53 protein-coding genes and 1 tRNA gene (1 of these 54 running past the window's edge) are annotated in these 56,137 nt (G+C 68.2%); 28 read left to right on the top strand and 26 right to left on the bottom strand.

The genetic code is table 11. The annotated features are described in order from the left end of the window. Positions 1-22: 22 nt before the first annotated feature. Complete coding sequence (locus tag D9V32_RS10615; protein WP_121648874.1) at positions 23-331, bottom strand: rhodanese-like domain-containing protein; 309 nt, start codon at positions 329-331, stop codon at positions 23-25. 120 nt (positions 332-451) lie between these two features. Beyond that, complete coding sequence (locus D9V32_RS10610) at positions 452-2,596, bottom strand: ATP-dependent Clp protease ATP-binding subunit (protein WP_121648873.1); 2,145 nt, start codon at positions 2,594-2,596, stop codon at positions 452-454. Positions 2,597-2,904: 308 nt separating this feature from the next. Here D9V32_RS10610 and D9V32_RS10605 point away from each other — a divergent pair, with 308 nt between their 5' ends. Continuing rightward, the gene (locus D9V32_RS10605; RefSeq protein ID WP_147440445.1) at positions 2,905-4,242 is read left to right on the top strand and encodes a M23 family metallopeptidase; all 1,338 of its coding nucleotides are present in this window, start codon (positions 2,905-2,907) and stop codon (positions 4,240-4,242) included. Between the two features lie 66 nt (positions 4,243-4,308). Here D9V32_RS10605 and D9V32_RS10600 read toward each other — a convergent pair whose 3' ends face one another. Next, complete coding sequence (locus tag D9V32_RS10600; RefSeq protein ID WP_121648871.1) at positions 4,309-5,262, bottom strand: alpha/beta fold hydrolase; 954 nt, start codon at positions 5,260-5,262, stop codon at positions 4,309-4,311. A gap of 171 nt (positions 5,263-5,433) precedes the next feature. Between D9V32_RS10600 and D9V32_RS10595 the strand changes: the two genes are divergently transcribed. Together D9V32_RS10595 and D9V32_RS10590 are read left to right on the top strand one after the other, a co-directional pair. Beyond that, the gene (locus D9V32_RS10595; protein ID WP_121648870.1) at positions 5,434-6,693 is read left to right on the top strand and encodes a sensor histidine kinase; all 1,260 of its coding nucleotides are present in this window, start codon (positions 5,434-5,436) and stop codon (positions 6,691-6,693) included. Then, positions 6,686-7,315, top strand: coding sequence for a response regulator transcription factor (locus D9V32_RS10590; protein WP_121648869.1), 630 nt, complete (start codon positions 6,686-6,688; stop codon positions 7,313-7,315). Before D9V32_RS10595 ends, D9V32_RS10590 begins: the two co-directional genes overlap by 8 nt. On the opposite strand, the gene D9V32_RS10585 is transcribed toward D9V32_RS10590, so the two are convergent. The 5 genes from D9V32_RS10585 to dnaK form a co-directional block, all read right to left on the bottom strand. Next, positions 7,312-8,508 (bottom strand): class I SAM-dependent methyltransferase, encoded by a 1,197-nt coding sequence (locus D9V32_RS10585; protein WP_245982256.1) that lies wholly within the window; start codon positions 8,506-8,508, stop codon positions 7,312-7,314. The genes D9V32_RS10590 and D9V32_RS10585 overlap by 4 nt on opposite strands. An 83-nt stretch (positions 8,509-8,591) precedes the next feature. Beyond that, the gene (locus tag D9V32_RS10580; RefSeq protein ID WP_121648868.1) at positions 8,592-9,074 is read right to left on the bottom strand and encodes a heat shock protein transcriptional repressor HspR; all 483 of its coding nucleotides are present in this window, start codon (positions 9,072-9,074) and stop codon (positions 8,592-8,594) included. 90 nt (positions 9,075-9,164) lie between these two features. Next, a complete protein-coding gene (locus tag D9V32_RS10575; RefSeq protein WP_121648867.1) occupies positions 9,165-10,124 on the bottom strand; it encodes a DnaJ C-terminal domain-containing protein in 960 nt (319 codons plus the stop codon). A gap of 3 nt (positions 10,125-10,127) precedes the next feature. Continuing rightward, complete coding sequence (locus D9V32_RS10570) at positions 10,128-10,754, bottom strand: nucleotide exchange factor GrpE (protein WP_121648866.1); 627 nt, start codon at positions 10,752-10,754, stop codon at positions 10,128-10,130. A gap of 4 nt (positions 10,755-10,758) precedes the next feature. Beyond that, positions 10,759-12,609, bottom strand: a complete 1,851-nt coding sequence (gene dnaK, locus D9V32_RS10565; protein ID WP_121648865.1) for a molecular chaperone DnaK — start codon at positions 12,607-12,609, stop codon at positions 10,759-10,761. 244 nt (positions 12,610-12,853) lie between these two features. On the opposite strand from dnaK, the gene D9V32_RS10560 reads away from it, so the two are divergent. The 3 genes from D9V32_RS10560 to idi all read left to right on the top strand — a co-directional run bounded on the left by D9V32_RS10560 (position 12,854) and on the right by idi (position 15,387). Continuing rightward, a complete protein-coding gene (locus D9V32_RS10560) occupies positions 12,854-13,387 on the top strand; it encodes a TM2 domain-containing protein (RefSeq protein WP_220700691.1) in 534 nt (177 codons plus the stop codon). Between the two features lie 111 nt (positions 13,388-13,498). After that, positions 13,499-14,809 (top strand): MFS transporter, encoded by a 1,311-nt coding sequence (locus D9V32_RS10555; protein WP_121648864.1) that lies wholly within the window; start codon positions 13,499-13,501, stop codon positions 14,807-14,809. Between the two features lie 59 nt (positions 14,810-14,868). Next, on the top strand, positions 14,869-15,387 hold the full coding sequence (gene idi / locus D9V32_RS10550) for an isopentenyl-diphosphate Delta-isomerase (protein WP_245982255.1): 519 nt from the start codon (positions 14,869-14,871) through the stop codon (positions 15,385-15,387). A gap of 74 nt (positions 15,388-15,461) precedes the next feature. Here idi and dcd read toward each other — a convergent pair whose 3' ends face one another. Continuing rightward, on the bottom strand, positions 15,462-16,067 hold the full coding sequence (gene dcd, locus D9V32_RS10545) for a dCTP deaminase (protein WP_121648923.1): 606 nt from the start codon (positions 16,065-16,067) through the stop codon (positions 15,462-15,464). Positions 16,068-16,259: 192 nt separating this feature from the next. After that, positions 16,260-17,726: an outer membrane protein assembly factor BamB family protein gene (locus tag D9V32_RS10540; protein WP_183086271.1), complete on the bottom strand. Its 1,467-nt coding sequence runs from the start codon at positions 17,724-17,726 to the stop codon at positions 16,260-16,262. 194 nt (positions 17,727-17,920) lie between these two features. On the opposite strand from D9V32_RS10540, the gene D9V32_RS10535 reads away from it, so the two are divergent. Continuing rightward, positions 17,921-17,994: transfer RNA gene (locus tag D9V32_RS10535), tRNA-Gly, on the top strand. 28 nt (positions 17,995-18,022) lie between these two features. On the opposite strand, the gene D9V32_RS10530 is transcribed toward D9V32_RS10535, so the two are convergent. Then, entirely contained in the window at positions 18,023-19,000 is a 978-nt protein-coding gene (locus D9V32_RS10530; RefSeq protein WP_121648861.1) for a LacI family DNA-binding transcriptional regulator, read from the bottom strand. A gap of 87 nt (positions 19,001-19,087) precedes the next feature. Between D9V32_RS10530 and D9V32_RS10525 the strand changes: the two genes are divergently transcribed. The 10 genes from D9V32_RS10525 to D9V32_RS10480 all read left to right on the top strand — a co-directional run bounded on the left by D9V32_RS10525 (position 19,088) and on the right by D9V32_RS10480 (position 32,790). Beyond that, complete coding sequence (locus tag D9V32_RS10525) at positions 19,088-19,984, top strand: PfkB family carbohydrate kinase (protein WP_121648860.1); 897 nt, start codon at positions 19,088-19,090, stop codon at positions 19,982-19,984. Positions 19,985-20,021: 37 nt separating this feature from the next. Then, positions 20,022-21,530: a purine-cytosine permease family protein gene (locus tag D9V32_RS10520; RefSeq protein ID WP_121648859.1), complete on the top strand. Its 1,509-nt coding sequence runs from the start codon at positions 20,022-20,024 to the stop codon at positions 21,528-21,530. Positions 21,531-21,587: 57 nt separating this feature from the next. Further along, on the top strand, positions 21,588-23,189 hold the full coding sequence (locus tag D9V32_RS10515) for a purine-cytosine permease family protein (protein WP_121648858.1): 1,602 nt from the start codon (positions 21,588-21,590) through the stop codon (positions 23,187-23,189). Continuing rightward, entirely contained in the window at positions 23,186-25,903 is a 2,718-nt protein-coding gene (locus D9V32_RS10510; protein ID WP_121648857.1) for a hypothetical protein, read from the top strand. Before D9V32_RS10515 ends, D9V32_RS10510 begins: the two co-directional genes overlap by 4 nt. Before the next feature lie 4 nt (positions 25,904-25,907). Then, a complete protein-coding gene (locus D9V32_RS10505) occupies positions 25,908-26,333 on the top strand; it encodes an RbsD/FucU family protein (protein ID WP_121648856.1) in 426 nt (141 codons plus the stop codon). An 83-nt stretch (positions 26,334-26,416) separates the two neighbouring features. Then, the gene (locus D9V32_RS10500) at positions 26,417-27,277 is read left to right on the top strand and encodes a DUF1684 domain-containing protein (protein WP_121648855.1); all 861 of its coding nucleotides are present in this window, start codon (positions 26,417-26,419) and stop codon (positions 27,275-27,277) included. Between the two features lie 143 nt (positions 27,278-27,420). Beyond that, positions 27,421-28,743 carry a purine-cytosine permease family protein gene (locus D9V32_RS10495; RefSeq protein WP_121648854.1) on the top strand — a complete coding sequence of 441 codons (1,323 nt, stop codon included), beginning with the start codon at positions 27,421-27,423 and terminating at the stop codon, positions 28,741-28,743. Between the two features lie 47 nt (positions 28,744-28,790). Then, positions 28,791-30,341: a hydantoinase/oxoprolinase N-terminal domain-containing protein gene (locus D9V32_RS10490; protein ID WP_121648922.1), complete on the top strand. Its 1,551-nt coding sequence runs from the start codon at positions 28,791-28,793 to the stop codon at positions 30,339-30,341. Then, entirely contained in the window at positions 30,338-31,438 is a 1,101-nt protein-coding gene (locus D9V32_RS10485) for an S-methyl thiohydantoin desulfurase family protein (protein WP_121648853.1), read from the top strand. The genes D9V32_RS10490 and D9V32_RS10485 overlap by 4 nt, the downstream gene beginning before the upstream one ends. Before the next feature lie 116 nt (positions 31,439-31,554). Then, positions 31,555-32,790: a ThiF family adenylyltransferase gene (locus D9V32_RS10480; RefSeq protein ID WP_121648852.1), complete on the top strand. Its 1,236-nt coding sequence runs from the start codon at positions 31,555-31,557 to the stop codon at positions 32,788-32,790. Here the strand turns inward: D9V32_RS10480 and D9V32_RS10475 are convergent. Continuing rightward, entirely contained in the window at positions 32,787-33,332 is a 546-nt protein-coding gene (locus D9V32_RS10475; RefSeq protein ID WP_121648851.1) for a hypothetical protein, read from the bottom strand. The genes D9V32_RS10480 and D9V32_RS10475 overlap by 4 nt on opposite strands. On the opposite strand from D9V32_RS10475, the gene D9V32_RS16045 reads away from it, so the two are divergent. Both D9V32_RS16045 and narI read left to right on the top strand, forming a co-directional pair. Next, positions 33,282-33,548 carry a hypothetical protein gene (locus tag D9V32_RS16045; protein ID WP_147440444.1) on the top strand — a complete coding sequence of 89 codons (267 nt, stop codon included), beginning with the start codon at positions 33,282-33,284 and terminating at the stop codon, positions 33,546-33,548. The two genes, D9V32_RS10475 and D9V32_RS16045, sit on opposite strands and share 51 nt — an antisense overlap. Further along, the gene (gene narI, locus D9V32_RS10470) at positions 33,545-34,291 is read left to right on the top strand and encodes a respiratory nitrate reductase subunit gamma (protein WP_121648850.1); all 747 of its coding nucleotides are present in this window, start codon (positions 33,545-33,547) and stop codon (positions 34,289-34,291) included. The genes D9V32_RS16045 and narI overlap by 4 nt, the downstream gene beginning before the upstream one ends. A gap of 79 nt (positions 34,292-34,370) precedes the next feature. Here the strand turns inward: narI and D9V32_RS10465 are convergent, their stop codons facing one another. The 4 genes from D9V32_RS10465 to D9V32_RS10450 are packed head-to-tail and all read right to left on the bottom strand — an operon-like array spanning position 34,371 to position 38,336. Then, positions 34,371-35,384: a sugar phosphate isomerase/epimerase family protein gene (locus D9V32_RS10465; RefSeq protein ID WP_121648849.1), complete on the bottom strand. Its 1,014-nt coding sequence runs from the start codon at positions 35,382-35,384 to the stop codon at positions 34,371-34,373. A gap of 11 nt (positions 35,385-35,395) precedes the next feature. Further along, complete coding sequence (locus D9V32_RS10460; RefSeq protein ID WP_121648848.1) at positions 35,396-36,493, bottom strand: Gfo/Idh/MocA family protein; 1,098 nt, start codon at positions 36,491-36,493, stop codon at positions 35,396-35,398. Continuing rightward, positions 36,490-37,587 (bottom strand): Gfo/Idh/MocA family protein, encoded by a 1,098-nt coding sequence (locus D9V32_RS10455; RefSeq protein ID WP_121648847.1) that lies wholly within the window; start codon positions 37,585-37,587, stop codon positions 36,490-36,492. The genes D9V32_RS10460 and D9V32_RS10455 overlap by 4 nt, the downstream gene beginning before the upstream one ends. Further along, positions 37,584-38,336, bottom strand: a complete 753-nt coding sequence (locus D9V32_RS10450) for a sugar phosphate isomerase/epimerase family protein (RefSeq protein WP_121648846.1) — start codon at positions 38,334-38,336, stop codon at positions 37,584-37,586. The genes D9V32_RS10455 and D9V32_RS10450 overlap by 4 nt, the downstream gene beginning before the upstream one ends. 145 nt (positions 38,337-38,481) lie before the next feature. Between D9V32_RS10450 and D9V32_RS10445 the strand changes: the two genes are divergently transcribed. Beyond that, entirely contained in the window at positions 38,482-39,783 is a 1,302-nt protein-coding gene (locus D9V32_RS10445) for an ROK family transcriptional regulator (RefSeq protein ID WP_121648845.1), read from the top strand. Beyond that, entirely contained in the window at positions 39,780-40,163 is a 384-nt protein-coding gene (locus tag D9V32_RS10440; RefSeq protein WP_121648844.1) for an MmcQ/YjbR family DNA-binding protein, read from the top strand. The genes D9V32_RS10445 and D9V32_RS10440 overlap by 4 nt, the downstream gene beginning before the upstream one ends. Before the next feature lie 9 nt (positions 40,164-40,172). On the opposite strand, the gene D9V32_RS10435 is transcribed toward D9V32_RS10440, so the two are convergent. The 3 genes from D9V32_RS10435 to D9V32_RS10425 are packed head-to-tail and all read right to left on the bottom strand — an operon-like array spanning position 40,173 to position 42,770. After that, on the bottom strand, positions 40,173-41,087 hold the full coding sequence (locus D9V32_RS10435; RefSeq protein WP_121648843.1) for a polysaccharide deacetylase family protein: 915 nt from the start codon (positions 41,085-41,087) through the stop codon (positions 40,173-40,175). Next, a complete protein-coding gene (locus tag D9V32_RS10430; RefSeq protein ID WP_183086270.1) occupies positions 41,069-41,992 on the bottom strand; it encodes an N-acetylglucosamine kinase in 924 nt (307 codons plus the stop codon). Before D9V32_RS10430 ends, D9V32_RS10435 begins: the two co-directional genes overlap by 19 nt. After that, complete coding sequence (locus D9V32_RS10425) at positions 41,982-42,770, bottom strand: GntR family transcriptional regulator (protein WP_121648841.1); 789 nt, start codon at positions 42,768-42,770, stop codon at positions 41,982-41,984. Before D9V32_RS10425 ends, D9V32_RS10430 begins: the two co-directional genes overlap by 11 nt. Positions 42,771-42,820: 50 nt before the next feature. Between D9V32_RS10425 and D9V32_RS10420 the strand changes: the two genes are divergently transcribed. After that, on the top strand, positions 42,821-44,290 hold the full coding sequence (locus tag D9V32_RS10420; protein ID WP_342772577.1) for an MFS transporter: 1,470 nt from the start codon (positions 42,821-42,823) through the stop codon (positions 44,288-44,290). A gap of 43 nt (positions 44,291-44,333) precedes the next feature. Here D9V32_RS10420 and D9V32_RS10415 read toward each other — a convergent pair whose 3' ends face one another. Continuing rightward, positions 44,334-44,984 (bottom strand): YigZ family protein, encoded by a 651-nt coding sequence (locus tag D9V32_RS10415; RefSeq protein ID WP_121648839.1) that lies wholly within the window; start codon positions 44,982-44,984, stop codon positions 44,334-44,336. A gap of 53 nt (positions 44,985-45,037) precedes the next feature. On the opposite strand from D9V32_RS10415, the gene D9V32_RS10410 reads away from it, so the two are divergent. The 3 genes from D9V32_RS10410 to D9V32_RS10400 all read left to right on the top strand — a co-directional run bounded on the left by D9V32_RS10410 (position 45,038) and on the right by D9V32_RS10400 (position 49,541). Then, positions 45,038-48,355 (top strand): hypothetical protein, encoded by a 3,318-nt coding sequence (locus D9V32_RS10410; protein ID WP_121648838.1) that lies wholly within the window; start codon positions 45,038-45,040, stop codon positions 48,353-48,355. A gap of 92 nt (positions 48,356-48,447) precedes the next feature. Then, positions 48,448-48,753, top strand: a complete 306-nt coding sequence (locus tag D9V32_RS10405) for a DUF2470 domain-containing protein (protein WP_121648837.1) — start codon at positions 48,448-48,450, stop codon at positions 48,751-48,753. 134 nt (positions 48,754-48,887) lie between these two features. Then, positions 48,888-49,541: a biliverdin-producing heme oxygenase gene (locus D9V32_RS10400; RefSeq protein WP_121648836.1), complete on the top strand. Its 654-nt coding sequence runs from the start codon at positions 48,888-48,890 to the stop codon at positions 49,539-49,541. A gap of 87 nt (positions 49,542-49,628) precedes the next feature. Here the strand turns inward: D9V32_RS10400 and D9V32_RS10395 are convergent, their stop codons facing one another. Beyond that, positions 49,629-50,954 carry an ATP-dependent DNA helicase gene (locus tag D9V32_RS10395; RefSeq protein WP_121648835.1) on the bottom strand — a complete coding sequence of 442 codons (1,326 nt, stop codon included), beginning with the start codon at positions 50,952-50,954 and terminating at the stop codon, positions 49,629-49,631. Positions 50,955-51,076: 122 nt separating this feature from the next. On the opposite strand from D9V32_RS10395, the gene D9V32_RS10390 reads away from it, so the two are divergent. Genes D9V32_RS10390 through D9V32_RS16240 form a run of 3 tightly spaced genes read left to right on the top strand, consistent with a single transcriptional unit; the run spans position 51,077 to position 52,768 of the window. Beyond that, positions 51,077-51,430: a PadR family transcriptional regulator gene (locus tag D9V32_RS10390; protein ID WP_121648834.1), complete on the top strand. Its 354-nt coding sequence runs from the start codon at positions 51,077-51,079 to the stop codon at positions 51,428-51,430. Then, positions 51,427-52,569, top strand: coding sequence for a hypothetical protein (locus D9V32_RS10385; RefSeq protein ID WP_121648833.1), 1,143 nt, complete (start codon positions 51,427-51,429; stop codon positions 52,567-52,569). The genes D9V32_RS10390 and D9V32_RS10385 overlap by 4 nt, the downstream gene beginning before the upstream one ends. Before the next feature lie 43 nt (positions 52,570-52,612). Then, the gene (locus tag D9V32_RS16240; protein WP_183086269.1) at positions 52,613-52,768 is read left to right on the top strand and encodes a hypothetical protein; all 156 of its coding nucleotides are present in this window, start codon (positions 52,613-52,615) and stop codon (positions 52,766-52,768) included. 45 nt (positions 52,769-52,813) lie between these two features. Here D9V32_RS16240 and D9V32_RS10380 read toward each other — a convergent pair whose 3' ends face one another. From D9V32_RS10380 to rpmB, 5 genes are all read right to left on the bottom strand, one after another. Further along, positions 52,814-54,784, bottom strand: coding sequence for a bifunctional copper resistance protein CopD/cytochrome c oxidase assembly protein (locus D9V32_RS10380; RefSeq protein ID WP_220700690.1), 1,971 nt, complete (start codon positions 54,782-54,784; stop codon positions 52,814-52,816). Between the two features lie 104 nt (positions 54,785-54,888). Then, positions 54,889-55,176, bottom strand: a complete 288-nt coding sequence (locus D9V32_RS10375; RefSeq protein WP_030147642.1) for an HU family DNA-binding protein — start codon at positions 55,174-55,176, stop codon at positions 54,889-54,891. Positions 55,177-55,458: 282 nt separating this feature from the next. Next, on the bottom strand, positions 55,459-55,764 hold the full coding sequence (gene rpsN / locus D9V32_RS10370) for a 30S ribosomal protein S14 (RefSeq protein ID WP_121648832.1): 306 nt from the start codon (positions 55,762-55,764) through the stop codon (positions 55,459-55,461). A gap of 2 nt (positions 55,765-55,766) precedes the next feature. Next, complete coding sequence (gene rpmG / locus D9V32_RS10365) at positions 55,767-55,934, bottom strand: 50S ribosomal protein L33 (protein ID WP_030147640.1); 168 nt, start codon at positions 55,932-55,934, stop codon at positions 55,767-55,769. Positions 55,935-55,936: 2 nt separating this feature from the next. After that, positions 55,937-56,137, bottom strand: partial view of a 50S ribosomal protein L28 gene (gene rpmB, locus D9V32_RS10360; RefSeq protein ID WP_030147639.1) — the 3' portion only. It continues 36 nt past the right edge of the window; 201 of the gene's 237 nt are visible here — the last part of the coding sequence; its start codon lies off the right edge, out of view; it ends in the stop codon at positions 55,937-55,939.

Genomic DNA, 56,137 nt, shown 5'->3' with positions numbered 1-56,137 from the left:
GGGGTGCTTTCGTGTCGAAAGGCTAGGCCTCGGGGGCGACGATCGGCAGGCCGGCCTGCGCCCAGGCGTTCATTCCGCCCTCGATGTTGACCACGGTGTGGCCCTTCTGCTCGAGGTAGGCGCCAACGCGTGCGCTGCGCACGCCACCGGCGCAGATCAGGTACAGGGTGTCGGCCTCGGGCAGCTCGCCCTCGCGCTCCATGAAGGTGCTCATCGGCAGCAGGGTCGCACCGGCGGCCACGCCCCCCGCGTGCTCCTCGGGTTCGCGCACGTCAATGAGTGCGGCACCCGGGTTCAGGGCGGCCAGTTCGGTCACGGTAATTTCCTGCATGTCCTAGTTTCCTTCCCGGGGTTTATCCAAACCCACGGCTTCGAGCGTATACCTCGCTCACTCCAACGCGTGACGGCCCCGGGAAAGTCCCGGGGCCGTCACGCGTCACTACCCTGTCACCTATTCGCCGGTGCGGATCTCGAGGGTCTCGCCACCCGCGGCGAGGTCCACCACCACGGTGTCGCCATCCCGTACCGCTCCGGAGAGCAGCGCGGTGGCCAGGCGGTCGTCGATCTGCTTCTGCATGAGCCGGCGCAGCGGACGCGCACCGTAGAGCGGGTCGTATCCGCGCTCGGCCAGCCAGGCCCGAGCATCCGGGGTGACGGCGAGTTCCAGCCGACGCGAGGACAACCGGCGCTGCAGCCGATCGATGTACAGCTCGACGATCTGGCCGAGGTCCTCCTCGCTCAGCGCCTGGAACACCACGATGTCATCGAGGCGGTTCACAAACTCCGGCTTGAAGGCCTGACGCACGGCCTGCTGCACCATCGTCTCCTTCGCATCCGCGGAGAGGGTCGGGTCGATCAGCACCTGCGAACCGAGGTTCGAGGTGAGGATCAGGATGGTGTTACGGAAGTCCACCGTGCGGCCCTGACCGTCGGTCAAGCGGCCGTCATCGAGCACCTGCAGCAGGATGTCGAAGACCTCGGGGTGAGCCTTCTCGACCTCATCGAGCAGCACCACCGAGTAGGGGCGGCGACGCACGGCCTCGGTCAACTGACCGCCCTGCTCGTAGCCCACGTATCCGGGCGGCGCACCCACCAGGCGAGACACGGCGAACTTCTCGCCGTACTCACTCATGTCGATGCGCACCATGGCCTTCTCATCGTCAAACAGGAACTCCGCGAGGGCCTTCGCGAGCTCGGTCTTGCCGACGCCGGTCGGGCCGAGGAAGAGGAACGATCCGGTTGGGCGATTGGGATCGGACACCCCGGCACGGCTACGCCGCACGGCATCCGCCACCGCGGCCACCGCCTTGCGCTGCCCGATCAGGCGGCGACCCAGCTCACGCTCGAGGTGCAGCAGCTTCTCGGTTTCACCCTGAAGCAGGCGACCCACGGGGATGCCCGTCCAGGCCGCGATCACGGCGGCGATATCATCCGCACCGACCTGGTCGTTGACCATCTTGTCCGCCGAAATCTCGCTCGATTCGGCCTCGGCCAGCTCGCGCATGATCACCGGAATCTCGCCGTAGAGCAGCTTGGACGCCTTCTCCAGCTTGCCCTCACGCTGCGCACGATCGGCCTCAATTCGGGCACGATCCAGCTTCTCCTTCAGCTCACCCACGCGGTTGAGGCTCGCGCGCTCGAGCTCCCAGCGGGCCTGCAGTTCGCCGAGCTTTTCCTGCCGGGTCGCGAGATCCGCACGGAGGTCGGCGAGGCGCTGCTTGCTGGCGTCATCCTTCTCCCGCTTGAGCGCGAGCTCCTCGAGCTTCAGGCGGTCGACGCTGCGACGCAGCTCGTCGATCTCGACCGGAGCCGAGTCGATCTCCATGCGCAGGCGGGAGGCGGCCTCATCGATCAGGTCGATCGCCTTATCCGGCAGCTGGCGCGCCGGGATGTAGCGGCTCGACAGCGAGGCGGCGGCCACCAGCGCGCTATCGGCGATGGTGACCTTGTGGTGCGCCTCATAGCGTTCCTTGAGCCCGCGCAGGATCGCGATGGTGTCCTCCACCGAGGGCTCGCCCACGTACACCTGCTGGAAGCGGCGCTCCATCGCGGCATCGGCCTCGATGTACTGACGATACTCATCGAGCGTGGTGGCACCGATCAGCCGCAGCTCACCGCGGGCGAGCATGGGCTTGAGCATGTTGGCCGCGGCCACCGAGCCCTCGCCGGCACCGGCACCCATGAGGGTGTGCAGTTCGTCGATGAAGGTGATGATCTGGCCGTCTGCGTCGTTGATCTCCTGCAGCACCGCCTTCAGGCGCTCCTCGAACTCGCCCCGATACTTGGCACCGGCCACGAGGGCGGCGAGGTCGAGCGAGACGAGCTGTTTGCCCTTCAGGGAGTCGGCCACGTCGCCCGCGACGATGCGCTGGGCGAGGCCCTCCACCACGGCGGTTTTACCCACGCCGGGCTCACCGATCAGGACGGGGTTGTTCTTGGTGCGGCGCGTCAGCACCTGGCTCACCCGACGAATCTCGGCGTCACGGCCGATCACGGGGTCGAGCTTTCCGGTCGCCGCGATCGCGGTGAGATTGACACCGTACTGCTCGAGGGCGCTCTTCGCCTGTTCCTGGGATGGCTGCTGACCTGGTTGCACGGGTTTTCTCCTTGTCGACTCGGTGCGGGACGAGCGCCCGCAAAACTTGAGTGTTGTTGACTCAAGTTTACCCGGTTCAACGCATTCTCGCCACCGATATTCCCCGCGTGAATCTGACAAGTTCCTGATTGTCTCGTGAATCTCCGGTGCACTTTTCCCGTAGGGGGCACTCCACAAAAGGGCAAACACGCCCACCGAACGCGACCGTATCCAGCGGATTCGAGTTAGGTTTGATGTACTTGTGAGACGGCGCGTCCCCTGCGTCGGCCCACCCTCGAGTGGGCACCCCGGCTGGAAGGAACAATAACGTGAGAGTTCGCACCCGTATGGGCGCCGCAATACTCACCCTTGGCGTGCTCGTCGGCGGTCTGGGGATCACCTCCCCGGCATACGCCGCGGGAGCCGACTACCCCTCCTGGGATGACGTCCAGCAGGCGCGCCAGAATGAGCAGACCGCCGCCGCCGAGGTCACCCGGGTCGAGGGCCTGATCCAGGGCCTCAACGTGGACGTCGCAAACGCTCAGGCCGCCGCCAACATCGCCGCCGATGAGTACCAGCAGGCCGACACCATCGCGACCCAGGCGGAGATCAACTCCAACCGCCTCGCCGAGCAGGTCAAGGAGGCCACCACGGCCGCCGAGGAATCCGCCGGCCAGGTAGCGGTCCTGATGTCAAAGATGGGCCGCAGCACCGGCAACTCGGTCTCCCTCGAGCTCCTCGGAGACCCCGAGAACGCCGATGACGCCCTCTACAAGCTCGGCGCGATGACCAAGCTCACCGAGCGCTCCACCGAGGTCCTCGATCGCGCCAAGCAGGCCGCCAACCTCGTCACCACCCTCAACGACCAGGCCACCGTGGCCTCGGACATCCTCACCCAGGCGCGGGCCGACGCCGAGTCGGCCCTGAACCGCGCAACCACCGCCTCCGCCGCCGCGCAGAACGCCGTGGCCGAGCAGGAGGCCAACCAGTCTCGCCTGATCGAGCAGCTGGCCACCCTCAAGGGCACCCGCGTCGAAGAGGAAACCCAGTACGCCGTGGGTGTGGCCGTACGTGCCGAGGAGGCGCGAAAGCGCGCCGAGGAGGAAGCCGCGCGCAAGCGCGCCGAAGAGGAAGCCCGTCGCCAGGCCGAGGCCAATAAGCCCAAGCCCGGCACCGGAGGCGGCGGAGGCGGCGTTGTCCTGCCCCCGCCCCCACCGCAGACCGGTGGCGGCACCGGCACCTACTGGGCCGGCTCAGAGTCCGGCTGGTGGCGTCCCGCCCCCGGAGGAATCACCTCGCCGTACGGTCCCCGCCCGGTCATGTGCCCCAAGGGTTGCTCGGCACCGTTCCACGCCGGCCTCGACTTCGGCGGCGGCACCGGCACCCCGATCAAGGCGGTCTCCTCGGGCACCGTGACCTTCGCCGGCAACGCCGGCGCCTTCGGAAACCGCGTGATCGTTGATCACGGCGGCGGAGTGCAGTCCTACTACGGCCACCTCAGCGCCTTCAACGTCCGCGTCGGTGCCCGGGTCAATGGCGGCGACGTCATCGCCTTCATGGGCAGCACCGGTGTGGCCACCGGCCCGCACCTCGACCTCAAGATCTACGTTGGCGGAAGCCACACCGATCCGGCCGCGTTCCTGCGGGCGCGCGGCGTGCGCATCTAGCACCCCGGCACAAACACCTCGGCCCCCGCACAGCGCGTGCGGGGGCCGAGGTGTTTCTTGGGGGGGTTACTTCGCCGCGGGGTGGGCGGAGAGGAAGGCGATCGTGTCGTTAGCGATGGCCTCGCTCTGGGTGTGGTGCAGGTAGTGCTCGCCCTTCAGCGAGATGACCTCGCCGTTGGTCGTGGTCGCGGCCTGCTCCTCGTGCAGTTCGAGCCAGCCGGGCACCTCTTCGTTGTCGCTGTCCGCGACAAACAGCAGCACCGGGAAGTCCGCCGGGAAGGACTGCGCCCTGGCCGCGGCAAAGTTCTCGGCGGTCAGGCCCACCTCACTCACCGCCACGTCGTTCAGCGCGTTGTGCCGGGCGAGCACGGCCATCTGCTCCTTCTGAGCATCGGTGTAGGCATCGACGCCCTCGTACATGTTCGGGGCGAGACCGTCCAGCACCCGCATGAGGCCGAGCGACTTCAGGCCGCGCACGGACTCCAGGCTCTCGATGCTCTCGCTTCCGGGCTGGTTCGGGACGCTCGAGTCGATGCCCACAAACGCGGTGACCTCGCTCGGGTAGGTGTTGATGTAGTCGAGCGCGTAGATCCCGGCAATCGAGTGCCCCATCAGCGCGTACTTCGTGATGCCCAGGTCGCCGAGCGCGGTGTGCACCTCCTTCACGATGTTGGCGCTGGTGCGCGGCACATCGGTGTCATCGCTCAGGCCATAGCCCAGGGGTTCAACCGCGACCACCCGGTGGGTGCTCGCGAGCCTGTCGATTACCGGGGCGAAGTCGATCGCCGGGGCGCCGGTGCCGAGGCCCGGCAGCATCACGATGGTTTCGGGCCCATCGCCCTGCACGAGTACGTTCATCTTCTTGCCATCCACGTCGACCAGCTGGCCGTAGTGCTCGAGGTTCGCCATTTCGCGCTGGCTGGCCACCGCGTTGACCACGGTGGTGGTACCGAGGCCGGCGGCGATGAGGGCCGCAATCGACCCGATGACGATGAGTGGAACCCTGATGATCTTCTTCATGATGTACCCGTGCTTCCTGCGGGGCCCAGTGTGGGATTTCCGCTGATGTATCCAGTTTCTCCGGCTGCGCGATCGCGCGGCAGTGTCACGGTGTCACCCGTACCCGTGACAGGTGTCACGGTTCTGGGCCGATCCCTGCCCGCGGTTCCGGGCGGTCGCTAGGCTGGGGTCATGTCCGACGTGTCCTCCACTCGGTTGGGTCCCACAGACCCCGCCGCCAACGCCGCCGCGCGGGGTGCCACCGACCTCGCCCGCGGACGCCGGTACACCGGCTGGAGCCTCTGGTTTGTCAACATCAGTTTCGGGCTCATGCAGCTCATCCTCGCCGATCCGGAGACGGAACCCTGGCGCATGATCCTGCTCTCCGCGCTCACCATCCTCACCACCGCGCTCGCCTGCGCGCTGGTCTCCCGGGTGGTGCGGGAGGTTGCGAGCGAACCCGTACCCGGCGGCATCCTTCGACCCCTCCCCCTCGCCCTCACCGTCAGCGCCGTCGCCACCTGGCTGATCGGGGCCTCCTCCCCGACCGGCTCCTGGAACTGGGCCATCACGCTCACCGTCGCGACGGGAATGCTGCTGTGCCTGGTCTCAGTCTCCGCCCGCGCGTGGGTGTTCCTCGGCAGCCTGGTTCTCCTCGCCGGCGGGTACCTATTTGGGCTTCTCGCCGCACACCGACCGCTCGATATCCAGGCCACCCTGTCGGATATCACGCTGTTTGTTCTGCTGGCGCTGGGCCTCGTCCTGCTGCCGCTCACCTATGCCTCGGTGATCTGGAGCCTCCGCATTCTCGAGCGCATGGATCGCGCGCGGGCCATGGCCTCGGAACTCGCGATCGCGCGCGAGCGGCTACGCTTCGCGACCGACCTGCACGATATCCAGGGGCACAACCTGCAGGTGATCGCGCTGAAGAGTGAACTGGCCGAACGGCTGTTGGAGCGGGACCCGGCCGGGGCCGCGGCCGAGCTATCCGCGATCCGCGCGATCAGTCGCGCCGCGCTCGAGGACACCCGGGCGGTGGTGAATAACTACCGCACGGTGACGGTCGCGGTTGAGGCGCGCGGGGCCGCATCGGTGCTCGCCTCGGCGGGGATCGACTGCACGCTGGAGATTACCGATGCCCCCATCCCGACCGAGATCGGGACGGTACTGGCGCTCGCGATTCGCGAGGCCACCACGAACCTGCTGCGCCATGCACGCCCCACCCGCGCGCGGATCACGCTGGCCGCCGGCACCGGCGGATTTGATCTCACGGTGGAAAACGACGGGGCTCTCGGCCGCCGTCAGAACGCGGCGGGCACCGGCCTTGCCGGGCTCGGTGAGCGGGTGCACGCGGTCGGCGGATCCGTGCGGCACAGCCGCGAGAGTGGTATCTTCACCCTGACCGTGCACGTGCCCGGCAGCGTTATTCCGCGAGGGAGCAGCCATGAGTGAGTCCGCGATCGACGCCACGACCCTGCGCCTGCTCATTGCCGATGATGAGGAGCTCATTCGCGGCGCGCTCGTCGCCCTCCTCGGGCTCGAACCGGATCTCCGGGTGATCGCGGATGTCTCGGATGGCGGGTCCGCGGTGGACGCGGCCATCGATCTCCGGCCCGATATCGTTCTGCTCGATCTGGAAATGCCCGTACTTGACGGGGTGGATGCGGCCACCCGAATCCTGCGCGAGGTGGACACCCGCATCGTGCTGGTCACCCGGCACGCGCGCCCCGGTACGCTGAAGCGCGCCCTCGCCGCCGGTATCGCGGGCTTTGTACCCAAGTCGACGCCGGCGGCGGAGCTCGCCCAGATTATTCGCGCGGTGGCCCGCGGGGAACGCTATATCGATCGTGCGCTCGCGGCGGCCGCCCTCACCGAGGATGACAACCCGCTCACCGCGCGCGAGCGCGACGTGCTGAGGCTGACCCGGGAGGGGCTGCCCACGAAGGCCGTGGCCAAGAAGCTACACCTGGCGCACGGAACCGTGCGCAACCACACCTCGGCGGCGATGCTGAAGCTGCACGCGGACTCCCGCGTGCAGGCCGCAACGATCGCCTGGGATAACGGCTGGATCTAGGCCGCGGGTGAGCCCGCGGCTGCTCCCGACGCTGCCGCGGCGGCCGGATCGGCCTTCGTGGACACCGTCACGGTGAACTTGGTGCTGCGCGCACGCTGGTTGGTGGGGCCGACGATCCGGCCGAGCGCACCGCGGTAGCCCAGGTGGGTGTTGTACACCGTCCAGAGCTCACCGCCCGGGCGCAGCACGCGCGCCGCCTCGCGGAACAGCGCCTCGGCGAGGCCCGCGTGTACGGTCGCACCTGTGTGGAAGGGCGGGTTCAGCAGCACGAGGTCGACGCTCGCATCGGGCTGTGCGGAGAGCCCGATATCGCGGCGGGCCTCAACCCGATCGGCGACGCCGTTGGCCTCGGCGGTGGCGCGGGTTGCGGCCACCGCATCCGCCGAAATATCCGTGGCGATGACGTGAATGTTCGGGCGCGCCATGGCCACGGCGGAGGCGATCACGCCGGTTCCGCTGCCGAGATCCACGGCCACCTTGGCCCAGCGGGCAAACTTCGGCAGGAAGCGCAGCAGCTCGCGGGTACCGATGTCGAGGCTCGCGCCGGCGAAGGTCTGGGTGCCCGCGCAGACGATGAGGTCCGGGTCCTGGATCTCGGCACGAGAGGCCGGGCGGGCCTCCACGGCGCGCGGCCCGGAGGCGATCAGCAGGCGGGACTTCTGCCGCGCCAGCGAGGCGTGTACGGACTCAAACGACTCCCCCAGCACGGCGTTCATCGCCGGGCTCAGGTGCTTGATCCGGCCGCCCGAGTAAACGATGACCTCGGGGTCGGCGTGGATGGCGATGAGGCGGGCGATCTCGTCCAGGGCCGCGATCTGACGCGGAAGCTGCACGAGAACGACGCGTGCGCCGGCGAGGAGTTCGGCCCCCAGCGGGAGCGAGACGAAGGTGCCCGCGAGGCCCGCGTGCTCGGCATTGCCGACGAGGGCGTGCTCCGAGATCAGGGAGTCCTGGGAGACGCGCACGCCGCTCAGGCCGTGGGTAGCGATGACGCCGAGGGTCAGGGCACCGTAGTGGTCGCCGATCACGACGACGGCCTCACCGGGAATGCCGCGGAGGGCCTCGGCGGCCTCGTCCAGAATCAGTCGGTCGGTCGCGTCCACCGCGTGCAGGTTGTCACCCTCGACGTCTGGGTGGCGACGCAGGGCGGAAAAATCAAGGTCAATGGGCGCAGTGCCAGGGGTTTCACTCACCCTGCAACACTACCCGCGTGGGCCGGGAGCCGGCACCGAGACGGTGTTTCGGGGCGTGCGTCAGCGCACGCCGGCGATGGAATCTAGTCGCGCTCGGCGATGTCGTCGAACTCGGGATCGTCTTCCTCATCGAGGCCGTCCTCATCGGCGAAGAACGCCGGATCCGGGCGCCAGACCACGACCTCGGTGCGGCGCTGGGTGCGCGCCCCGTTGCGGAGGCTGATGATGTCTCCGGCCTGGCCCGCGGCAAACACGCGGCGGCCCGGGCTCTTGAGCATTTCGGAGGCGAGGGCACTCTCGAGTTCGCGCACGCGGCGGGTGAGTGCATCCACCTGGTTTTCGAGGCTCAGCAGGCGGGCCACGCCCTCGAGGCTGACGCCCTCGGCGCTCAGTCTGGCAACGGTTTTGAGCTGGGTGATGTCGCGCATCGAGTAGCGGCGGGACTTCCCCGCGGTGCGTCTCGGGCTGACCAGCCCGATGCGGTCGTACTGGCGCAGGGTTTGCGGGTGCATTCCCGCGAGTTCGGCGGCGATCGCGATGGCAAACACCGGTGAGTGCTCGTCCATGGGATGCTCCTTCCGTACGGGTGTATCGGGTGCGGCCCGGGGCCGATGCTCGTGTGAACACCGGCCCCGAGCGGGTGCGGCGAACCGGGGTTAGCCGCGGGCGCGGGCCAGGAGGTCCGCGCGGGGGTTTTCGTTGGGGCCGACGGCCTCAAAGGCGCGCAGCGCCTCGGCGGCCTCGGCACTCAGGTGGCCCGGCACCGCGATCTGAACGATCGCGAGCAGGTCTCCCGTGGCCGAGCCGCTGGTGACGCCGCGGCCCTTGACCCGGAGGATCCGGCCGGCCGGTGTGCCCGGGGCTACCCGGAGCTTCACCGGATCGCCGCCGAGCGTGGGCACCTCGATCGTGGCGCCCAGGGCGGCCTCGACGAAGGTGACCGGCACGGTGACGCGCAGGTTGTTGCCCTCGCGTTCGAACACCGGGTGCTTGCGCACGTTGACCGTGAGCACCAGGTCGCCCGCGGTGCCACCGTCCGGTGAGGGACGGCCCTTGCCGCGCGCACGGATCTTCTTCCCGTCGGCCACGCCGGCGGGAATCTTCACCTTGATGGTGCGCCCATCACCGGTCTGCAGGCTGACGGTGTCTCCCTGCACGGCGGTAATGAAGTCGATCGTGGTGGTTGCGGTGACATCCTGACCGGGGGTGGGCCCGCCAAACCCGCGGAAACCTCCGCCGGACTGGCCAAACCCACCGCCGCCAAACAGGCCGCTGAACATGTCCTCGAAGCCGCCCTGCTGGCCGCCTCCGCGACCGCGGAAGACGTCCTCAAAGCCGCCGCCCGCGCGGCCACCGCCGGGGGCGGTGAACCGCGCCCCGGCACCCATGGCGCGCATCTGGTCGTACTCGGCGCGCTGTTCGGGATCGTTGAGGACCGAGTAGGCCTCGCTGATCTCCTTGAACTTTGCCTCGCTCGCAGCATCGCCCGGGTTCGAATCCGGGTGGTGCTTCCGCGCAAGCTTCCGGTACACCTTCTTCAGCTCGGCGTCGGTGACGTCCTTGGACACCCCGAGTACCTTGTAGAAGTCCTTATCGAACCAGTCCTGGCTTGCCATGGGCTACTCCGCGGGGATCGCGACGACCACCTTGGCGGGACGCAGCAGCGTTTCACCGATCAGGTAACCGGTCTCGACCACGTCGGCCACGGTTTCGACCGTGACCTCGGCGTTGGGCTGCTGGAAGATGGCGTCGTGACGGTTCGGGTCGAACGCCTCGCCGGCGACGGCGAAGGGGGTCAGGCCCATCTTTTCCACGGTGCCGCGCAGCTTCTCGGCGAGCAGCGCAAACGCGGTGCCCTCGGTGAGGTCGCCGTGCTTGGCGGCGCGGTCGAGGTCATCCAGAATCGGCAGGAGTGCGGTCAGGACGGATCCGACGGTGCGCTCCTTTTCGATCGCGCGGTTGGCCTCGGTGCGCTTGCGGTAGTTCGCGTACTCGGCGTTGACGCGCTGCAGGTCGGCGAGGATCTCGTCGGCGGAAACCTGGCCGGACAGCACTGCCAGTTCCTCATCGGAGATTTCCTCGGACCCGGCCTCGGTCTCGGCGTCGGTCTCGACCTCGGTGGCATCCTCGGATGCCCCGAAACCGGGGGCCTCAGCGGCCCCCGGTTCCTGGGTCGAACCGTGCTCGCCGGACTCGGCGCCCGTGGTGGGCTCTTCGTTCTCGGGAGTGGGGTTCTGTTCGGTCATGATGTTACTTCTTCTCCGACTCGTCGTCCTCAACAACCTCGGCGTCAACCACGTCCTCATCGGACTCGGCTGCTGCCGGTGCGCCCTCGGCCGAGGCGGCCTCGGCCTGGCTCTGGGCGTAGATGGCCTCGCCCAGCTTGACCTGCGACTCGTTCAGCTTGTCGAAGGCTGCCTTGACGGCGTCCTCGTCCTCGCCGGCCAGAGCGGACTTCAGTGCGTCAACGTCGCCCTGAACCTCGTTCTTGACGTCCTCGGGGAGCTTGTCCTCGTTGTCCTTGATCAGCTTCTCGATCGAGTAGGCCAGCTGCTCGGCGGAGTTGCGGGTCTCGGCCTGCTCACGACGCTTGGCGTCCTCAGCGGCGTGCTCCTCGCCCTCGCGCACCATGCGCTCGATGTCTTCCTTGGACAGCGACGAACCACCGGAGATGGTGATCTTCTGCTCGGTGCCGGTGCCCTTGTCCTTGGCGGACACCTGGACGATACCGTTAGCGTCGATGTCGAAGGTGACCTCGATCTGCGGCATTCCGCGCGGTGCCGGTGCGATACCGGTCAGCTCGAAGGTACCCAGGTTCTTGTTGTCGCGGGTGAACTCGCGCTCACCCTGGAAGATCTGGATCGCAACCGAGGGCTGGTTGTCGTCGGCGGTGGTGAAGGTCTCGCTGCGCTTGGTCGGGATCGCGGTGTTGCGCTCGATCAGCTTGGTCATCATGCCACCCTTGGTCTCGATACCGAGGCTCAGGGGGGTGACGTCGATCAGCAGAACGTCCTTGCGCTCACCCTTCAGCACACCGGCCTGCAGGGCGGCACCGACGGCCACAACCTCGTCCGGGTTGACACCCTTGTTGGCGTCGCGACCGATCTCGGCCTTGACCAGCTCGGCCACGGCGGGCATACGGGTCGATCCACCAACGAGCACAACGTGCGCGATGTCGGATACCTTGACGCCGGCCTCGCGGATAACGTCCTGGAAGGGCTTCTTGGTGCGGTCGAGCAGATCCTTGGTCATGTTCTCGAACTGTGCGCGGGTCAGGGTCTCGTCAAGGTTGGCGGGGCCGGACTCGGTCAGCGAGAGGTAGGGCAGCTGGATCGAGGTGGACATCGAGGAGCTGAGCTCCTTCTTTGCCTGCTCGGCGGCTTCCTTCAGACGCTGCAGGGCGATCTTGTCGCCGGAGACGTCGACACCGGTGGTCTCCTTGAACTTCTTCACCAGGTGGTCAACAACGCGCTGGTCCCAGTCGTCTCCACCGAGGCGGTTGTCACCGGAGGTCGCGCGGACCTGAATGGTCGAGAAGTCGTCGTCCTTACCGACCTCAAGGAGGGAGACGTCGAAGGTTCCACCACCGAGGTCGAAGACCAGGATGAGCTCGTCTTCCTTACCCTTGTCGAGGCCGTAGGCCAGGGCGGCAGCGGTGGGCTCGTTGATGATGCGGAGCACGTTGAGGCCCGCGATCTCACCGGCCTCCTTGGTGGCCTGACGCTCGGCGTCGTTGAAGTAGGCGGGGACGGTGATGACGGCGTCGGTGACGGTGTCGCCCAGGTACTGCTCGGCGTCGCGCTTCAGCTTCGCGAGGATACGAGCGGACACCTCCTGCGGGGTGTACTTCTTCTCGTCGACCGGGAAGGTCCAGTTGGTGCCCATGTGGCGCTTGACCGACGCGAGGGTGCGGTCAACGTTGGTGACGGCCTGGCGCTTCGCGGTGTCACCGACGAGCACCTCGCCATCCTTGGTGAATGCAACAACCGACGGGGTGGTGCGAGCACCCTCGGCGTTAGCGATAACGGTGGGCTCTCCACCCTCGAGGACCGAAACCACCGAGTTGGTGGTACCGAGGTCAATACCTACTGCACGTGCCATGTGTTTCTCCTTCGTTCTCGCCCCGAGGGGCGAATACCCTGAACAATTCCCGGGCTCGGGTAACCGAACCCGAAGTCGGCGGCAATCCCATAGTTGAGCTGCCTAGGCTCAAGTTTACCGGGTGCATCACGTGTGTCAAGCCGCTCACAGGAAATGTTGAGCCTAGCCGACTCAACTTTGGATTTGGCGCGAAAAAACGGGCGTTCCTCCCGGAAACACGCCGATCCTCAAGTAATCTGTAGGCATGAGCACGACCGATCCTTCTGGTGCGGAACCCACCGCCCAGCCGAATAACGTCGCCCCCGCACCCGGCACGCCGGCTTCCGGCGCACCCGCGCCCGCCGATCCTCAGTCGCAGCCGGCGGCCGCCACCGAGTCCGATCCGGCCCGCGCGCTCCCGCACTATCCCGCCCCGCTGACCGGCCAGATTCCCGCCGCCCAGCCGGCCTATCCCGCGGCCCCGGGCACCGAGTCCTATCCGCACCCCGGCTACGCGCAGCCCGCACCCGATGCGGCGGGGTACGCGCAGCCCGGCTACGCCGGCTATGACCCCGCCGCCAAGAGCCGCCTCACCGCGGGCCTCCTCGGCATCTTCCTGGGATCGATCGGCGTGCACCGCTTTTACCTGGGCTACATTGGCATCGGCCTGCTGCAGATCGCCGCGACCATCATTACGTTCGGCGCCGCCGCCATCTGGGGCCTGATCGAGGGCATCATGATCCTGGCCCGCGCCCGAGCGTTTGCCACCGATGCCGAGGGTCGCCCGCTGCGCGAGTAGCGCCCGCGCAGCCCCTCATCGGGGCGCTTCGCGGGGTGCCCGCGTGACGCACGCCCCTGCGGTTTACATAACGGTTGCCAATGAGACGCCTTGGCGCAGTACCCTGAGGCCATGACGTCTGTTATCTCGCCCTCTGTACCAGAACCGCGACTGCTCTCCCGGCAGGTTTTAGCGTGGGGTCTGTGGGACTGGGGCTCGGCCGCCTTTAACGCCGTGGTCACCACCTTTGTGTTCACCGCGTACCTGACCGGCAACCCGGCGTTTGGTGGCGAGGCGTTCGTTTCGGCGCAGCTCTCCTGGTGGATCGCCGGTGCGGGGGTGGTCATCGCTCTGCTCGCGCCGATCACCGGCCAGCGCGCCGACCGCAGCGGCCATCGCAAGCTCTGGCTCGGCGTCAACACCTACCTGGTGGTCGCGATCACCGCGGGCCTCGCCGTTGTGGCCCCGAAGCCCGACCTCCTGTGGGTGGGTCTCTTCCTGCTGGCCGCCGGCAACGTGTTCTTTGAGTTCGCCTCGGTGAACTACAACGCGATGCTCGGCCAGATTTCGACCCCGTCAACGATCGGCAAGATCTCCGGCTTCGGCTGGGGCCTCGGCTACGTGGCCGGTATCGTGCTGCTGCTGTTCCTCTACGTGACCCTGATTGGCCCGGACGTGGGCATGTTTGGCATCACCTCGGCCGACGGCTGGGACGTGCGCGTCTCGATGCTGATCGCCGCCGCCTGGCTGGGCCTCTTCGCGATTCCGGTGCTGCGGGTGGTTCCCGAGACCCCGGGCACCGCCGCCCCCGGCGCAAAGATCGGCTTCTTTGCTTCCTACCGCAAGCTCGGCCGTGACCTCGTGGCCCTCTGGCGCAACGACCGCACCACCGCGAAGTTCCTCATCGCGAGCGCGATCTTCCGCGACGGTCTCGCGGGTGTCTTCACCTTCGCCGGCGTGCTCGCGATCGGCACCTTCGGGTTCAGCGGCGGCGACGTGCTGATCTTCGGGGTGGCCGCAAACATCGTGGCCGGCGTGGTCACCATCGCCTCGGGCCGCCTCGATGACCGCTTCGGTGCGCGCACGGTGATCCTCGCTTCGCTGATCGGTCTGGTGACCTTCGGCATCATCCTGTTCTTCCTGCACGATGCGGGCACCACGCTGTTCTGGATCTTCGGCCTCGGCCTCGCCGCGTTCGTCGGGCCCGCGCAGTCGGCCTCGCGCTCGTTCCTCGCCCGCATCATTCCCGAGGGTAAGGAGGGCGAAATGTTTGGCCTGTACGCGACCACCGGACGCGCGGTGTCGTTCATCGCTCCGGCCGCGTTTGGCCTCTTCATCTCCGTGGGTGGCGCGCAGTACTTCGGTATTCTCGGCCTCGTCCTGGTGCTGGCCCTCGGCCTGGCCCTGATGATTCCGGTGCGCACCCCCGCCGCGAAGGCCTAGCCCGCGCGGCTTTCCCGAAGCATTCGCGCGCCGCGGCTCCAGCAGGGAGAATGGTGGTTATGTCTAACCGCGAGTATGTGCAGCTGCTGTCCGAGGACGGCGAACCGATCGGCGTGGCCGATAAGGCCGAGGTGCACGATCACGACACCCGACTGCACCTCGCGTTCTCCTGCCACATCACCGATGAGCGCGGCCGCGTGCTGCTGACCCGCCGTGCGGTGTCGAAGCTCACCTGGCCCGGGGTCTGGACCAACGCCTTCTGCGGGCACCCGGCTCCCGGGGAGTCGTTCGAGTCGGCGATCGCGCGACGGGCGGCCGATGAGCTCGGCACCACCGTCACCGGCATCAGCCCGCTCCTGCCGGACTTCCGCTACCGCGCGGTGGATGCCAGCGGCATCGTCGAGTACGAGATCTGCCCGGTCTTCTCGGCCACGCTGAGCTCGGATCTCGCCCCCAACCCGGACGAGGTGGCCGAGTACCGCTGGGTCGAGCCCGAGGACCTCGCGCAGCTTGCGCGCATCGCGCCCTGGTCGATCAGCCCGTGGCTGGTCGAGCAGCTGGAGCAGCTGAACCGCTAGGTACACACAAAACGAGCCGCCCCTCGGGACGGCTCGTTTTGTGTATGCGGCGTGCGCAGGGCTTGTGCGCGGGCTTATTCGCCCAGCGCGCCCTGGCTGGTGTCCGCGATGTCCGTGCGCTTGAAGTTCTGGAACGAGCGCGAGGCGGTGGGGCCGCGCTGGCCCTGGTAGTGCGAGCCGGCGGTGGCCGAACCGTAGGGGTTTTCGGTCTCGGAGGTCAGCTGGAAGAAGCACAGCTGGCCGATCTTCATGCCGGGCCACAGGCGGATCGGCAGGTTGGCGACGTTGGCGAGCTCCAGGGTCACGTGGCCGGTGAATCCGGGGTCGATGAATCCGGCGGTCGAGTGGGTCAGTAGGCCGAGGCGGCCGAGCGAGGACTTGCCCTCGAGGCGCGCAGCGATGTCGTTGGGCAGGGTCACGCGCTCATAGGTGGCGCCGAGCACGAACTCACCCGGGTGCAGGATGAAGGGCTCGTTGGGGTCGGTGTCGACCATGCGGGTGAGCTCCGACTGTTCCTCCGAGGGATCAATGTAGGAGTACTTGTGGTTATCAAACAGCCGGAAGAAGCGGTCGAGACGAACGTCGACGCTCGAGGGCTGAACGAGCTCGGGCGCATACGGCTCGAGCCCAATACGGTTGTCGTTGATCTGGGCTTTGATATCGCGGTCGGAGAGCAGCACGAGGCCCATACTATCGCGGGTTCCCGCGGATTATGCCTCACCCGGCCCGCCCGGATGCGCCGCCGCGTGGAAAACAAGCATCGCGATGCGGAGACGCGTTCGGCCGGAAACCCCGCATCTGTCGGGATGCCCCACACACGCGAAGAGGGCCGCTGATCTGGACATCAGCGGACCTCTCGACGCAAACGGTGCTTAGCGAACGTAGCCCAGAATCGCGTTCTCCGCGCTCACAACACTTACGGGCGCCGCGCTACCGTGCTTCCACGCGCCGTCCACGAGCACCCGAGAACCCGATCCGTCAACCAGGGCCTGAGTAAACGTGCTCACATCAGTACTCGACCCATTTGCGGTACATGCCTCGAGAGCAGCACCCGTAACCTCGGTTACCATCTTGAGGCCAGCGGGGATCGAATCGCGAGAAAAAGTGGCCTTGGTCGGGACGGTACAGCCGATAGCTTCTGTGCCCTTAAGGCGCGACTGCTTCCCTGTTTTGCGATCGATCAGGACGATGTCGTTCTCAGCGCGAACCGGCAAGTAGTGGCCAAACGAACGCAAGGCGCCACCCTGGGACAGGTTCGTCAGGCCAGAGAGGTTCTCAATCTGGGCATCCCACGCGGATTCACCCGTGCGAGGGTCCACGCCGGTTACGGTCACCGTGCCGGTCTCGATGGAGAGCGGCCCGTCAGTGACGTCCCTCCTAAATGAAAAGTCACCGCTGCAGAACACCGGGTTCACGGAGTCAGAGAAGCACGTTGTTTGCCCCTCGTTACTCCACAGCAGCGTGCCCGTCGCAAGGTCAATCGCGCCCGCTCTTCCCTCCGAGGCGGAGGACACAAAGGTCTCCGGCGCGGTCACTCCGGTCGCATTGAACTGGAGCATGCCGTCTTCCTCAAGCGGGTACCAGCCACCGAGGGAGTCGATCACGTCGCCATCGCCGCCCACCACATCGACAGCCGGGACCTTCCATGTCTCCTCGCCGTCAACCACACGAACCAGGGACTGTGCCCCCGATTCGTCAGCTACGCCCCACACACCTGCCCCCAGGCTCCGAGTACGCGGATAGTTCCCGAGCCCGCTCTTATACGGACGCACACCCTGATCGAGGGTGAGCTGATAGCGAGCGCCATCACTCACACCGGGAGTATTTCCCCAGAAACACACGCCATTGCTGAGCCCACAGTCCCACAAGCTACTCACCCAATCGCCCGCGATCATCGCTTCAACCGAGCCCGTCTTCGGGTCGAGAAGCGCGAACTCCGGTGCCCAGGTGCCGTTAGGCTGTTCCTGCGGCACGCCGATGCTTGCGACGAGTGGCCGAGTGTCCTCCCCGATAACCATCGGATAGAGCAGGCCACCAACCCTGTTATTGATGCTCGCGGGACGCGTCCATCGTAGTTCGCCATTCGCGGCATCGTATGCGGCGAGTGAAATATCGGCATCGGGAGTCTTCACGTACACCAAAACGGTGTCGTCTACGACAGGGACCGCGTTTGTGCCGAGGGGCTTTACGTCGATGGTCCACGTGGGCGTAAGGACGGTGGTGAGCGCCGTATCGCTGACGACCGGCTTTGCCTCCTCCTCGACGAGTGGGCTGGTACAACCAGCCAGGACCAGGGTGGCCGCAGCCACCACTCCAAGAACCGCCGCTGTGCGCTTCATCTCTCTCCCCGGTGAAGGACCCAAATGTGAGCCAAACCGAGAGCATACCATTAGATATGTTTACTGTTTCGCGGCGAAATATCGTAGGGGTCCCGCCACGCAAACCCTCCGGTGACGGGCACTTCAGATTTTGCACTCCGCGCTGTGATACCGTAGGCGAATCAGTTGGCGCGAGTACCGGGCCGACGCGATACGCGAATGTAGTTCAATGGTAGAACTCCAGCTTCCCAAGCTGGTAGCGCGGGTTCGATTCCCGTCATTCGCTCCAGTTCTTCATCACGTGCACGGCCCACTCACTAGTGCCCGGTCGACTCCCGCACCAGCACGCGCGGCTGCACCAGCAGGCTTTCGGTGCGGGTGCCGTCGACGATCTCCAGCGAGGCGCGCACGATCTCGTCCACCGCGGATTCCAGCGTGGTGAGGCCCGGGCTTGTGACGCCCGAGAGGGCGGTGCCATCGAAGGTGGCGAGTGCCACGTCCTGGGGCACGCGCAGGCCCGCGTGCTGGAAGGCCGTGAGGAGGCCGAGCGAGACGACGTCGGCGGTGCAGATCACGGCGTCCGGCATGTCCGCGTTGTCGCGCAGGATTCGGGCGGCCTCGGTGCCGCTGTGCATCGAGAAGGTCGGCATCTGCAGCACCGTGCAGCCAAGGCCGGTGACCGCGCGGAACGCCTCGGCCCGCTCGCGGCTGGCCGAGGAGCGAGGCTCGGCGTCCACCAGCACGATGCGCTCCCGGCCGCTCGCGTGCAGGTGATCCACGAGCAGGCGGATGCCCGCGGCGTTGTCCAGGCGCACCGCGGGGGCGCTCACGCCGGCGGCGATGCGGTCCACCTGCACCACCGTGTGGGTGGCCGCGAGGGCCGCAATCGCGGGGGCGCTGCCCTCATGATCGACCGGGGCAATCAGCACGGCGTCCACCAGGACGCGATCCATGTCTTCAAGCTGTCGGCGCTCACTCGTCACCGAATCGTTGGTGTCGAAGGTCACGACGCGGCGGCCCTCGGCATCCAGCTGCCGTGAGTAGGCGGCGACCAACTCGGCGTAGTACGGGTTCGCGACGGAGGGCACCACGAGGGCGATCGATCCGGTGGTCTGCAGGCGCAGCGCCCGCGCCGCCGCATTCACGCGGTAGCCGAGCTCCACCGTGGCCGCCTGAACGCGCTCGGCCAGCTCGGGCGCAACACCGCGATCCACCCCGGCCAGCACGCGGCTCGCCGTCGTCGGGGAGACCCCCGCGGCGGTTGCCACATCCTTGAGACTCACGCGTCTGGCCATCGGTCCTCCTGCACGTCAATCTTTTTAGAGTACCAACAACACACCCCTCGGCTTGACAGATTTAGAACCTCATGCGAGATTTGGGAAATGCATTTCCCACACAATGATGTTGACGTTTTGGTGATCGGCTCGGTAAACCTCGATACCGGGTTTACGCTGCCCCGCGCTCCCCGCGTGGGCGAAACGATCGCGGCCACCGGCATGGTCGAGCGCGGCGGCGGGAAGGGTGCAAACCAGGCCTTCGCGGCCGCCCGCGCGGGAGCATCCACCACGCTGCTCGCGGCCGTCGGCACGGACGCCGACCCGGCTCTCGCGGACCTGCGCACGGTAGACGTCACCCTGGGCGACCTCGTGACCGTTCCCGGCGTGCCCACCGGCCGCGCGGTGCTGCTGCTCTCCGGCAGCGAGAACACCATCGTGGTCAACGCCGGCGCCAACGCCCACCTCGCCCCCGAACACGTGCACGCCTGGGCCGCCGAACGCCCGGCGCCGCGCGTGGTCGCACTCCAGCACGAGGTCGAGGCCCCGGTCATCGACGCGGCGATCGACGCCTTCGGCGACACCGCCCGCATCGTCCTGAACCCCTCACCCTGGCGCGAAAACGCCGCAGAGGCCGTGCGCCGGGCCGATATCGTGGTCCTCAACGAGGTCGAGCTCGAACAGGCCCTCGGCCTCGAACCCGTCAGCGATGAGGAACCCCTCGCCATCGCCCAGCGCCTGATCGGTGATCTCCCCGGCGGCGACGTCGTGGTGACCCTCGGCGGCGACGGCGCGCTCGTCCGCCACGACGGCGACATCACCCACGTTCCCGCCATTCGCACGGTTCCCGTTGATACCGTCGGTGCGGGCGATGCCTTCCTCGGCACCCTGACCGCGGCACTCGCCCGCGGCGAAGACCTCGTGACCGCGGCAACCGCGGGGGCCTCGGCCGCCGCCGTCGTGGTCACGATCCACGGGGCTCGCGACACCACCCCGGTGCGCTAACCCCACTCCCCCAACCGCCGTTTGAAAGGCACACATAATGAGCAACGAGGCTCAAGCTCGCGAAACCGCCGGCTCAGCCCTCACCGTTGAAACCAACGGTGTAAACCCCGTCCCCGACAGCGAACGACGCGGCTCCCCCCGCGGCCTGTTCGCCGTCTGGTTCGCCTGGAACATCTCGATCCTCGGCATCAGCTACGGGATCTTTGTCTTCACGCTCGGGCTCGATGTCTGGCAGACAATCCTCGCCGGTACCATCGGGTACATCATCTCCGCCTCCCTCGTCGGCGTCCTCGCCGTCGGCGGCCCGCGCACCGGGCTCCCCACCCTGGTGCAGACCCGGTTCGCCTTCGGCCTCCGCGGCAACGTGGTTCCCGCCTTCTTCGCCTACCTGTCAAACATGGGCTGGAAGGTGACCATCATCACCCTGGCCTCCACCACCGGCGCCAACCTCTTCTCGACCCTCTGGCCGAGCGTCTTCGGCAACGGCTCGGGCAAGCCGGCCACGTTCATCGTGGTCATCTGGTTCGTGGTGGTGCTCGCGATCACCATGGCCGTGGCCGTACTCGGCCACGAGTTCATCATGAAGATCGAGGTGTGGATCTCCTGGGTCACCGGCATCATGACCATCGCCTTCCTCGGCTTCGTGCTCCCGGAAATCCGGTGGGATCAGCTCGGCCAGACCCCGGCCGGCGGCCCGCTCGTCTTCCTCGGCGGCGTGATCATGGCCATGACCATGGTCGGCATCGGCTTCCTCAACTACGGCGGCGACTTCGCCCGCTACCTGCCGCGCAAGACCCCAGCCAAGGCCGTCATCGGCTGGACCACCCTGGGCCTCTCGCTGCCCGTCGTCGCCCTCCTCATCGTGGGCGCCCTGCTCGTGGGCAGTAACCCCAAGCTCGGAACCGAGGCCGCCTCCGACCCGATCGGTGCCCTCACCGCGCTGCTCCCGCTGTGGTTCTTCATCCCGTTCTCGATCGTGATCGTGATCTCGCTGATCTCGGCCGCCATCACCGGCGTCTACAGCTCGGGCCTCGCGCTCATGGCCGTGGGCTTCCCGCTGCGCCGCTCGATGACCACCGCGATCAACGCGCTGATCATCGCCGCCGGAGCGTTCTACCTGCTGTTTATCTCCACCTCGTTCCTCGCGACCTTCCAGTCGTTCCTGTCGCTGATCGCGGTCATGATGGGCACCATGGGTGGCATTCAGCTGGTGGACTTCATCCGTCAGCGCCGCCTGAACTGGGACGTCCGCCTCGCGCTGCCCGCCGGATACGGTGGCCGTAACGGCCGCTGGACCGCACTCGTCAGCCTCGCACTCGGCACCATCGTGGGCCTCGGCACCGTCACCAGCGCCGACCCCAACTTCGCGCACATCACCGGGTTCCTGCTGACCCCGGAGGCTCGCGCCGGAGTCATCGGTTCCAGTAACATCGGCGTCATCATCGCCCTCGTACTCGGGGCCGCGAGCTACGCCCTGCTGACCTTCGGATTCAAGTTCGATCCGAAGCCAGACTTCACCAAGATCGATCCGTCGATCACCCAGTAACACCCAGCGGGGCGCGGCAACCGCCGCGCCCCGACCGGTATTCCCCGAGGGAGCACAATGAGCAACAGCGCAGCGGACACCACAACCGTCGCCACCGGCAACACGATGGGGGTCGAGGCCAACGGCATCAACCCCGTCCCGGACGCCGAACGCCGCGGAAAGCCCAGCGGGCTGTTCCCCGTGTGGTTCTCCTGGAACGTCTCGATCCTCGGGGTGAGCTACGGAATCTTCATCTTCAGCCTCGGGCTGAACGTCTGGCAGACGATCATCGCCGGCACCCTCGGCTACCTGATCTCCGCCGCCCTGGTGGGCCTGATCGCCGTGGGTGGCCCGCGCACCGGCCTGCCGACGCTCGTGCAGACGCGCTTCGCCTTCGGCTCGAAGGGCAACTTCCTGCCCGCCTTCTTCGGCTACCTTTCCAACACCGGTTGGCAGGTCACCAGCATCACCCTGGCCTCCACCACCGGAGCGAACCTCTTCGCCAAGGTATGGCCCGCGGTCTTCGCCGGCGACGGCGGTGCACCCACCGTACCCACCACCGTGGGCTGGTTCATCGTGGTGCTCGCCGTGACCATGACCGCCGCGGTCTTCGGCCACGGATTCATCCTCGCCATCGAGGTCTGGATCGCCTGGATCACCGGCGTCATGACCATCGCCTTCCTGTTCTTTGTGCTCCCCGAGGTCAAGTGGGGTCAGCTCGGCGATGCCGCGGCCGGCGACCCGCTCGTCTTCATCGGCGGCATCATCATGGCCATGACCATCGTCGGCATCGGCTTCATCAACTCCGGCGGCGACTTCTCCCGCTACCTGCCGCGCAAGACCCACGCCCGCGGCGTGATCGGTGCCACCACCTTCGGCATCGCCGTGCCCGTGATCGCGATGCTCATCGTCGGCGCGCTCCTCGTCGGCAGCGACGCCAAGCTCGGTGAGGCCGCCGCCAACGACCCGATCGGCGCGCTCACCTCGCTGCTGCCGATGTGGTTCTTCATCCCCTTCTCCATCGTGATCGTGATCTCCCTGGTCTCGGCCGCCACCACCGGTATCTACAGCTCGGGCCTCGCGCTCATGGCCGTGGGCTTCCCGCTGCGCCGCTCGGTCACCACCGCGATCAACGCGCTCCTCATCGCCGCCGGGGCGTTCTACCTGCTGTTCGTGTCGACCTCGTTCCTCGCGACCTTCCAGTCCTTCCTCTCGCTCATCGCCGTACTGATGGGCACGATGGGTGGCATCCAGCTCGTGGACTTCATCCGTCAGCGCCGCCTGAACTGGGACATCCGAATGATCAACGGCTCGGGCTTCGGCGGCCGCGACTGGCGCTGGACCGCCTTCACCAGCCTGATCGTGGGTACCATCGTGGGCCTCGGAACCGTGTCGAGCGCCGACCCGAACTTCGCCAAGATCACCGGCTTCCTCCTCACCGAGGACGCCCGCACCGGCGTCATCGGCCAGAGCAACATCGGCGTGATCGGTGCCATGGTGCTCGGGGCCGCGCTCTACGCGCTGCTCACGTTTGCGTTCAAGATTGATCTGGCCCCGGATCGCTCGAAGCTGCCCGTCGCCGAGCGAGGCGACCTCCCGGCGGACGCCGAGATCCTCGCGGAGGGCGTGGCCGTTCTGGCCACAGCAGATGTTGACATCGATGCCGAGGACGCTCGATGAGCGCCACCCCGCACGCGGTAGATCCGCGCTTTGTCGACCCCGACGCCTGGCACTCCCCGGCCACCTACTGGTTCTGGCACCACCTGCCCGATGAGGCACAGGTGCGCACCCAGGTGCGCCAGATGCACGCCGCCGGAATCCGCAGCTTCCAGGTGCAGGCACGCCTCTCGTTCCCGATGCACGAGTACCTGGAACCCGCCTACCTCGCCGCGTGCCGCTGGGCCGTGGAGGAGGCCGCCGCCCTCGACATGGTGGTGGGCTTCTACGACGACTACAACTGGCAGACCGGCCAGGCCGGCGGCCGCGCGGTGGCCGGCCACGATCACCTCCGCGAACGCCACCTGTTTTGGACCACCGTCGAGCTTTCCGGGGGCTCGGGCACCGGGGAAATCTCCGGCATCGTCTCGGGCACCGAGGGCCTGGGCCCGGCCGCGATGGCCTGGCACTATGACGGCGGGGTACCGCTGTGGGCCGACTGGCGGATCGAGCGGGCCCTGGCGGTGAGCGGAACGGTGCCTGCTGGGAGCACGGCGACTGCCGACACGGCCGCCGCGGAGAGCGCGGGCGTTACCGATATCGCCGCCGCGACGAGCCTCACCGCCACCGATACGACCGCCGCGCTCACCATCAGCGGCGCGGAGGCGACGCTCACCCGCGCCCTCGTGCTGGTGTCGGCCCGATCCACCACCTCACACCTGGTGAACCCGCTGGATCCCGCGGCCGTGGATCGCTTCATTGAGGCCGGTTATGAGCCGTTCCGGGAGGCCGTGGGCGACCACTTCGGCTCCACCGTGCGGTACGTGTTCTTCGATCAGCCGCACGCGGTCTACTACGACTGGACGCAGCGCTCGGGCGGCATCGGCTCCTCGGTGCCGGTGCACACCGACACCCTGGATCTCGCCCGCAGCCTGGGCGCGGACACCCATGACGCCCTCATCTGGGCGGTATTCACCGAGACTTCGGACCCCGCGGCGCTCGCGCTGCGCGCGCGCTTCTGGCAGTTCTACGCCGAGCTCACGATGGAGGGCTTCCTCGGAAAGCTGCGCGACTGGAGCCACCGGCACAGCCTGCTGCAGTCCGGCCACGAGGTGCTCACCCACATCGGCACGTTCACGCCGGGCACCGAGTTTGGCGAGTGGGATCTGCGCGCCAACTTCGGGCTCGACCACTTCGGGGTGGACGCCTACCGCGACCTCACCGCGGTGGATGCGCAGGACGGCGTGGCCCAGCTGAGCCCGCGCCTCGGCGACTCGATCGCCCGCGCCACCGGCCGCACCGGCACCATCGTCGAACAGTACTTCCTGACCCCGCCCGAGGGCGGCACCCCGTGGTCGGGCCACTGGGGCCTCACCCTCGACGAGCTGCGCTCGACCACCGTTCGTCACCACCTCGCCGGCATGCGCCAGATGGTGTTCCACGGTTTTTACCAGACCCACGGGCACGGAAACGACCACGAATCGATGGCCAACCCGCGCTTCGACTTCCCGCCGGGCATCAACTTCGAGCCCTGGTTTGCGGGCTTCCACGCGGCCTACGCCGCCGAGTCGGCCCGCCTGAGCGAGTTCCTCGAACCGCTCTCGGACGACCCGAGCGTGCTGCTGTTCTGGCCGCTGCGCACCATCTGGACCCACGGCCAGAGCGGGGAGCACTTCGCGCAGTTTGGTGCGTGGGCGAGCGCGCTCGATGCCGCCGGCATCCCCTGGCGCGTGGTCGATGAGCGCTCACTCGCCGACATCGCGGCCGGGTCGGTCCCGACCGCCCGGGCGCTCGTGCTGCCGGGCGTGCGCACCCTCGCGGGCGCGGCGAGCATCACCGCGCTGGAGGGCATCGCGAACTCCGGCATCCGCGTGATCCGCACCGGGCCCGGGCTCACCACGCTGCAGGACGGCGGCGCGGTGCGCGCCCTTCCGGGTGCACGGCTGACGTCCGTTCCCGAGAGCGCGGTACTCGCGGCCGAGCTGGGGGTATCCGCCCGCGGCGACGCGGTCTTCCTCCCGAGTACCGACGCCGCCGGGCTGCGCGTGCGCACCGGAATTGATGCCGAGGGCCGCACCCGCGTCGCGCTGTTCAACGACGGTACGGAACGGATCTCGGGTACGCTCACGGGCACCAACATCGCCGAGTGGGATGCCGCCACCGGCGCCGCCCTTCCGCTCGCCGAGGCCCGGCTGAGCCTCGAACCGGGCGAGCTGCGACTGTTTGTCTGGGCCGGGTCGGGCGGCACCAGCGCCGAACCCGCAGCCGCCGTATTCAACGAATCCGCCGCATCCGCACAAGCAGCCGCGGCACCCACGCTGATCCTCGCCGAGGGCTGGACCCTCACGCTCCCCGAAGATACGGGCACCGGCACACCGATCGACGTCGCGGCCGGCTGGCAGAGCATCCTTCCCGAGTACTCCGGTGCGGCGACCTATCGGGCCACGTTCGAGCTGGCCGAGGTGCCGCCTGCTGACGCCACCCTGGTCCTGCCCGAGGTCTCCGGTTCGGCGTCACTGAGCATCAACGGCACCCACCTCGGCGAGCGCGGCTGGCGACCCTACCGGTTTGCCGTGCCGGCCACGCTGCTGCGGGCGGGCAGCAACACCATCGAGATCACGGTGTGGGGCTCCGCCGCCAACGAGTTCTACGCGGGCACCAGCCTGCGCCCCGAGCCCGAGGTCAACGGCCTGCTGGCCGCACCCGCACTGTTCCTGACCCTCGCCACGGAAGGCTGACACCATGCTCAAGGGAATCGACCCGCTGCTCTCGGCAGACCTCCTGTACGCGATCGCCCGGATGGGTCACGGCGACGTCCTCGCCGTCGTGGACCGAAACTACCCCGCGCACGCCGCGGGTGCCGAGGTCATCACGCTGCCCGGGATCGACGTGACCCGGCTGGCCGAGGCGCTGTTCACGGTGTTCCCGGTCGACACCTTCATCGCCGAACCCATCGGGCGCATGGAGGTGGTGGGCGATCCGGATGCGATCCCCGAGGTGCAGCGCGAGCTAATCGCCGCGGCCGAGGCCGCAGAGGGCCGCGAGATCGGGATCGAACCGATCGAGCGCTTCGAGTTCTACCGCCGCGCCCGCTCGGCCTTCGCGGTGATCGCGACCACCGACGACCGCCCCTACGGGTGCTTCCTCATCACCAAGGGCGTGGTCTAAACACCCTCCTCCCGACCGGAAGGTCGTCATAGTTTGTCATCAAACTCGCTGTACCCCGAAAGTGGGTCAATGATGATAATCCCATGACTCTCTCCTCCGCCTCCGCACCCACCTCGGCCACCCCGCAGGGCCCGGCCGCGATCCACGCCGCCTGGCGCGCCGAGCGCCTCGCGCAGGTGACCGGCCGCACCGGGGCCGCCGCACTGATCAGCTATGTGCCGGTGGGGGCGACCGAGACCGCGGTGGACGGCTTCCCGGTCACCGTCTGGCGGGTCGGCGAGGAGGAGGGCGTCCACGTGCGGGCCACCGACCCCGGTGTGGCCCTTCTCGATGCCTCGGGTCGTACCGAGCTCACCCCCGGAGTAGACACCGTGCTCGGCCGCCTCACCCCGGCGGGGCTCCCCCTCCTCGAATACGGCACCCTCACCATCGACGCCTTCAGTCTCGACGGCACCGACTATGAGCTGCGCCTCTACGACACCGAGGCAGGCACGGTGCGCACCCTCACCGGGATCGACACCCACGACTTTGACCCCACCTGGGTCCTGACCGGCACCTTCCACGCCGGCGAACCGGACGCCCGAATGCCCTGGGGCTTCACCCGCGCCTCCGACACCGGCCACACCAAGGCCGTGCCCGGCACCATCACCGTGCGGGTCGACGATCAGGATGCGGAGCTCCTGGTGTTTGCCGATGGCCCCGCCCTCGTGCTCGTGTTTGCCGACGCCACCACCGGAGCCACCAGCTACGCCCCCGGCCGCTTCCTCCGCCTGGACCCGGTGCCCGATGGTGCGGCCATCACGCTGGACCTCAACTTCGCGTTCGTGCCGCCCTGCGGCTTCAGCGACTTCTTCAGCTGTCCGATTCCCCCGGCACAGAACCGCCTCCGTGCGGCGGTGCTCGCGGGAGAAAAACGCGCGCTGCGCGACCCCGCAAACGCCTAGGCGCCGAACGCACCCCGCACACTTTTCGACACCCCGCCCGCCGCAGGAAGCCTCCCGTCCGCGGCCAGACCGGCACCCCGCCGGATCCCCTCCCCACCGCCGTTTCCGGCACCCCCTATCCCCACCCTTTCGAAGGACCAGAAATGTCCCAGTCCTCCTCAGACGACTACGCGCTCGCCCGCGTTCCCGCCTCCGCCCGCCGCCACTGGTTTGGCATCGCCGTCCAGCGCTTCGGCATGGTCGGGGCGCTCGCCCAGTTCCTGATCGGTGCCACGCTCGGCTACGGCATGAGCTTCGCCAACGCCTTCCTCGCGATCCTGCTCGGCTCGCTGCTCGTCGAACTGATCATGCTCGCGGTGGGCATCATCGGCCAGCGCGAGGGCCTCAACACCTCGCTGCTCGCCCGCTGGACCGGCTTCGGCGACGTCGGGGCGGCCCTCGTGGGCCTCGCGATCGGCATCAGCCTGATCGGCTGGTTCGGCATTCAGTCGGCGATCTCCGCCGACTCGCTGAACGCCCTGCTGCCCGGTGTCATGGCCCCCTGGCTGTGGAGCCTCATCTTCGGCCTCATCGTGACCGCGATCGTAGCCTTCGGCTTCCTCGGCATGCAGTGGCTCGCCAACATCACCGTGCCGCTGTTCCTCATTCTCGTGGCCTGGTCGGTGACCTCCGAACTATCGCGTCACAACCTGGGCGAACTGCTCTCGGGCCCGCCGCCCGGCCCCTCGCTCAGCCTCATCGCCGGCGCGGGCATCGTCGCCGGTGGCGTGATCGTGGGCGCCATCATCACCCCCGATATGACCCGCTTCAACCGCAGCGGATCCGACGTCGTCAAGCAGACCGTGGTGGGCGTCTCCCTCGGTGAGTTCGTGATCGGCCTCGCCGGTGTGCTCGTCGCCCACGGCGCCCAGAGCGGAGACATCGTCGCGATCATCACCTCCTCGGTTGGCCTCATCGGCCTGATCATCGTGGTCTCCGGCACGCTCAAGGTCAACGACTGGAACCTGTACTCCTCGACCCTCGGCGTGATCACCTTCGTGCACACCCTGTTCGGCGTGCGCCTCAACCGTCTGTGGACCTCGGTCATCTTCGGTGTGATCGGATCGGTCCTCGCCGCGGCCGGCATCCTCGGCAGGTTCACCGACTTCCTCGTGCTGCTCGGCGTGGTCTTCCCGCCCATCGCGGGCATCATGGTCGCCGAGTACTTCATCGTCAAGGCGTTCCGTCCGCTGCTGGAAAAGCGCGGCGATGACGAGACCGCCCTGCCCGAAACCGCACCGCGCTGGGTACCGGCCACCCTCATCATCTGGGCGGCCTCCGCACTCGTAGGCCACTTTGTGACCTGGGGCATCCCCGCGGTCACGAGCCTCCTGCTCTCGATTGTGCTGTACGTGATCGCTGGCAAGCTTGGACTCGTGCGCGGTGTGGGCGTGGCCCACACCAGCAAGATCGAGGTGGCCGCGTGACGGACGCCCGGGTTCCCGCCTCCGTCCCGGCCCCCGCGGCGCGCGCCCTGCGCATCGGCATCGACGTGGGTGGCACCAACACCGACGCCGTGCTGATGGACGGCCGCACCGTGCTCGCCGGAGTCAAACGCTCCACCACCGCGGACGTCACCTCGGGCATCGGGGTGGCCATCCAGGCGCTGCGCGAGCAGTCTGCGTTTGACAACGATGACGTGCGTGCGGTGATGATCGGCACCACGCACTTCGTGAACGCCCTCGTGCAGGCCCGAGACCTCGCCCCCACCGCGGTGGTGCGGCTCGGGCTGCCGGCGAGCGCCGCGCTGCCCCCGCTGACCGACTGGCCGGACTCCCTGGTTACCGCCATCGACGCCCGGGTGTACCTCGCGCACGGCGGCCACGAGTTTGACGGCCGCCCGATCTCCCCGCTCGACCCGGATGAGCTGCGCGCCCAGGCCGCGGACATGCGGGCCGCCGGGGTGCGCTCGGTCGCGATCGCCTCAATCTTCAGCCCGCTGAACGCCGAGCTGGAGGCCGCCGCGGCCGAGATTCTGCGCGCCGAGCTGCCCGAGCACGTGACGTTCTCGCTGTCCCACGAGATTGGCCGTCTGGGCATCCTCGAGCGCGAAAACGCCACCGTGATCAACGCCGCCCTGCGCGAGCTGGGTGCCGAGGTCATCGAGGGGCTCGCGACCACCGTGCGCGGGCTCGGCATCACCGCCCCGATCTACCTCAGCCAGAACGACGGCACCCTGATGGACGAGGAGTTTGTGCGCCGCTACCCGGTGGCCACCTTCGCCTCCGGCCCCACCAACTCGATGCGCGGGGCCGCCGAAACCACCGGCCTGGCCACCTGCGCGGTGGTGGACGTGGGCGGAACCACCGCGGACATCGGCCTGATCGAGGGCGGCTTCCCACGCGAGGCCGCGGCGAGCGTCGCGGTCGCGGGCGTACGCACAAACTTCCGCATGCCCGACGTGATCTCGATCGGGATCGGCGGCGGGTCCCTCGTGAATTCCGAGACCGCCGAGGTGGGCCCCGAGTCCGTAGGCTTCCGCCTCACCGAAAAGGCACTCGTTTTTGGTGGGGACGTCCTCACCGCCACCGACATCGCGGTGGCCGGCGGGCGCGCGCAGCTGGGCGATCCCGCCCGCGTCGCCCACCTCGATCCGGCGTTTGTCGCCCGGGTACTGGCCCGCATCGACGAGCGCATCGCCGAGGCCATCGACCGCATGCGCACCTCCCCCGAGCCGATCCCCGTGGTCGCCGTGGGTGGCGGGGCGGTGCTGCTGGATCACACCCTGCCCCTGCTCGGTGAGATCATCCGCCCCGAAAACGCCGGGGTGGCCAACGCCATCGGCGCCTCCATCTCCCAGGTGGGCGCCGAGATCGACACGGTGGAATCGATCGTTCCGGGCAGCCGCGACACCGTGCTCGCCGCCCTCAAGGAACGCGCCATCGCCGAGGCCGTGGCCGCCGGGGCGGACCCGGCAACCGTCACCATCCTCGACGTTGACGAAATCCCGATCCCCTACCTCCCCGGCGGTGCCACGCGCGTGCGCATCAAAGCCGTGGGCGACCTCGAAGGAGTATCCGCATGAGCTGGCAGCTGACCAAGGCGGACCTCCCTGACCTCGCCCGCGGCGCGGCATTCCTCGGCACCGGCGGCGGGGGCGACCCCTACATCGGCCACAAGCTGGTCGAAAACGCCCTGGGCGAGGGATCGATCACGATCCTCGACCCCGAGGATCTGGCCGACGACCTGTTCGTGATTCCCGTCGCCCTGATGGGTGCCCCCACGGTGATGATCGAAAAGCTCCTCGCCGGACACGAACCGCTCACCGCACTGCGTCACCTCGAGGCCCACTACGGCCGCACGGCCGACGCCACCATGCCCATCGAGTGCGGCGGGGTGAACTCGCTCATTCCGCTGCTCGTAGCCGCGCAGACCGGCCTCCCGGTGGTGGATGCCGACGGAATGGGCCGGGCCTTCCCCGAGCTCTCGATGGAGACCTTCGCGGTGTACGGCGTCAATGCCTCCCCCATCGCGCTGACCGCCGAACGCGGCGAGCACATCATCCTCGACACCGGGGCCGACAACCGCCGCATCGAGCAGCTGGCCCGCGCGCTGACGGTGGAACTCGGCGGCTCGGCCGCCATCGCCGAGTACGCGATGACCGGGGCGGATGTGCGTCGCACCGCGGTGCCCCGCACCATCTCGATGGCGCTGTCCATCGGCCGGGCGATCCGTGAGGCCCGCGCCGAGCACCGCTCCCCGTTTGAGGCCATCGCCGCTGCCCTCGCCCCCACCCTGTACTCACACGTGCGCGAGCTGTTCGTGGGCAAGGTGGTGGATGTCGAGCGCCGCACCGAGGGCGGTTTCGCCCGCGGCCGGGCCCGACTCGCCCCGGCGGACGCCGCGGATACCGGCGCATTTGAGATCCTGTTCCAGAACGAAAACCTGGTGGCGTACCGCGACGGTGAGCTCGTCGCGATCGTCCCGGACCTCATCTGCGTGGTGGATCAGGAAACCGCCGAACCGATCACCACCGAGGGCCTGCGCTACGGCCAGCGGGTGCGCGTGCTCGGGGTCTCGACCCCGGCGCTGATGCGCACCCCGGAGGCGCTCGACACCTTCGGCCCGGTCGCGTTTGGCCTCACCGAAACCTTCGTTCCGGTCGAGGAGCTCGCACACTAGCGGGCACTCCCCGGGCAACCGGTATCAGGGCGGTCGGTATCAGGGTCGCGTCGCACACCGAATATTCACGGTCTGCGGCGCGACCCTTTTCCGCATACGCGACCTAACCTGCACTCATGACCGCTACAGGGCATGACGCCCCACCGCTCGGAAGACGCCTCGCCCCGCTCGTCGAGGCCGCCGGGAGACTCTCCCCGGAACTCGAGCGACGCTTCGCCCGCCACCTCGCCCTCTCCGGGTTTGACGCCCTCGCCCAGCGCCGCCTCGCGGCCGCCCGGGTTGCGGTGATCGGGGCCGGGGGCCTCGGCAGCCCGGTGCTGCTCTACCTCGCGGCGGCCGGGGTCGGCACCCTCGGCATCATCGATGACGACACCGTCGAGGTCTCCAACCTGCAGCGGCAGATCATCCACACCGAGGCGGCCCTCGGCGGCTCAAAGGTCGACTCGGCCGCGCGGACGGTGGGCGCACTCAACTCGGGAGTGACGATCACCCGTCATCCGATCCGGCTCGATGCCCACAACGCCCTCGCCACGCTCTCCGGCTACGACCTGATCATGGACGGCAGCGACAACTTCGCCACCCGCTACCTGGTGGGCGACGCCGCCGAAATCCTCGGGATTCCGTGCGTGTGGGGATCGATCCTCGGCGAGGACGGCCGGCTCACCACGTTCTGGGCCACCCCCTCCGACGGCCTTCCCGGCCGCACCTACCGCGACCTCTTCCCCGCGCTTCCGCCCGCGGGCAGCGTGCTGAACTGCGCCCAGGGCGGCGTGCTCGGTGTGCTCTGCGGCAGCGTCGGGGCGGCGATGGCCACCGAGGCCGTCAACCTCATCACGGGGCGCGGATACTCCCTCCTCGGGCGCCTCCTCAGCGTCAACGCCCTCCAGCAGAGCTGGCGGGAGATCCGCTTCGAGGCCGACCCCGGGCGCAACCCGGTCACCACGCTCACCTCGCCCGCCTCCGGTCCGCTGTGCGCCACGGCGGTTGGGCCGGACGGCCACCCCGCAGCCGGAGCCGATGCCTCCTTCTGGTCGGTCGAGGATCTCGCCCACGGGCTCGAGGCCCCGACCAGGCGCGAGCGCTTCCTGTTTGTGGACGTGCGCTCCGCCGCCGAACGGCGTCTCGCCGCGATCAACGGTACCCGGGCAATCCCCTATGCCGAACTCCTCGCCGGCATCCACGACCACACGCTGCCCACCGATACTCCCGTGGTCTATCTCTGCCATCACGGGGTACGCAGCGAAAACCTCGTGCGCGCGCTGCGGGAACGCGGGCGCTCAAACGATATCTCCGTGATCGGCGGAATCGAGGCCTGGAGCCGCCACATCGACCCGACGCTTCCGCGGTACTAGGCGCTCGCGGGGCTCTCCGCGTAGTCGGCGAGCCGATCCGGATGCACCCGGCAGCACACCCTCTCGCCGGGGAGGATCCGCCGCCCGGGCGGCATCTCGGCGAGAAGGCTCGGCGCGTTCGGCACCGCCAGCGCATGAGCGTGTTCGGTGCGAATGAGCGCCCCGTCCTCCACCCGCACGCGCAGGCCCACCCCCGCGAGCACGGCCTCGATCGCGGAGACCGTGCCGTGCACCCAGAGGCCCGCGGCGGCCGGATGGGCGAGCGCGCACGCGGACGGGTGCACGTCCGTCACGACCACCGCCCCCGGCGAAAAGGCCACCAGGCGGGTATCCGGTCCGGCCCCGACGCCCAGCCGGTTGACGCCAACAAGCCGCGCGGTCAGCGGCGTTCGGGGACGTGACAGGTGCTCGCTCGCGCGGCCGGTCTCCACCACCCGGCCACGCTCCATGACACTCAGGTGATCAGCGAGCGCCCAGGCGTCCACGGCGTCGTGGGTGATCAGCAGGGTGGTGATGCTCAGCTCGGCGAGGAATGCGCGCACGCTCTCGCGAATCGCGGGCAGTACATCCGTCGACAGCGCCGCGAACGGCTCATCCAGTACGAGCAGGGCGGGCTCGGTCGCGAGCGCGGCGGGCAGCGCCGCCCAGTCACCGCGCAGGATGAGGGCCCACCCACCGAAACCGTGGGCGTGAGCTTCCTCGGCCAGCTGAAGCCCTTTTCCCCGAACGATCCGGCCCGCGAGGAGATCCGAGTATGAGTCCGCTGAGTATTTTTCTGTGGGTGGCCGTGCCCTACGCGGCCGCGGCCACGTTCGTGGTGGGGCACATTGTGCGCAACCGCAGCGACCAGTTTGGCTGGACCACCCGGTCGAGCCAGATCCACGAGAACCGCCTGCTGCGCTGGGGCTCACCGATGTTCCACCTGAGCATCCTGATGGTGATCGCCGGTCACGTGGTGGGCCTGCTCATCCCGCGCGAGTGGCTGTATGCGATCGGTATCAGCGAGCACATCTACCACCTCGGGGCCACCTGGATGGGGACCGCCGCGGCCGTGCTCACCCTCGCCGGGCTCGCGATCCTGCTCTACCGTCGCCGGGTCACCGCGGGCGTGCGCCGCGCAACCACGGTGATGGACCGGATCATGTACGCGGTACTCGCCGTGACCCTGCTCTTCGGCACCGCGGCCACCGTCATGCACCAGGTGTTTGGCCCGGGCGATGAGTACCGCGGCACGATCGGGCCGTGGATGCGCGGCCTGATGATCTTCCAGCCCCAGCCCGAACTGATGGCGGACGTCCCGGTCATGTTCCAGCTGCACGTGCTGTGCGCGATGGTGCTGTTTGTGCTCTGGCCCTTCACCCGCCTGGTGCACGTGTTCTCGGCACCGATCGGCTATTTCATCCGCCCACGCCTCGTGTATCGCACCCGGTACAAGCAGCACGGGGCGCGCGCCACGCGCCGCGGCTGGGAGCCCTCGGAGCGCCCGAACCCGCGTCGCTAGCGCCGCACGGTGCCCACAATGCAGACGTCCCGCCCACGATCCAAGGATCGCGGGCGGGACATCTGTTGAGCGGCGCTACCTACTGGTTGGAGAAGGCGTCGTCGAAGGAACCCTCCGGAAGCTTCCAGAGCAGGGAGCGCACGAAGTTCACCGCGTCGGCGGCACCAACGAGGCGGTCCATGCCGGCGTCCTCCCACTCGACCGAGATCGGGCCGTTGTAGCCGATCGCGCTCAGGGCACGGAAGGAGTCTTCCCAGGGCACGTCGCCGTGTCCGGTGGAGACGAAGTCCCAGCCGCGGCGCGGGTCGCCCCAGGGAAGGTGCGAGCCCACGACGCCGGCGCGGCCGTTGTGCGGGCGCAGGCGGGTGTCCTTGCAGTCCACGTGGTAGATGCGGTCGGCGAAGTCGACGATGAAGCCCACCGGGTCAATGTTCTGCCACATCATGTGCGACGGGTCCCAGTTGAAGCCGAAGGCCTCGCGACGGTTCAGCACCTCGAGGGTGCGCACACTGGTCCAGTAGTCATACGCGATTTCGCCCGGGTGCACCTCGTGGGCGAAGCGCACGCCCTCGGCGTCAAAGACGTCGAGGATGGGGTTCCAGCGGTTCGCGAAGTCCTCATAGCCGGCGTCGATGACCGAGGCGGGTACCGGCGGGAACATCGCCGAGTACTGCCAGATCTTCGATCCGGTGAAGCCCACCACGGTGTCCACGCCGAGCTTGCGCGCGACGCGGGCCGAGCGCTTCATGTCCTCGGCGGCGCGCTGGCGCACACCCTCGCCATCGCCGTCACCCCAGGTGTAGGGGCGAACGATGGACTGGTGGCGGAAGTCGATCGGGTCATCGCACACGGCCTGGCCGGTGAGATGGTTCGAGATCGCAAACACCTGCAGGTTGTAGCGCTTGAGGATCTCCAGGCGCGAGGCCAGGTACGAGTCGTCCTCATCGGCGAGCTTGAGGTCGAGGTGGTCGCCGGAGGCGGCAATCTCGAGGCCGTCATAGCCCCACTCGGCAGCCAGACGAGCGACCTCTTCGAAGGGCAGGTCGGCCCACTGCCCGGTGAACAGGGTGACGGGAAGTCGTGCTTCGGTCATTTCAATCTCCTCTAGTCCAGAACCACGGTCTGACCGGACGCTGCCGAGTCGAGCACCGCCTGGGTGATGAGGCCCGCGCGCAGGCCGTCGGCGAAGGTCGGCAGACCCACGGGGGTCTCACCGGCGATGGCCGCATAGGTGTCGGCAACGAAGCCGTTGAAGGCGTCCTGATAGCCCTGGGCGTGACCCGAGGGCACCACGCAGAGGCGCGCGGCATCGGCGTCGAGGCGGTCGGCCTCACGCGGCAGCACGCGGTTCTCGGCGAGCGTGCCGAGCCACAGGGAGTCCGGCTGCTCCTGCTCGAACATGATGCTCGAGTCGGTGGCCGAGATCTTCAGGACGAGGCCGTTTTTGAAGCCCGGGGCGACCTGCGAGACCAGGAGCGTGCCGATGGCACCGCCCACGGTTTCGAAGCTCACCGACACGGCATCCTCGGTGGTGACGGTTCCGGTGCCCGAGCGCTCGGCCAGGAAGGTGCGGGTGCGCGCATACAGCGAGTGGATGCGGTCGCCACCGATGAACTCGATGAGGTCGACCAGGTGCGATCCGATGTCCGCAAACGCACGGGAGTTCCCGCCCTGGGCGGAATCCACGCGCCAGTTGTCCGAGTCGGTGGCGGCGAGCCAGTCCTGCAGGTACTCGCCCCCGATCGTCAGGACCTTGCCACCGGCGGCGATCTGCGCACGCGCCTCGCGCGCCATCGGGTGGAAGCGGTAGACGAAGGGCACCGTGGCCACGACACCGGCGGCCGTTGCGGCCTCGGTGATGCTGCGAGCCTCGGCAGGGGTCGTGGCGAGCGGCTTCTCGCACACCACGTGCTTGCCGGCGGCGATCACCGCGGCGGCCTGCTCGGCGTGCAGCGCGTTCGGGGTGCACACGTGCACCACGGTGATGCGCTCATCGGCGAGCAGGGCTTCCAGCGAGTCGAACGCCTGCAGCGCGCCCAGCTCCTCGGCCACCTGGGCCGAGCGGGCGGGGGTCGAGGCCACGACTCCCACGAGGGTGGCCCCGGCGGTGCGGGCCGCGCGGGCGTGCACGGTGGCCATGAAGCCACCGCCCACGATGCCCACGCCGACGCCCGCACCGATGCGGTTGGGGTTTACGCTCATGCGATCACCCGGGCCGCGGGATCCCAGTCTTCGGCCAGCGGAGCGGACAGCACAACGGTGCTCTCCACGGTGACCGGTTCGCCGGAGGCGGCCGACTCGGCGGTGGACACCATGACGTCGAGCACGTGGAACGCGAGCTCACCCGAGGCACGCTCGGGCACACCGGCGCGGATCGCGCGGGCCAGCTCAACCACGCCGATACCGCGGCCAGCGCTCGTGCCCTGGGCCTCGATGGTCTCGGGCTCGACACCGTAACCGTGCACGATGAGCTCACCCTCGAAACGGTTGGGGTCGGGGATGGTCAGCGCACCGGTCTCGCCGGTGACCTCGAACTGGATGCGCGCGAGCGGCGAATCGAAGCTCAGGATCGACTGGGCGCTCTGGCCGCCCTCGAACTCGATGTTGACGCTCACGTGGGTGGGCACGGTGACGTCGAAGGACTCGCCCGCGCGCGGTCCCGAACCGATCACGCGGGTGTCGCGCGACTTCGAGGACAGCGCCGAGACGCGCTTAACCGGGCCGAACAGCTGCACCAGGGCGGTGAAGTAGTAGGGGCCCATGTCGAACAGCGGGCCCGCGCCCTCCTGGAACAGGAAGTCGGGGTTCGGGTGCCAGCTCTCGGGGCCGGGCACCTGGAACAGGGTCAGCGCGGTCAGCGGGGCGCCGATCCGACCGGACTCCACCAGGCGGCGGGCGTGCTGGATACCGGCACCGAGGAAGGTGTCGGGGGCGGTGGCCACGCGCAGGTTCTTGGCGTTGGCCACGGCCAGCAGCTCGCGGCCGCTCTCGCGGTCCAGTGCGAAGGGCTTCTCGCTCCACACGTGCTTACCGGCGTTCAGGATCTGCAGGGCAATCTCAACGTGCACCTTGGGGATGGTGAGGTTGATGACGATCTCGATCGAGTCGTCCGCCAGCAGCTCGGCCACGGTTCCGAAGCCGGCAACGCCGTACTTCTCGGCCTGGGTGCGGGCGCGCTCGACGTCGAGGTCGGCGATGAAGCGCACCTCGACGTCGGCAAAGGTGGTGAGGTTCTTCAGGTACTGGTCGCTGATGACACCGGCACCGATCAGGCCGATTCCGACGACGCCGCTCATGCCTGGACGCCGTTCTTGGTGAGGAAGTTGAAGGCGGTCTGCAGACCCTCGAAGATGTCGCCGGCGTAGTCGTCGAACTCGGCGACCGGGGTGGCGTGCGGGGCGGCGGCGATGATGCCAAGGACATCGAGGACACCGGAACCGGCGGGCAGCTGGTTCTTGACATCGCGGCTCGCGTCGCCGTCCTTGATGTGCAGCAGGGAGACGCGCTCCCCCAGGCGACCGAGGAGGTCGATCGGGTTCTGGCCGCCCACCTGGGCCCAGTAGGTGTCGATCTCGAGGGTCACGCGCGGGTCGAGCAGGCTCGCGAGGTACTCGATCGGGGTGACGCCCTCGACCAGGCCCTCGGCCTCCCAGGCGTGGTTGTGGTAACCGGTGACGACGCCGTGCTGGTCGGCGAGGTCGGCGGCGGCGTTGAGCTGGTCGGCAACCTTCTTGATGGCGTCGGCGTCGGCGAAGTGCTCGGCGGGCAGGAAGGGCTCGATCACGGTGCCCACGCCGGCCTCGGCGGCCGCGGCGAAGGTGGCGGAAACGTCGAGGCCCTTGCCCAGGAAGTTGGAGTGTGCGCTCGGCACGGCGAGGCCGTACTCGGCGAACTCGCGGATGTCGGCGACGCTCTCGGCATTGAAGCCGAAGGTCTCGATCTGCTTAAAGCCGATCTCGGCGAGACGGGTCAGCGTGGCGGCGCGGTCTTCGGCGAGCGCGTGACGCACCGAGTACAGCTGAGCGGTGAGGAGGTTGGAAGTCATAATGATCCTTTTGCGGAGTGGATGGATGGGTCCGTGAGAACGAGCGTAGCGGACTTTTGCCTACAAGCAAACAAAAGTCGGGAAACTCCGCGAAACGGATGTCACCCTGCCCGCCGCACGCCCCCGATACGGCTAGACTCTCGGCATGACCGACGCCCTCCGCCCCGCACCCACCGCCGCGGAGAGGGCGGGTTCGGGTGGCGTGGCGGCCACGCCGCGGCCCCATATTCCGGGCGATCCGGGCCCCGTCACCGCCCCCGTTGCCGTGACCACCGCCGGCGCGGGTGCCGGCCACGTCCTCCAGATTTTCCGCGATGGCAGTGCGCGCACGAAGGCCGAGATCGGGGCCCTGACCGGGCTGGCGCGCTCCACCGTTTCCGCCCGGGTCGACACCCTGGTGGCCGCCGGGCTGCTGATCGCCGCCGGTGAGGCCGAGTCCTCCGGGGGCCGCCCGCCCGCCCGCCTGCGCCTCAATGGCCGCGCCCGGGTCGTGATCGCCGCCGAACTCGGCGTCACCCACGGCCAGGTCGCCGTGTCCGACCTCTTCGGCACCATCCTGACCGAGGAGCGCAGCGAGCTCCTGATCGCCGATGGCCCGGTGCCGGTGCTGGACTGGGTCATCGCGGCGGCCCACCGTCAGCTCGCCGCAGCCGGGCACAACACCGCCGATGTGCTGGGAGTCGGGATCGGCGTTCCCGGCCCGGTCGAGCACGCCGCGGGGCACCCGGTTGCGCCGCCGATCATGCCCGGCTGGGATCGCTTCGACATTGCCGGCTACGTAGGCACCCGGTTGGAGGCCCCGGTCTTCGTTGACAACGACGTGAACCTCCTCGCCCTCGGCGAGCGCGCCCAGGAGTGGCCCGAGGTACAGGATCTCGTCTACGTGAAGGTCTCGACCGGTGTGGGTGCCGGCATCATCAGCGGCGGCGATCTGCGCCGCGGCACCCAGGGCGCGGCCGGCGACCTCGGCCACGTGCGCATTCCCTTTGATCCCGAGTCGGGGCGTGAACCCACCGATGAGCGCGACCTCGAGGCCCTGGTGGGGGCCGCCGCCCTGGGCGAGCTCCTCGATGATGGCCCCGCGGCACCACGCAGCCGTTCGGCCGTGGTGGAGATTATCCGGGCGGGGGCCGATCCGGTACCCGCCATCCTGCACCAGGCCGGCCGCGATGTGGGGGCCGCACTGGCCACCGTCGTGAGCCTGCTGAACCCCTCCCACATCGTGGTGGGTGGCAGCATCGGTGCCGCCTCACCAGACCTTCTGGCCGGGGTGCGGGAGATCGTCGAGGCTCGGAGCATCACGCTGTCGAGCCAGGATCTACACATCATCCCCTCCCGCTCGGGCGACCGCGGCGGCACCCTCGGGGCCGCCCAGATGGTGCTCGGCTACGTGCTCTCGCCCACGAGCATCGACGCCCTCACCGCCGAAACCGCGAGTGCGGTGTGAGCTTCGATCACGAGCAGTACGCCCGCTGGGACGGCGTCGCCTGCGCGCTCACCGGAGCCGAAGCCTCGTATCCGTTCGGGCCGGACGCCCGGGTATTTCGCGTGTTCGGGAAGATGTTTGGCATGGTTTCCGAGGCGCGCTCACCGCTCCGGCTGACCCTCAAGGTGGACCCGGTGCGCGGCGACCACCTGTGCCGTGACTTCCCCGCGATTACGCCCGGATACCACATGAATAAGCGGCACTGGATCACCATTGTGCTCGACGACAGCGTGCCCGCCGAACTCATCGAGGACCTCATCGTGGACGCCCACGCGCGGGCGGCCGCCGGGCTCACCCGCGCCGAAAAGATCCGGCTGGCGGCCCTCGGCGACGCCCGCTAGCAACGCGGGTTAGCCGCGCTCCCCGCGCTGCAGGTCGCGCAGATCACGCCAGGTGATGACCCGCGCACCGCGACGCTCCAGGGCGTTGCCGATCGCGTCACCGGCAAACAGCGCGTGCTCCATCACGCGACGCTCCCAGCTGCGTACCGAGGCCCGCAGCTCCGAGGTCTCGACAAACGGGTGCAGGTAGATCTCGGTGACGCCGGGCTTCAGGTTCTCGATCAGCTCGGTCCACTCGGCCTCGAGCTTCGCCGGGCTGTCCTCCGGCTGGTTGTGGAAGGCCACGGTCGCGAGGCGGTCGGGGATCACCACGCCGAGGGAGTCGGCGAGCCGGGCCACCTCGGCGGTGGACTGCTCCAGCTCGGCCAGGCCGTCCGGGGTGGTTTCGGCATAGCGCGGCAGTCGGAAGGGCAGGTGGTACTCGGCGCAGGTTTCAAGGGTTTCGCGCAGGAAGCTGCGACCGGTCGCAATGCCGTAGACGCTGCCCATGTGGTTGTCGATGTGGCTGATATCCACGCCGAGACCACGCAGGTGCGCAACCTGCGCGTGCAGCTCGGCACGCACGTCCTCACCCGTGGCGTGCTGTTCCACGTGCAGGATCTTAGGCGGCATGTAGCCGGAGTCATCCACGAGGGATGCCGCGGCGGTCAGCGGCCGCCAGCGATACGCGGCCCACTCGCTGGTGAGGGTGAAGTGCAGGCCCACGTCAAACCCGGGGTTTTCACGGGAAATCTGCGCGGCCTCGGGAGCCCAGGCACACGGGGGCATCAGGGTCGCGCTCGAGATGCGGCGCTCGGCGAGCAGCGAGGAAATACCGAGGTTTGCCGAGTGGTTCATGCCGAAGTCATCGGCGTTGATGATGACGAGGACGTCTTCGGCCGAGTAGCCGAGACGCTCGGCGAGGGTTACGGGTGCTGATGCCATGCTGAAACCTCCAGGAATAGTGGGGAAGACGAACGCGCCAGGGTGACGGCACCGTCGAGCGCGTCGCCGAGCGCGGGGGCCAGTGTGTGGGGAGCGAGCAGCTCCACGATGTCGCGGTGCAGCGCGTTACCCGGGGTGGCGAGGGAACCGAGCACCGTGACCGGCGCTCCGGGGGCGGCCAGATCGGCGGCGAGACGGATGGTCTCGCGCAGCTCCTCGGCCGCGTGGCGCACAAACGCCCGGGCCGCCGGGTCGGAGTCGGCGAGCTCAATCACGGGGCGCGCGAAGCTCGCGATCACCTGAACCGAGCTGTGCCCGCCATAGACGGCGTGGGCGCCGGCCTCGAGGGAACCGTGAATCCCGATCCAGGCGTCCCGCAGTGCCCGCAGCGACTCGGCGGTGGGGTCTCGATAGACCGCCGTGAGTGCCTCATGACCGATCCGGAAGCCGCTGCCGTGGTCGCCGAGGAACGCGCCGAGACCGTCCACGCGGTGCGCACGCAGATCGGCGTCCACCGCCATCGCGATCGCGCCGGTGCCCGCCGCGAGGACCACGCCGGAACTCAGGCCGAGGGCCCCCACGTAGGAGGTCACCATGTCACTGCAGATGATGGCGCGCTCGAAACTCAGCGCCGCACCGAGGACATCAAGGACAAGCGCCTCAACCGCGGGATGCGGAACGTGCACGCTGTTGGCCCCGAGCACCACCGTGCCGATCCGCTCGGGCAGCGGGAGCCGTTCGGCGAGAAGCCGCAGCACCGAGACGGCGCGCTCGGCCCCGCCCTCGGCGGTCACGACGGGGAAGCCCTCGACGGTCGCCTCGCTCACGCGGCCATCGGCGAGGATCAGCCGGGCACGGGTCTTGGTCGCCCCCGCGTCAATGGCGAGGATCGAGCTAGTCTCCATAGATCGACTCCGGTCCGGTAAAGGCCCCGGGGGCCAGGTGTGGCATGGGCGAGCGCACCCGCGAGGGAGATTCAAACTGGAACCGATCGCCGCGGTAGACGGCATCAAGGAACTCCACCGGCTGCCCCTCGGCATCCTCACGGACGCTCTCCACGTAGTACGCCGGGGAGTGCGGTGCCACATCGAGCAGCTGAGATTCCCGGCCGCTCGTGGCCGTGGCACGCACGGTGACCCGGGAGGCGCCCAGGGCGATGCCGAAGCGACCGATGAGGAGCTCATAGAGCGAGCCCTGTTCGAGGTCTTCGGCGCTGAGCCCGGGTACGAGGTCCGCGGGAAGGTGCACGCGCTCAAGCGTCACGGGCTCATCCCCGGCGAATCGGAGCCGTACCGCGCGCAGGACGGGGGTGGCGGGGGCGAGGCGCAGGCGCTGACCCACGCGCACACCCGCGGGCTGGATGCTGAGTTCGAGGGTGCGGGTGCGCGCCACCGAGCCCATCCGCGCGATCTCCTCGCGCAGCGAGCCGTCAACGGTGGGGTTGAATCGCGCGGCGGCGGGGGCGAAGGTGCCTCGGCCGGGCACGCGCACCACGGCGCCCGACTCGGCCAGGTCGGCGAGGGCGCGGCGCAGGGTCATCCGGGCAACGCCCATCCGCTCGGCCAGGATCCGCTCGGGTGGCAGTGCTTCACCGGGAATCAGCGTGTCGACGACGTCCAACAGCTGGGCGCGCAGGGCCTCGTGTCGCCCCTGATTGGTGAGGGGATCGAGTGGTTTCATCATCCGTATTTCCTGGTTCTGGGGAGAGCGTGATGTAACAAGCGTGTAAACCAATGGTACATGACGTAGCTATATCTAGACCCATGGTCTACATTTCATTCAACGCCTTTTTGTTCCTCCCCACCCCTCGTGCCCCCGCGCGAACCCACGATCGGAGTCCCCCAATGACGAGTGCCTCACCCCGACCAGCCGCCGCACCACCCACGGCGCTCACCACGAGACGGGTCGTGAGCTTTGGAGCCGGAAACTTCTCCGCCCAGCTCATGCTGCAAACCTTTGCCACCCTCGCGGTGTTCTACTACGTCGACACCCTCGGCGCCGACCCACGCCTCATCGCGATCGCCATGGCGGTACACGGCGTCTTCAACGCACTCCTCAACCCGCTGTTCGGCTACCTCTCCGATCGCACAAAGTCGCGCTGGGGCCGGCGCATCCCCTGGATCATGTTCGGTGCCGTTCCGCTGGCTGCCGCCTTCACCCTGGTCTGGATTCCGTTCGCCACCACCCCGGTGGGCCTGTTCTGGAACTTCCTGGTGATCGTCCTCATCTACGACATTCTGTTTGTGCTCGTGGTGCTCAACTACGGCTCGCTCTTCCCCGAGATGTTCCGCAGCACGCAGGAGCGCGCCCGGGGTTCTGCCTGGCGTCAGCTGTTCGCCATCGTCGGTCTGATCCTCGGCGTCGCACTCGGCCCGGTCCTCTACGGCGCACTCGGCTGGGCCGGCATGGGTATCGTGCTGGGTGCCCTCGTGCTGCTCGGATTCGTGATCGCCCTCTCCGGCTCGGTTGAGCGTGCGCAGGACATCCCCGAACCGATCGGGTTCGGCCGGGCACTGCGCGCCACCCTCACCAACCGCGTGTTCCTGGTCTATGTGTCCGCGAGCTTCCTCATCCAGCTCGCCATCGCGCTGATGCAGGCGGCGATGCCGTTCTTCACCAAGTACGTGATCGGCGATACCGACCCCGGGGCGGTCTCGCTCATCCTCGGCACCATGTTCGTCGTGGCGATACCGATGGTCTACGTCTGGAGCGCATTCATTCGTCGGTTCGGATCAAAGCCCGCCATTCTCGCCACCGTCGCGATCTTCATCCTCGGTCTGGCTCCGTTCCTGCTGCTCTCGGGCATGCCCGCCGCCATCGGCACGGCGGCGCTCGTGGGCGTGGCCATCGCCGGTGTCCTCGTGCTGCTGGATATCCTGCTGGCCGAGATCATCGACATCGATGCCGAACGGGTGGGCCAGCGCCGCGAGGGCATGTACCTCGGTGTGAACGGCTTCATCGTGCGCTGGTCGGTCACCGTACAGGCCGTGGCCTTTGGACTGATCCTGCCCTGGTCGGGCTACAACCAGGCGGCCCCGGTGCAGCCCGAGTCGGTCGCCGTGGGCGTGCGCGCGCTGATGTCGGGGCTCCCCATCGCGGCCCTCGCGATCGCGTTTGTGATCCTGCTGGCCTACCCGCACCGTCGCCCGACGGCGGTGACGCCGGAGACCCTGGCCGAGGTCGCGGGCACCCGCGAAGACTAGGCAAATTGCCCCTCGGGGTGGCCCACGGGCCGCCCCGAGGCCGCTAGTCGACTACACCCACCGACACGAAGCCGAAGCCCTCGTCGACGATCGCCGCGGCACCGGCGGTATGGGCCGCAATGCGCTCGGCGGCGATGTCGCGATCCTCGGGCGGGATGCCCAGGCGCAGGGTCACCGCGGCCCCGTACTCGGCCTCGCCGATGCTCCATCCGCGGCGCAGCGCCTCGGCCTCGACAACGGCCGCGGTGGAGTAGTCGAGCGTCACGGCGATGCGCTCGCGCGGCTCAAAGCGCAGGATTTTGGCGTGGGTCACCGCGTCCGCCACCGCCGCTCGGTAGGCGCGGGTGAGCCCGCCGGCCCCGAGCAGAATGCCACCGAAGTAGCGCACCACGATGGCCACCACAAACGTCAGTTCGGACCCGTCAAGCGCGTCCAGCATCGGGGCACCCGCGGTTCCCGAGGGCTCCCCATCGTCGTTGCTGCGCTTGAGTTCGCCACGCTCCCCCAGCACGAACGCGGTGCAGTGGTGCCGGGCCTTGGGATGCAGGGCACGCACGCGGGCGATTTCGGCGCGCGCCTCCTCCTCATCGGCCACCGGGGTCAAAAAGCAAATAAACCTCGAGCGCTTGATCTCCTGTTCGGCCGAGGCCGGCGCAGCGATGGTGCGATATCCGGGCGGCACAAAGGGGGTCATGGATTCCAGGCTAGTACGTGGACCATGCCAGCCGGGCCGGTTATGCTGACCGCATGACCGCACGCGCGCTGCTGGACCGGATCGAAACCCTCTCTCCCGCGGATCGCCGCCGGGAAATCGCGCTCCGAGCGCGCCAGGCGGCCCCCGCGGAGATCGAGGCGCTCACCGCCGAGCTCGTGGCGGATTCCCTCTGGGGTGCCGAAATCGCCGCCGCGCTGGCGCGGGAGGCACGCGCGGTCACGCCGCTCCTGGCCCTACTGGGCTATCCCCACGCCCGCGTGCGGGAGCTGGCGATTGCCGCGCTCCCCCGCTGCACCGAGGCCACCCCCGAGACCGTGCTCGCGGCGTATGCCGGGGCGAGCGCCCGGGAACGCGCCCGCCTGATCCGCTCGGTGCGCGCCACCCGACGCAGCGAGCTCGCCGATGCCCTGCTCGGCGCGGCCCTGCACGCCTGCCGCATCTCCGAGGCACGCCTGGTTCTTCCCGCGGTGTCGCCCGATCTCGCCGCCGAACACCTCGGCACGCTCATTCCCGGTGCGGAGCATCCGGAACACATCGTCCGCGCCCACCCCGGGCCCTCGATTCCCGTGCTGCTCGCATCGGTGCGGGTGAGTGCGCCGGCCGAGCGCGCCGCCGTCTGGACCCGCATTCAGCCGGCCCTCGGCCTCGCGATTGCGGCCACCGGGGAGGATGAGGCGGTGCGCATCTCCGCTCGGGAGTGCCCGCCGGCCGAGGGCTGGGAGTACGACCACGGCCCGCTGTGGGATGCCCTGGTGCGGGCGAACCCCGAGGCCGCCACGCGGGAGCTGATCTCCACCCGGTTGAACCTCCGCCAGGACCTCTTCCTTTCCCGCGGAACCGCCCGATTCCTCGCCGCGCAGGCCCCGGCCGCGCTGCTCGATCTCCTCAGCGCGCACCTTCAGGACGACTACCCCTCTCTGCTGGCCACCCGGATACTAACCTCGGCCGCACCGGCGGATGCCCGGCTGCTCCTGGCCACGCTCATCGATCGCGGAGTACGCGTTCACACGGGCCGCTGGGATGGCGACGACCTGCTGCCGGAGATCGCCCGGAACACCGCGGCACTGCTCTCTCCCGGCGAGGAATCCGCGGGCTGGCTGCCGCTCAGCGAGGCCGAACCGTTCCTCGCGCCGCTCCTCACCGACGCCGATCCCCTCCGACGTGCGCGCGGCTATCAGACGCTGATTACGGCGGCGGGGCTCGACTCCCAGGCGGGCCTCCCGGCCCTCCTCACCCGCCACACCGCACTCCTCGGCGAGCGCGGCTCGGTTCGCGGCGCGGCCCTCACCACACTCGCGGATCTCCCCTCCCGGGCGCTCTCCACCCTGACCGCCGACGCCTTCCTCCCGCTCCTTCGGGCGGCGCTATCCGCGCCCGATCGCGATCTGGGAACCCTCTACGCCCTCTCCCGCATCGCCCTGCGCCTGCTCACCGCCTCCCGCGGGGATGACCCGCTGGGCTGGCGCATCCTGGACGCGGTCGCCCCGATCACCACCATCGTGTGGAACCTGCGAGTGATCCCCGACGAGCTGCGGGCCCTCGTGATCGATCGGCTGCTGCCCCACGCCCATACGACCGAGGCGCTGGCCCAGCTCAGCTGGATGGATCCGAAACACCCCGGGGTCACGAACGAGCTGGAGCGCCGCATCGCGCAGCTCGGCCCGGACGATGACGCCGCCGCCGAAGCGCTCCTCACCGCCTGGCTGCGCGACCGCGATACCCGCACCGCTCGCGTCCGCGCGCTGCTGAGCGCAGCCTCGCCGCTCCCCGCGGCCCTCGCCTCCCCCGCGGTGCGCGCAACCCTCGCCCATGCCGCGAGCGATCTGATCGCCCAGGCGTTGGCTACCGCGGGGCTGAGCGACGCGGGGCTCCTGCCCGAGACCGCTCGCTCCGCCTCCTGGGGTGCCGGAACCCGCGCGCTGGTCGCCGCGGCGTATGGCGAGCTACTCCGGGCATCTACCGATGATGAATACGCCGCCCGTGAGGCGCTGGGAGCGCTCGCGCGCATTCCCGGATATGGACTCGACGTGCTGCGGGACCTGGCCCTCGCGCCGGATGAGGCAGCGGCCGATTCGCCGGATGCAGACCCGTCCGCCGCACGCCTGCGTGCGCGAGCGACCGCGCTACTCGGCGCGCGTCCGGAGGATGCGGCCGCCGATACCGACCTGTGCACGATCCTTACCTCCGCCGCCGACCCCGCCATCGGCCCGCTGCGCCGCGTGGCCGGAGCCGCACTGGTTCGCCGTGCGGGCACCCTCGCCGCCGCGGACTCCGCCGCCCTGCTGGACCGCATAGCTGCGGCCACCAACACCGTATCCGCGCGTCGTCTCGCCCTGGCCGCCGTGGATCGCGCCGCCCCGATCGATCACGCCGCACGCCGCCTGCTCATCCTGGGGGCTGACCCGCATCCAGACGTTGTCTGGACCGCCATCGGACTCGCCCTGGGGCGAGCCGAGGCCGCCACGGAACGGGCGTTCATCCGCGCCGAGTTTGCCGCGGGGCTCACCGAGGAAGATGCGCTGCGTGCGGGATCGCTCCTCGCGCGCATACACCCCGGAAGCCTCTCGCCCGCGGCACGATCGGATGCCACCCGCGCGATCACCGCCGTGGTTTCCGCGGCGGGCGCGCTCTCCGACGCCGCAGTGCCACTCGTCCACGGCTGGGTGAGCGGCGCTCCCGAGCTCGCGGCCGAGGTGTGGCACGCCCTGGCCGCCGCCCCCGAGCACTGCTCGCCGGGAACCGGCCGTCTCGTCGCGGCCATCCTGGCCGAGGGTCACGTGCTGGGCGCTCGTGAGGCGATCCACGCGCTCTCCCTCGCTCCCCTCGCGCGCCACACCCTGGGCACCATCCTGGATGCCGAACACCTGCTGGCCGGGCGCAGGCTTCCGCCCGAGTCGGCCGAGGCTCTCCGCTTCGTGGCCGAAGACCTCGCGACCACCGGTGAGCACGCAAGGATCTCAGCCCGGCTCGCCTACTCACTGTTCTCGGTGAGTGACGTTCCACCCGCCCAACTTGTGCCCGTTCTTCGCGCCGCACTCGCCGGTCGCGGATCGGTGGCCGCCGAGACCACCACGGGGTTCACTGCGCAACACCTCGCCGAAACGCCCTCCCGAGTGTGGGAACTCGTCGACGCCCTGGTCACAGCCTCTGCCGACGCGGCCGAACTCATCGTCGCGGTGGACACCCTCGGCCGGCTCTCCACCGCGTCTGCGCCGGCGGCAGACGCCGCGCAGGAAAAACTCCGCGCCCTGCTCCCGCAGCTGCCGCCGGAGCCGCGCGAGCGCGCCCTCGACGCGCTGGCCCGCGTCGCGCAGCCGGGTGTTTTGCCGGTTCGCACCCGAACAGTCTGATGCGAATTAGCCCCACGTTTTAGCGGTGTACGCGGGTCTCCCAAAAATCCATTAGGCTACTTAGGTAACCCTTACTCTTTCGAAGGATCCCCATGAGCGCCTTTGTTTTTGCCCCGGAGATCGTTGCGGGCGTCCTGCACCACATGAACGACGACCACAACGATGACAACCTCCTGATTGCGCGCGCCTTCGGTGACCGCGACGCCACCACCGCGGTCATGACCGCACTGGACGGCGAGGGCGGCACCTGGAGCATCACCGTGGGCGACGCGGCACGCGACCTGCGCGTGGAGTGGAGCACCTCGATCACCGAGCGTCCCGAAATCCGTCGCGAGATCGTGGTGCTGTACGACCGCGCCTGCGCCGAGCTGGGCCTCGAACCGCGCCCGCACGCCTAGTTCGACACCCGGCCGAAAAACGGCCGAGAAATCGCCCAGCATCTTGCCGACACGGTGCCGGTATGGGTAACCTAAGTAAACGGGCCCTCGGTGCCCACCCCTTCCCCATTTTCCCCGCACGTCCGGAGCGTCTCATGACCGATGTCACCCCCTTCTCCACCCAGGTTCGCGAGCGCACCGCCACCGATCACTCCTCGAGTGAGGGTGCGGACTTCATGGCCGACCTGATGCGCGGCCGCGGCACCCGCGAGGACTACGCCGCCCTCACCGCCCAGCACTTCTTCATCTACGAGGCCCTCGAGGCCGCCGCAGACGCTCAGGCAAACGACCCGGTGGCCGGCGCGTTCGTGTTCGAGTCGCTGCGCCGCCTGCCCTCGCTGGAGCGCGACCTGGAATTCCTGCTCGGTGACGGCTGGCGCGAGCAGATCGCCCCGCTGCCCACCACCGTGAACTACGTGGCACGCATCAACGAGGTCGGCCCCAGCTGGGCCGGCGGCCTGATCGCCCACCACTACACCCGCTACCTCGGCGACCTCTCCGGCGGCCAGTACATCGCCCGCCTGATGAAGCGTCAGTTTGAGCTGGATGAGCGCGGCATCGAGTTCTACGCGTTCCCCGAGATCGAAGATGCCGCCGCCTTCAAGGACGCCTACCGCGCCCTGCTCGACGGCCTGGAGCTGGACGACGCCGAGCGCGAGCGCGTCATCGAAGAGATCGTGCGCGCCTACGCCTACAACACCGAGCTTTTTGTGGACCTCACCGCCGCGAAGGCCGCCGCGGCCGCGTAGCCACGGGGTGTGTGAACGCGGGTACCTCCTCGGAGGTGCCCGCGTTTTTGCGTGCGGTCGCGCAGGCGGTGCGGCTCAGGCCGAGCGCTAGGAGAATGCCGGAGGTGCGGCGTCGGGCCCCACGGACTCGCGGCCGCTCATGAAGCGCACGACGTCCTCATCCACGATCACGTCACTCGGGCGCAGCGGGCGCGCGAGATAGAGCCCGTCGAGGCTCGTGAGGCGGCTGAGCGCGACGTAGGTCTGACCGGGGCTGAACGCGCGCGGACCGAGGTCCACAATCGCGCGATCGTAGGTCTGCCCCTGGGACTTGTGAATCGTCACGGCCCAGGCCAACCGGAGCGGGAACTGGGTAAACTCCGCCACGATATCGCGCTTGAGCTGCTTGGTCAGCGGCGAGTAGCTGTACTTATACTTCTCCCAGATGGCCGGCTCGACCTCGTGGACCTCGCCGTCGACCTCCACAAACACGTTGGTATCGATGCGCGTGACGGTGCCGATGGTGCCATTGACCCAGCGCTGACCATCCGGCCCCGCGGCGTCGTTGCGCAGGAACATCACCTGCGCGCCAACCTTGAGTTCAAGCTTGTCATCGGCCGGAAACGCCGACTTCCCGAACTCGCCGGTCACCTCGGCGCGGGCGGTGAGCAGGCGGCCGGGCAGCTTCTTGAGCGCCGCCGCGTTGATCCGGGTCACCGCGTCATTGCGGGCGGCGAGGGTGATGATGGTGTCGCCGTCCTCGGGCAGCGGACGCTCCCCCGCCGCGTTGAGGCGACCGCCAATTTCGGCGTCCACGGTGCCGTGGCGCACGGCGGTGAGCATGCGGCGGAAGTCGTTGTCTGCCTGCCGATGAATCTGAACGAGCTCGATCACGCGCAGCGGTGCTTCCTGCCACACCTTCGCATCGAAGAACCAGAACGAGCGGTAGGTGTCGGCGATATAGTCGCGCTCCTCGCCGTGACCGGGCACCGGCGCGAGCTGATACGGGTCGCCAAAGAGGACAACCTGGACACCGCCGAACGGCTCGTGGCGACGCTGCCGCGCCTGGCGCAGGCTGCGATCCATGGCGTCCATGAGGTCGGCGTTCACCATCGAGATCTCGTCAATCACCAGCGTATCGATGGTGTTGAGGAGCTTTTTGGTCTGGTCGTTCTGCTCGATTTCCTGATCGGCGATCAGGCCGATCGGCAGCCGAAAGAGCGAGTGGATCGTCTGGCCGCCCACGTTGAGCGCGGCGACACCGGTGGGGGCACAGATAACGATTGTCTTGCTGGTGTTCCACGAGAGGTGGTTGAGCAGGGTCGACTTTCCGGTACCCGCACGACCGGTCACAAACAGGTGCTCGCGGGTGCCCTCGATGAGGTCAAACACGGCCTGCTGCTCACTACTGAGCGCGGGTGAGGACGATGCCACGCGGACCCCTCATTTCGAAATCGACAGATCCCAGGATACCCCGCAGTTCGACACACATCGGACACAATCGCTTGACTATTACGCATTCCGTAGTAGTGTGCAGTGTGTTGATAGGAGAACGCGTGGATACTACACAGCTACTGAAGGGCGTCCTGGACATCGCGGTGCTCGCGGTGATCCGTGACGAGGATGGCTACGGGTACGACATCGTCCGTCGCCTGCGCGCCGCGGGCCTCGAGGACGTCGGGGACGCCTCGGTATACGGCACCCTCCGCCGGCTCTATGCCGCCGGGCTACTGTCCACCTACGTGGTGCCCTCCGAGGGCGGCCCACATCGCAAGTACTACGGCATCAACGATCAGGGACGCGCCACCCTGGAGGCCGATAGCCGCACCTGGAGCGCGTTTGCCGAGCGTCTGGGCGCACTCATCAACCCCGAATCAGACCCCGCCACCACCCCGGGAGGAACCAAATGACCGGCATCTCGACCGACCCGCGCGCCACCGCCTTCGCCGCCGAGGTGCGCGCACGCCTCGCCGATCTGGGGACCGAGGAGATCACGGAACTCACCGAGGGCCTGGAGGCCGACCTCGCCGAACGCCTGGCCGACACCGATGACCTCGGCGACCCGGCAGCCTACGCGCAGGAGCTGCGGGAGTCCGCCGGGCTGCCCGCGGTGGGCACCCACGTGCCCCCGCGGCCCGATGCCCGTGAACGCTGGGCGGCGCGCCGCGACCGCGCCATCGCCCTGACCCAGCACCGCCGCGTCGCCCCCCTCTGGCGGTTTGTGGTGTCGCTGCGACCCGTCTGGTGGGTCGCTCGCGGATGGGCGCTGTTTATCTGCACCGGTGCGGTCGGGGTGCGCCTCAACTGGCTTCTGCCGGCCGATTTCCTGGGGTGGCTCCTCTTGGCCGCCGCCATCGTTCTGAGCGTTCAGTGGGGACGCGGTGCCTGGCTCGGCTCCACCCTCCTGCGGGTGCTCAAGGTCATCGTCAGCATCGTCGCGGTCATCGCCCTGCTGTTCATGGTTCCCACCGCGATTCACGGGCTCTCCTACGATGAGTACGGCTCTCAGGGGTCCGACTCGGACACGTGGGAGGCACCCCCGGGGCTCACCATGAACGGTGAGAACGTCAAGAACATCTTCGCCTACGACTGCGCGGGTCTCCCCCTCGACCGCGTTCAACTCTTCGACTCCGCGGGCACGCCGCTCACACTGGAGCCCGCCGATAGCGAGGGAATCATTCGCCGCTGGGATTCGGTATCGGATACCGACATCGAGCTGCAGACCCGCACCGATACCAGCCAGGGCCCCATCACCAACGCCTTCCCGCTCGAGGTCGTGGGCACCACCTCGGGTTTGCCGGCTCCGACGCCCACCCCCGATCCGAGCCCCGCACCGTCCTCCGGGGCCGGATCCGCAGCCGCTCTGGGCGTCTCGTTCCCGTTCGAGAACGCACGCGCCCTTCCCGGCTGCGCGCTCCCCGTCGAGGGTGCCCCCGCCGACGAGAACCCGCCCACTGAAGACACCCAGGGAGCTGCGAACGCTCCTGCCATCGAGGACACTCCCGGCACCGAGAACTCGCCCACCACCGACCCGACGCCCGCACCGTAGGCGCCACGCCACCTTCCGGCACACCCCACCATCGGAGAACATCATGAACGACCGCGTTACCCGCCCGGCATCCGACACCGATGCCGAGACCCGTCTGCACCACCCGCCCGCGATCTACTCGATTCCCGTAGACATCGCACCCTGGCTCGACACCCTGGCCGAGGCGCGCACCCCGGGGCATCCGTCTAGGGCGCGCTGAGCTGCGGTGGGTCGGCCCCTCGGGGTCGGCCCACCGCTCGGAAGGCTATTTCTGGGCGTTATCGCGCTCGGCCATCTTGGCCAGGCGCTCGTTGTAAGCCCGAAGTTCGGCATCGTTTGTGCGGTCGGCTCGGCGGTCCGAACGACGCTGTTCCTTAACGTCGTTTCGGCTCCACTGCACGGCCACGGCGATCGCGAGGGCCACGGTGGGGATCTCCCCGATGCTCCAGGTGATGCCGCCGCCCACACGCTGATCGTCCATGGGGAGATCTCCCCAGGTGCGGCCGGTCGCGCCGAACCAGTCGGCCACAAACAGCCCCGTATTGGACATGATCGCGAGGCCAAAGAACGCGTGGAACGCCATCGTCGCGATCAGCAGGATGAGGCGCATCGGATACGAGAGGCGGTGCGGCACCGGATCGATTCCGATAAGCGACTGCACAAACAGGTAGCCGGTGATCACGAAGTGAATGATCATCCACTCGTGACCGATGTGGTCCACCATCGACCAGCGGAAGATATCGGTGTAGTAGAACACCCAGAGCGAGCCGGCAAACATCACCGCGGTGAACACCGGGTTGGTGATCAGCGTCGCAAAGCGCGAGTGCACGGCGGTGAGGATCCACTCGCGCGCCCCGCGAGAGCCGTCCTGTCGCTTGCGGATCGCCCGCATGGCGAGGGTCACCGGGGCACCGGGCACCAGCAGCACCGGTACCGCCATGGTGAGGGCCATGTGGCCCAGCATGTGGGTCGAGAACAGGAAGCGCTGGTAGACGTTGATACCGCCGCTGGTGATCCACATCAGCAGCAGGAGCCCCGCGATCCAGGACACCGCACGCAGTACCGGCCACTTGTCGCCACGCTTATGCAGGCGATACATGCCCATGATGTAGAAGAAGATACCGAATGCGCCCACCAGCAGCCAGATGAGGTCGATCTCCCACATCGTGAACAGGCGCCACGGGGTGAGCTCGGGCGGCAGCTTATCGCCGGTCAGAAGCTCGGCCGGGGTGCGCGTGGGCAGAAGGTCCTCGACCACCGGGGTCGCGGTGCGCCCGAGGGCCGCGGCCACACCCGAGGCGATACCCATGAAGGCCAACTCGGCCACCACGATCCACCAGAACGTCGAGTTCTTTCCACGCTTTTCCAGGCGATCGATCATGCGCAGGCGATACGAGGCACCAAACAGGCCCAGAATAACCAGCGAGAGGCCCTTGAGGACCACCAGGAGGCCGTACGGGGTCGTCAGCTGCTCGAGGGATCCCACGCGCAGCGCAGCGCTCGCATAGCCCGAAATGGCGACGACCACAAAACAGACCAGCGCAAGCGTTGAATAGCGGGCCAGCACGATCGGGAGTCGGCCACGCTCAAGATGCTGTCGAATAAAGACGAGGGTGAGCAGGCCACCGAGCCAGACACCCGCGAACAGCAGGTGCAGGCCGAGGGCGGTCACGGCCTGGCCGTGACCCGAGGTGCCGGCCGCATGCCCCTGCTGCGCCATCGGCAGGAGGGAGAAGGCCGCGAGGACGCCCACGAAAAACACCAGGGTCTGGTTGCGCACGGAGAAGCACAGCACCGTGACGGCCGCGGCGATCAGCGTGGTGATCAACCACGCCCGTCCGGCCTCGACATCGGTGAAGAACACCCCGATCTTCGACCCAAACTCGGCGGTGAGCTGGAACGGCACACCCGAAACGTTGAGGAAGGTCAAGACCCCGGTTGTACCCGAGGCCACCGTGAACACGGCGGCGCTCGCGGAGGCGACATCCAGGGCCGCGCCATACTCGCGACGCTGCGGCGTCAGGGCAAACAGCACCAGCGTGAGGGCACCGATCATGCCGGCCGCGGAAATGTTGACCACCATCTTGGCGATGGGCAGTCCGTAGCGCACCCCGGCACCCGGATCACTAAGCTGCTGCGCCTGAGCACCCCCACCGATGGCAAGCGCTACGAAGAGCGCCAGGACGGCAGTGAGCAGCAGAACTGCCGGGGCGATGATGCGGGTTACTCGTGACACCGCTCCAGCCTACGCGAGTACGTGCACGGTTAAACGCAGCAGAGGCAGACCCACGCGGGGTCTGCCTCTGCTCACGCTGTGAAGCTAGATGCCAAAAAGCAAAATTACTTAGCGGCAGCCTTGAGCTTCGAACCAGCCGAAACCTTCACCGAGTGACCGGCCGGGATCTGGATCTCGGCGCCGGTCTGCGGGTTGCGGCCGGTGCGAGCGGCACGAGCGGTGCGCTCTACAGCGAGCCAACCCGGGATGGTGACCTTGACGTCGTTTGCAACCGACTCGGCCAGAACGTTGAACAGGGCATCGAGCACGCCGCCGACAGCAGCCTGGCTCTGGCCGGACTCGGAAGCGATCTTCGCAACGAGCTCGGTCTTGTTAAGAGTCTTATCAGCCATGAGTGTCCTCCTCGGACTTTCTTGCAGTCTGTAACTGGTACGTTCCACGAGCTCGCCTGAGTTCGCAGCTGGTCCACGAGGACCGCCTTGAATGTACCAGAAATCCGCATGTTTTCGCGGATATTCACGCCAATGCGGCCGAAAATGCCCGCGTGTCGCCGGATTCTTTGATTTTGTTCACAGTCTGCGCCCTATTTTGGCGGGTTAAACGCCTCAGGGCGCCCGTCGAAACGGACGCCCTGAGGACAAGAACTTCACCGTGTGGTGAGGTGGAAGGAGAACCTACCAGCTCGACTTGGTGATACCCGGCAGCTCACCGCGGTGAGCCATGTCGCGGAAGCGCACACGGGAAACACCGAACTTGGTCAGGATTCCACGGGGGCGACCGTCAACGGCGTCGCGGTTGCGCACGCGCACCGGCGAAGCGTTGCGGGGCAGCTTCTGCAGACCCAGGCGAGCGGCTTCGCGCTCGGCGGGGGTCGAGTTGGGGTTAACGAGGGCCTTCTTCAGCTCGAGACGCTTTTCTGCGTAGCGCTCGACGATGACCTTGCGCTGCTCGTTCTTCGCGATCATGCTCTTCTTAGCCATGTTTAGCGCTCCTCTCGGAATTCAACGTGCTTGCGCACTACGGGGTCGTACTTCTTGAGCACGATGCGGTCGGGGTTGTTCCGGCGGTTCTTGCGGGTTACGTAGGTGTAACCGGTGCCCGCGGTGGAACGGAGCTTGATGATGGGACGTACGTCCTGGTGCTTAGCCATGATTAAATCTTGCCTCCACGAGCCAGGATGTCCTTGACGACGGACTCGATGCCGCGAGCGTCAATAACCTTGATGCCCTTAGCGCTCAGGGTCAGGGTAACGTTGCGACGAAGCGAGGGTACGTAGTACGTCTTCTTCTGAACGTTGGGGTCAAACCGACGCTTGGTGCGACGGTGCGAGTGTGAAATGTTGTGTCCGAAGCC

It is taken from the genome of Mycetocola tolaasinivorans (genome assembly GCF_003667565.1).
Classification (GTDB): domain Bacteria; phylum Actinomycetota; class Actinomycetes; order Actinomycetales; family Microbacteriaceae; genus Mycetocola; species Mycetocola tolaasinivorans.
This window is presented reverse-complemented; position numbering and strand designations above follow the sequence as displayed.

Excerpts from the sequence above, each read along its gene's own strand:
- D9V32_RS10505 (WP_121648856.1), top strand. The coding sequence starts at position 25,908 with ATGCTCAAGGGAATCGACCCGCTGCTCTCGGCAGACCTCCTGTACGCG.
- D9V32_RS10485 (WP_121648853.1), top strand. The coding sequence starts at position 30,338 with ATGAGCTGGCAGCTGACCAAGGCGGACCTCCCTGACCTCGCCCGCGGC.
- D9V32_RS10410 (WP_121648838.1), top strand. The coding sequence starts at position 45,038 with ATGACCGCACGCGCGCTGCTGGACCGGATCGAAACCCTCTCTCCCGCG.
- D9V32_RS10520 (WP_121648859.1), top strand. The coding sequence starts at position 20,022 with ATGAGCAACGAGGCTCAAGCTCGCGAAACCGCCGGCTCAGCCCTCACC.
- D9V32_RS10495 (WP_121648854.1), top strand. The coding sequence starts at position 27,421 with ATGTCCCAGTCCTCCTCAGACGACTACGCGCTCGCCCGCGTTCCCGCC.
- D9V32_RS10510 (WP_121648857.1), top strand. The coding sequence starts at position 23,186 with ATGAGCGCCACCCCGCACGCGGTAGATCCGCGCTTTGTCGACCCCGAC.
- D9V32_RS10425 (WP_121648841.1), bottom strand. The coding sequence starts at position 42,770 with ATGATGAAACCACTCGATCCCCTCACCAATCAGGGGCGACACGAGGCC.
- D9V32_RS10580 (WP_121648868.1), bottom strand. The coding sequence starts at position 9,074 with ATGGACGAGCACTCACCGGTGTTTGCCATCGCGATCGCCGCCGAACTC.
- D9V32_RS10615 (WP_121648874.1), bottom strand. The coding sequence starts at position 331 with ATGCAGGAAATTACCGTGACCGAACTGGCCGCCCTGAACCCGGGTGCC.
- dnaK (WP_121648865.1), bottom strand. The coding sequence starts at position 12,609 with ATGGCACGTGCAGTAGGTATTGACCTCGGTACCACCAACTCGGTGGTT.
- D9V32_RS10530 (WP_121648861.1), bottom strand. The coding sequence starts at position 19,000 with ATGGCCAGACGCGTGAGTCTCAAGGATGTGGCAACCGCCGCGGGGGTC.
- D9V32_RS10415 (WP_121648839.1), bottom strand. The coding sequence starts at position 44,984 with ATGACCCCCTTTGTGCCGCCCGGATATCGCACCATCGCTGCGCCGGCC.
- idi (WP_245982255.1), top strand. The coding sequence starts at position 14,869 with ATGTCTAACCGCGAGTATGTGCAGCTGCTGTCCGAGGACGGCGAACCG.
- D9V32_RS10560 (WP_220700691.1), top strand. The coding sequence starts at position 12,854 with ATGAGCACGACCGATCCTTCTGGTGCGGAACCCACCGCCCAGCCGAAT.
- D9V32_RS10375 (WP_030147642.1), bottom strand. The coding sequence starts at position 55,176 with ATGGCTGATAAGACTCTTAACAAGACCGAGCTCGTTGCGAAGATCGCT.
- D9V32_RS10500 (WP_121648855.1), top strand. The coding sequence starts at position 26,417 with ATGACTCTCTCCTCCGCCTCCGCACCCACCTCGGCCACCCCGCAGGGC.
- D9V32_RS10460 (WP_121648848.1), bottom strand. The coding sequence starts at position 36,493 with ATGAGCGTAAACCCCAACCGCATCGGTGCGGGCGTCGGCGTGGGCATC.
- D9V32_RS10430 (WP_183086270.1), bottom strand. The coding sequence starts at position 41,992 with ATGGAGACTAGCTCGATCCTCGCCATTGACGCGGGGGCGACCAAGACC.
- D9V32_RS10555 (WP_121648864.1), top strand. The coding sequence starts at position 13,499 with ATGACGTCTGTTATCTCGCCCTCTGTACCAGAACCGCGACTGCTCTCC.
- narI (WP_121648850.1), top strand. The coding sequence starts at position 33,545 with ATGAGTCCGCTGAGTATTTTTCTGTGGGTGGCCGTGCCCTACGCGGCC.
- D9V32_RS10600 (WP_121648871.1), bottom strand. The coding sequence starts at position 5,262 with ATGAAGAAGATCATCAGGGTTCCACTCATCGTCATCGGGTCGATTGCG.
- D9V32_RS10570 (WP_121648866.1), bottom strand. The coding sequence starts at position 10,754 with ATGACCGAACAGAACCCCACTCCCGAGAACGAAGAGCCCACCACGGGC.
- D9V32_RS10445 (WP_121648845.1), top strand. The coding sequence starts at position 38,482 with ATGACCGACGCCCTCCGCCCCGCACCCACCGCCGCGGAGAGGGCGGGT.
- D9V32_RS10420 (WP_342772577.1), top strand. The coding sequence starts at position 42,821 with ATGGTACATGACGTAGCTATATCTAGACCCATGGTCTACATTTCATTC.
- D9V32_RS10450 (WP_121648846.1), bottom strand. The coding sequence starts at position 38,336 with ATGACTTCCAACCTCCTCACCGCTCAGCTGTACTCGGTGCGTCACGCG.
- D9V32_RS10575 (WP_121648867.1), bottom strand. The coding sequence starts at position 10,124 with ATGGCAAGCCAGGACTGGTTCGATAAGGACTTCTACAAGGTACTCGGG.
- D9V32_RS10515 (WP_121648858.1), top strand. The coding sequence starts at position 21,588 with ATGAGCAACAGCGCAGCGGACACCACAACCGTCGCCACCGGCAACACG.
- D9V32_RS10540 (WP_183086271.1), bottom strand. The coding sequence starts at position 17,726 with ATGAAGCGCACAGCGGCGGTTCTTGGAGTGGTGGCTGCGGCCACCCTG.
- D9V32_RS10590 (WP_121648869.1), top strand. The coding sequence starts at position 6,686 with ATGAGTGAGTCCGCGATCGACGCCACGACCCTGCGCCTGCTCATTGCC.
- D9V32_RS10400 (WP_121648836.1), top strand. The coding sequence starts at position 48,888 with ATGACCGATGTCACCCCCTTCTCCACCCAGGTTCGCGAGCGCACCGCC.
- D9V32_RS10455 (WP_121648847.1), bottom strand. The coding sequence starts at position 37,587 with ATGAGCGGCGTCGTCGGAATCGGCCTGATCGGTGCCGGTGTCATCAGC.
- rpmG (WP_030147640.1), bottom strand. The coding sequence starts at position 55,934 with ATGGCTAAGCACCAGGACGTACGTCCCATCATCAAGCTCCGTTCCACC.
- D9V32_RS10435 (WP_121648843.1), bottom strand. The coding sequence starts at position 41,087 with ATGGCATCAGCACCCGTAACCCTCGCCGAGCGTCTCGGCTACTCGGCC.
- rpsN (WP_121648832.1), bottom strand. The coding sequence starts at position 55,764 with ATGGCTAAGAAGAGCATGATCGCGAAGAACGAGCAGCGCAAGGTCATC.
- D9V32_RS10465 (WP_121648849.1), bottom strand. The coding sequence starts at position 35,384 with ATGACCGAAGCACGACTTCCCGTCACCCTGTTCACCGGGCAGTGGGCC.
- D9V32_RS16240 (WP_183086269.1), top strand. The coding sequence starts at position 52,613 with ATGAACGACCGCGTTACCCGCCCGGCATCCGACACCGATGCCGAGACC.
- D9V32_RS10385 (WP_121648833.1), top strand. The coding sequence starts at position 51,427 with ATGACCGGCATCTCGACCGACCCGCGCGCCACCGCCTTCGCCGCCGAG.
- D9V32_RS10595 (WP_121648870.1), top strand. The coding sequence starts at position 5,434 with ATGTCCGACGTGTCCTCCACTCGGTTGGGTCCCACAGACCCCGCCGCC.
- D9V32_RS10525 (WP_121648860.1), top strand. The coding sequence starts at position 19,088 with ATGCATTTCCCACACAATGATGTTGACGTTTTGGTGATCGGCTCGGTA.
- D9V32_RS10480 (WP_121648852.1), top strand. The coding sequence starts at position 31,555 with ATGACCGCTACAGGGCATGACGCCCCACCGCTCGGAAGACGCCTCGCC.
- D9V32_RS10405 (WP_121648837.1), top strand. The coding sequence starts at position 48,448 with ATGAGCGCCTTTGTTTTTGCCCCGGAGATCGTTGCGGGCGTCCTGCAC.